The 53,761-nt window shown below is 39.1% G+C and carries 54 protein-coding genes, 2 tRNA genes and 6 pseudogenes; 10 read left to right on the plus strand and 52 right to left on the minus strand.

All coding sequences use genetic code 11. The annotated features are described in order from the left end of the window. From H346_RS09745 to H346_RS0104905, 7 genes and pseudogenes are all read right to left on the minus strand, one after another. A pseudogene (locus H346_RS09745) lies at nt 1-310 on the minus strand (tagatose-bisphosphate aldolase); the annotation flags it as partial. 1 nt (nt 311) lies between these two features. Next, nucleotides 312-1,244, minus strand: a complete 933-nt coding sequence (locus H346_RS0104880) for a tagatose-6-phosphate kinase (RefSeq protein WP_027970096.1) — start codon at nt 1,242-1,244, stop codon at nt 312-314. Nucleotides 1,245-1,252: 8 nt separating this feature from the next. Further along, entirely contained in the window at nt 1,253-1,768 is a 516-nt protein-coding gene (gene lacB / locus H346_RS0104885; protein WP_027970097.1) for a galactose-6-phosphate isomerase subunit LacB, read from the minus strand. A gap of 14 nt (nt 1,769-1,782) precedes the next feature. Further along, nucleotides 1,783-2,208 carry a galactose-6-phosphate isomerase subunit LacA gene (gene lacA, locus H346_RS0104890; protein ID WP_027970098.1) on the minus strand — a complete coding sequence of 142 codons (426 nt, stop codon included), beginning with the start codon at nt 2,206-2,208 and terminating at the stop codon, nt 1,783-1,785. A 185-nt stretch (nt 2,209-2,393) separates the two neighbouring features. After that, on the minus strand, nt 2,394-3,845 hold the full coding sequence (locus H346_RS0104895; RefSeq protein ID WP_027970099.1) for a PTS galactitol transporter subunit IIC: 1,452 nt from the start codon (nt 3,843-3,845) through the stop codon (nt 2,394-2,396). Nucleotides 3,846-3,856: 11 nt separating this feature from the next. Next, nucleotides 3,857-4,162: a PTS sugar transporter subunit IIB gene (locus H346_RS0104900; protein WP_027970100.1), complete on the minus strand. Its 306-nt coding sequence runs from the start codon at nt 4,160-4,162 to the stop codon at nt 3,857-3,859. Continuing rightward, complete coding sequence (locus H346_RS0104905) at nt 4,155-4,628, minus strand: PTS sugar transporter subunit IIA (RefSeq protein ID WP_027970101.1); 474 nt, start codon at nt 4,626-4,628, stop codon at nt 4,155-4,157. The genes H346_RS0104900 and H346_RS0104905 overlap by 8 nt, the downstream gene beginning before the upstream one ends. A 235-nt stretch (nt 4,629-4,863) precedes the next feature. On the opposite strand from H346_RS0104905, the gene H346_RS0104910 reads away from it, so the two are divergent. Then, complete coding sequence (locus tag H346_RS0104910) at nt 4,864-5,634, plus strand: DeoR/GlpR family DNA-binding transcription regulator (RefSeq protein WP_027970102.1); 771 nt, start codon at nt 4,864-4,866, stop codon at nt 5,632-5,634. A gap of 332 nt (nt 5,635-5,966) precedes the next feature. On the opposite strand, the gene H346_RS0104915 is transcribed toward H346_RS0104910, so the two are convergent. The 3 genes from H346_RS0104915 to H346_RS0104925 are packed head-to-tail and all read right to left on the minus strand — an operon-like array spanning nt 5,967 to nt 8,848. Continuing rightward, nucleotides 5,967-6,170: a heavy-metal-associated domain-containing protein gene (locus H346_RS0104915; RefSeq protein ID WP_027970103.1), complete on the minus strand. Its 204-nt coding sequence runs from the start codon at nt 6,168-6,170 to the stop codon at nt 5,967-5,969. A 13-nt stretch (nt 6,171-6,183) separates the two neighbouring features. Then, nucleotides 6,184-8,415, minus strand: a complete 2,232-nt coding sequence (locus H346_RS0104920) for a heavy metal translocating P-type ATPase (protein ID WP_027970104.1) — start codon at nt 8,413-8,415, stop codon at nt 6,184-6,186. Beyond that, a complete protein-coding gene (locus H346_RS0104925) occupies nt 8,408-8,848 on the minus strand; it encodes a CopY/TcrY family copper transport repressor (protein ID WP_027970105.1) in 441 nt (146 codons plus the stop codon). The genes H346_RS0104920 and H346_RS0104925 overlap by 8 nt, the downstream gene beginning before the upstream one ends. Before the next feature lie 191 nt (nt 8,849-9,039). Here H346_RS0104925 and H346_RS0104930 point away from each other — a divergent pair, with 191 nt between their 5' ends. Further along, nucleotides 9,040-10,014 carry an alpha/beta hydrolase gene (locus H346_RS0104930; RefSeq protein ID WP_244147252.1) on the plus strand — a complete coding sequence of 325 codons (975 nt, stop codon included), beginning with the start codon at nt 9,040-9,042 and terminating at the stop codon, nt 10,012-10,014. Between the two features lie 603 nt (nt 10,015-10,617). Here H346_RS0104930 and rbfA read toward each other — a convergent pair. The 12 genes and pseudogenes from rbfA to H346_RS0104985 all read right to left on the minus strand — a co-directional run bounded on the left by rbfA (nt 10,618) and on the right by H346_RS0104985 (nt 20,029). Then, the gene (rbfA, locus tag H346_RS0104935) at nt 10,618-10,974 is read right to left on the minus strand and encodes a 30S ribosome-binding factor RbfA (RefSeq protein ID WP_027970107.1); all 357 of its coding nucleotides are present in this window, start codon (nt 10,972-10,974) and stop codon (nt 10,618-10,620) included. Between the two features lie 130 nt (nt 10,975-11,104). Beyond that, nucleotides 11,105-13,687, minus strand: a pseudogene (infB, locus tag H346_RS0104940) (translation initiation factor IF-2); the annotation flags it as partial. 152 nt (nt 13,688-13,839) lie between these two features. Then, nucleotides 13,840-13,999 (minus strand): annotated as a pseudogene (locus H346_RS11040) (translation initiation factor IF-2 N-terminal domain-containing protein); the annotation flags it as partial. 19 nt (nt 14,000-14,018) lie between these two features. After that, nucleotides 14,019-14,321 carry a YlxQ-related RNA-binding protein gene (locus H346_RS0104945; protein ID WP_027970109.1) on the minus strand — a complete coding sequence of 101 codons (303 nt, stop codon included), beginning with the start codon at nt 14,319-14,321 and terminating at the stop codon, nt 14,019-14,021. Next, the gene (gene rnpM, locus H346_RS0104950) at nt 14,314-14,610 is read right to left on the minus strand and encodes an RNase P modulator RnpM (RefSeq protein WP_027970110.1); all 297 of its coding nucleotides are present in this window, start codon (nt 14,608-14,610) and stop codon (nt 14,314-14,316) included. The genes H346_RS0104945 and rnpM overlap by 8 nt, the downstream gene beginning before the upstream one ends. A 15-nt stretch (nt 14,611-14,625) precedes the next feature. After that, a complete protein-coding gene (gene nusA / locus H346_RS0104955; protein ID WP_027970111.1) occupies nt 14,626-15,783 on the minus strand; it encodes a transcription termination factor NusA in 1,158 nt (385 codons plus the stop codon). 195 nt (nt 15,784-15,978) lie between these two features. Continuing rightward, complete coding sequence (gene rimP / locus H346_RS0104960; RefSeq protein WP_083940734.1) at nt 15,979-16,461, minus strand: ribosome maturation factor RimP; 483 nt, start codon at nt 16,459-16,461, stop codon at nt 15,979-15,981. A 162-nt stretch (nt 16,462-16,623) separates the two neighbouring features. Next, nucleotides 16,624-16,710: transfer RNA gene (locus H346_RS0104965), tRNA-Ser, on the minus strand. A 62-nt stretch (nt 16,711-16,772) separates the two neighbouring features. After that, entirely contained in the window at nt 16,773-17,408 is a 636-nt protein-coding gene (gene trmB, locus H346_RS0104970; RefSeq protein WP_027970113.1) for a tRNA (guanosine(46)-N7)-methyltransferase TrmB, read from the minus strand. Further along, nucleotides 17,408-18,199, minus strand: a complete 792-nt coding sequence (gene ccrZ / locus H346_RS0104975; RefSeq protein ID WP_027970114.1) for a cell cycle regulator CcrZ — start codon at nt 18,197-18,199, stop codon at nt 17,408-17,410. The genes trmB and ccrZ overlap by 1 nt, the downstream gene beginning before the upstream one ends. Before the next feature lie 63 nt (nt 18,200-18,262). Then, nucleotides 18,263-19,297, minus strand: coding sequence for an ABC transporter permease (locus H346_RS0104980; protein ID WP_027970115.1), 1,035 nt, complete (start codon nt 19,295-19,297; stop codon nt 18,263-18,265). 3 nt (nt 19,298-19,300) lie between these two features. Continuing rightward, nucleotides 19,301-20,029, minus strand: coding sequence for an ABC transporter ATP-binding protein (locus tag H346_RS0104985; RefSeq protein ID WP_027970116.1), 729 nt, complete (start codon nt 20,027-20,029; stop codon nt 19,301-19,303). Nucleotides 20,030-20,100: 71 nt separating this feature from the next. On the opposite strand from H346_RS0104985, the gene H346_RS0104990 reads away from it, so the two are divergent. Both H346_RS0104990 and H346_RS0104995 read left to right on the plus strand, forming a co-directional pair. Beyond that, complete coding sequence (locus H346_RS0104990) at nt 20,101-20,520, plus strand: HIT family protein (RefSeq protein ID WP_027970117.1); 420 nt, start codon at nt 20,101-20,103, stop codon at nt 20,518-20,520. Next, nucleotides 20,517-20,822, plus strand: a complete 306-nt coding sequence (locus H346_RS0104995) for a hypothetical protein (RefSeq protein WP_027970118.1) — start codon at nt 20,517-20,519, stop codon at nt 20,820-20,822. The genes H346_RS0104990 and H346_RS0104995 overlap by 4 nt, the downstream gene beginning before the upstream one ends. 79 nt (nt 20,823-20,901) lie before the next feature. On the opposite strand, the gene lytR is transcribed toward H346_RS0104995, so the two are convergent. The 4 genes from lytR to H346_RS0105015 form a co-directional block, all read right to left on the minus strand. Beyond that, nucleotides 20,902-22,185 carry a glycopolymer--peptidoglycan transferase LytR gene (gene lytR, locus H346_RS0105000; RefSeq protein WP_027970119.1) on the minus strand — a complete coding sequence of 428 codons (1,284 nt, stop codon included), beginning with the start codon at nt 22,183-22,185 and terminating at the stop codon, nt 20,902-20,904. Next, nucleotides 22,185-22,718 carry a GNAT family N-acetyltransferase gene (locus H346_RS0105005; RefSeq protein ID WP_027970120.1) on the minus strand — a complete coding sequence of 178 codons (534 nt, stop codon included), beginning with the start codon at nt 22,716-22,718 and terminating at the stop codon, nt 22,185-22,187. Before H346_RS0105005 ends, lytR begins: the two co-directional genes overlap by 1 nt. Continuing rightward, on the minus strand, nt 22,711-23,154 hold the full coding sequence (gene tsaE, locus H346_RS0105010) for a tRNA (adenosine(37)-N6)-threonylcarbamoyltransferase complex ATPase subunit type 1 TsaE (RefSeq protein ID WP_027970121.1): 444 nt from the start codon (nt 23,152-23,154) through the stop codon (nt 22,711-22,713). Before tsaE ends, H346_RS0105005 begins: the two co-directional genes overlap by 8 nt. Nucleotides 23,155-23,341: 187 nt before the next feature. Then, nucleotides 23,342-24,802, minus strand: a complete 1,461-nt coding sequence (locus H346_RS0105015) for an NCS2 family permease (RefSeq protein ID WP_027970122.1) — start codon at nt 24,800-24,802, stop codon at nt 23,342-23,344. Between the two features lie 251 nt (nt 24,803-25,053). Here H346_RS0105015 and H346_RS0105020 point away from each other — a divergent pair, with 251 nt between their 5' ends. The 6 genes from H346_RS0105020 (at nt 25,054) to serS (ending at nt 31,099) form a co-directional block, all read left to right on the plus strand. After that, nucleotides 25,054-25,866, plus strand: coding sequence for a Cof-type HAD-IIB family hydrolase (locus H346_RS0105020; RefSeq protein ID WP_027970123.1), 813 nt, complete (start codon nt 25,054-25,056; stop codon nt 25,864-25,866). Nucleotides 25,867-26,214: 348 nt separating this feature from the next. Next, nucleotides 26,215-27,207 (plus strand): PTS sugar transporter subunit IIB, encoded by a 993-nt coding sequence (locus H346_RS0105025; protein ID WP_027970124.1) that lies wholly within the window; start codon nt 26,215-26,217, stop codon nt 27,205-27,207. A 90-nt stretch (nt 27,208-27,297) separates the two neighbouring features. Next, nucleotides 27,298-28,107 (plus strand): PTS mannose/fructose/sorbose transporter subunit IIC, encoded by an 810-nt coding sequence (locus H346_RS0105030; protein ID WP_027970125.1) that lies wholly within the window; start codon nt 27,298-27,300, stop codon nt 28,105-28,107. 17 nt (nt 28,108-28,124) lie between these two features. Continuing rightward, on the plus strand, nt 28,125-29,036 hold the full coding sequence (locus H346_RS0105035; protein ID WP_027970126.1) for a PTS system mannose/fructose/sorbose family transporter subunit IID: 912 nt from the start codon (nt 28,125-28,127) through the stop codon (nt 29,034-29,036). A 116-nt stretch (nt 29,037-29,152) separates the two neighbouring features. After that, nucleotides 29,153-29,515, plus strand: a complete 363-nt coding sequence (locus H346_RS0105040) for a DUF956 family protein (protein WP_027970127.1) — start codon at nt 29,153-29,155, stop codon at nt 29,513-29,515. 303 nt (nt 29,516-29,818) lie between these two features. Then, entirely contained in the window at nt 29,819-31,099 is a 1,281-nt protein-coding gene (gene serS, locus H346_RS0105045) for a serine--tRNA ligase (RefSeq protein WP_027970128.1), read from the plus strand. Between the two features lie 304 nt (nt 31,100-31,403). Here serS and H346_RS0105050 read toward each other — a convergent pair whose 3' ends face one another. The 26 genes and pseudogenes from H346_RS0105050 to H346_RS10825 all read right to left on the minus strand — a co-directional run. Beyond that, complete coding sequence (locus H346_RS0105050) at nt 31,404-32,174, minus strand: acetyl-CoA carboxylase carboxyl transferase subunit alpha (protein WP_027970129.1); 771 nt, start codon at nt 32,172-32,174, stop codon at nt 31,404-31,406. Further along, entirely contained in the window at nt 32,171-33,037 is an 867-nt protein-coding gene (gene accD, locus H346_RS0105055) for an acetyl-CoA carboxylase, carboxyltransferase subunit beta (protein WP_027970130.1), read from the minus strand. The genes H346_RS0105050 and accD overlap by 4 nt, the downstream gene beginning before the upstream one ends. A gap of 8 nt (nt 33,038-33,045) precedes the next feature. Continuing rightward, nucleotides 33,046-34,410, minus strand: a complete 1,365-nt coding sequence (gene accC / locus H346_RS0105060; protein WP_027970131.1) for an acetyl-CoA carboxylase biotin carboxylase subunit — start codon at nt 34,408-34,410, stop codon at nt 33,046-33,048. A gap of 30 nt (nt 34,411-34,440) precedes the next feature. Further along, nucleotides 34,441-34,863 (minus strand): 3-hydroxyacyl-ACP dehydratase FabZ, encoded by a 423-nt coding sequence (gene fabZ, locus H346_RS0105065; protein WP_027970132.1) that lies wholly within the window; start codon nt 34,861-34,863, stop codon nt 34,441-34,443. Beyond that, nucleotides 34,860-35,105: pseudogene (locus H346_RS11045) on the minus strand (acetyl-CoA carboxylase biotin carboxyl carrier protein); the annotation flags it as partial. The gene fabZ and the pseudogene H346_RS11045, both read right to left, overlap by 4 nt. A 137-nt stretch (nt 35,106-35,242) precedes the next feature. Beyond that, nucleotides 35,243-35,354: pseudogene (locus H346_RS11050) on the minus strand (acetyl-CoA carboxylase biotin carboxyl carrier protein); the annotation flags it as partial. 1 nt (nt 35,355) lies between these two features. Then, on the minus strand, nt 35,356-36,588 hold the full coding sequence (gene fabF / locus H346_RS0105075; protein ID WP_027970134.1) for a beta-ketoacyl-ACP synthase II: 1,233 nt from the start codon (nt 36,586-36,588) through the stop codon (nt 35,356-35,358). Nucleotides 36,589-36,601: 13 nt separating this feature from the next. Continuing rightward, nucleotides 36,602-37,336 (minus strand): 3-oxoacyl-[acyl-carrier-protein] reductase, encoded by a 735-nt coding sequence (gene fabG / locus H346_RS0105080; RefSeq protein WP_027970135.1) that lies wholly within the window; start codon nt 37,334-37,336, stop codon nt 36,602-36,604. Continuing rightward, nucleotides 37,326-38,264 (minus strand): ACP S-malonyltransferase, encoded by a 939-nt coding sequence (fabD, locus tag H346_RS0105085; protein WP_027970136.1) that lies wholly within the window; start codon nt 38,262-38,264, stop codon nt 37,326-37,328. Before fabD ends, fabG begins: the two co-directional genes overlap by 11 nt. A 23-nt stretch (nt 38,265-38,287) precedes the next feature. Then, nucleotides 38,288-39,259, minus strand: a complete 972-nt coding sequence (gene fabK, locus H346_RS0105090) for an enoyl-[acyl-carrier-protein] reductase FabK (protein WP_027970137.1) — start codon at nt 39,257-39,259, stop codon at nt 38,288-38,290. 202 nt (nt 39,260-39,461) lie between these two features. Further along, nucleotides 39,462-39,686 (minus strand): acyl carrier protein, encoded by a 225-nt coding sequence (locus H346_RS0105095; RefSeq protein WP_008086972.1) that lies wholly within the window; start codon nt 39,684-39,686, stop codon nt 39,462-39,464. Between the two features lie 60 nt (nt 39,687-39,746). Continuing rightward, nucleotides 39,747-40,721, minus strand: coding sequence for a beta-ketoacyl-ACP synthase III (locus tag H346_RS0105100; protein WP_027970138.1), 975 nt, complete (start codon nt 40,719-40,721; stop codon nt 39,747-39,749). Further along, nucleotides 40,722-41,156, minus strand: coding sequence for a fatty acid biosynthesis transcriptional regulator FabT (gene fabT / locus H346_RS0105105; RefSeq protein WP_027970139.1), 435 nt, complete (start codon nt 41,154-41,156; stop codon nt 40,722-40,724). Nucleotides 41,157-41,229: 73 nt separating this feature from the next. Further along, nucleotides 41,230-42,021, minus strand: coding sequence for an enoyl-CoA hydratase (locus H346_RS0105110; protein WP_027970140.1), 792 nt, complete (start codon nt 42,019-42,021; stop codon nt 41,230-41,232). Nucleotides 42,022-42,409: 388 nt separating this feature from the next. Then, nucleotides 42,410-43,546, minus strand: a complete 1,137-nt coding sequence (gene dnaJ, locus H346_RS0105115) for a molecular chaperone DnaJ (RefSeq protein WP_027970141.1) — start codon at nt 43,544-43,546, stop codon at nt 42,410-42,412. A 161-nt stretch (nt 43,547-43,707) separates the two neighbouring features. After that, nucleotides 43,708-44,415 (minus strand): DJ-1/PfpI family protein, encoded by a 708-nt coding sequence (locus H346_RS09750; RefSeq protein WP_083940736.1) that lies wholly within the window; start codon nt 44,413-44,415, stop codon nt 43,708-43,710. 73 nt (nt 44,416-44,488) lie between these two features. Beyond that, entirely contained in the window at nt 44,489-46,318 is a 1,830-nt protein-coding gene (gene dnaK / locus H346_RS0105125) for a molecular chaperone DnaK (protein ID WP_027970142.1), read from the minus strand. Between the two features lie 284 nt (nt 46,319-46,602). Further along, the gene (grpE, locus tag H346_RS0105130; RefSeq protein WP_027970143.1) at nt 46,603-47,145 is read right to left on the minus strand and encodes a nucleotide exchange factor GrpE; all 543 of its coding nucleotides are present in this window, start codon (nt 47,143-47,145) and stop codon (nt 46,603-46,605) included. 43 nt (nt 47,146-47,188) lie between these two features. After that, the gene (gene hrcA, locus H346_RS0105135; protein ID WP_027970144.1) at nt 47,189-48,223 is read right to left on the minus strand and encodes a heat-inducible transcriptional repressor HrcA; all 1,035 of its coding nucleotides are present in this window, start codon (nt 48,221-48,223) and stop codon (nt 47,189-47,191) included. Between the two features lie 132 nt (nt 48,224-48,355). After that, nucleotides 48,356-48,922 carry a glucosaminidase domain-containing protein gene (locus tag H346_RS0105140; protein ID WP_027970145.1) on the minus strand — a complete coding sequence of 189 codons (567 nt, stop codon included), beginning with the start codon at nt 48,920-48,922 and terminating at the stop codon, nt 48,356-48,358. Further along, nucleotides 48,919-49,662, minus strand: coding sequence for a M15 family metallopeptidase (locus tag H346_RS0105145; protein WP_027970146.1), 744 nt, complete (start codon nt 49,660-49,662; stop codon nt 48,919-48,921). The genes H346_RS0105140 and H346_RS0105145 overlap by 4 nt, the downstream gene beginning before the upstream one ends. Further along, entirely contained in the window at nt 49,652-50,359 is a 708-nt protein-coding gene (locus H346_RS0105150) for a histidine phosphatase family protein (RefSeq protein WP_027970147.1), read from the minus strand. Before H346_RS0105150 ends, H346_RS0105145 begins: the two co-directional genes overlap by 11 nt. 868 nt (nt 50,360-51,227) lie before the next feature. Continuing rightward, nucleotides 51,228-52,109, minus strand: a complete 882-nt coding sequence (locus H346_RS0105155; protein WP_027970148.1) for a class II fructose-bisphosphate aldolase — start codon at nt 52,107-52,109, stop codon at nt 51,228-51,230. Nucleotides 52,110-52,318: 209 nt separating this feature from the next. Beyond that, nucleotides 52,319-52,404 (minus strand) — tRNA-Leu (locus H346_RS0105160). Nucleotides 52,405-52,457: 53 nt separating this feature from the next. Next, the gene (locus H346_RS0105165; RefSeq protein WP_027970149.1) at nt 52,458-53,384 is read right to left on the minus strand and encodes an alpha/beta hydrolase; all 927 of its coding nucleotides are present in this window, start codon (nt 53,382-53,384) and stop codon (nt 52,458-52,460) included. A gap of 294 nt (nt 53,385-53,678) precedes the next feature. Next, nucleotides 53,679-53,761 (minus strand): annotated as a pseudogene (locus tag H346_RS10825) (IS200/IS605 family transposase); the annotation flags it as partial.

Raw genomic sequence — 53,761 nt, forward strand, 5'->3', positions numbered from 1 at the left:
GTAGACGACTTGTGGTGGTGGCATCGTAGCCTGTTTTTTCATAAGCCAAAAGCAGACCTGCTGTTTCGTCACGAGCCTTCGTTGCGGGTAGACCGTATTGCGGATCTAGCAAAATAGAAGAGGCATAGGGGGTTAATTCCTCTGACACCAAGACTTTGAGGGCTTCCATTTGCGCAACGGTTGGTGGTATCGATTGATGAGCTGCCATCATCCGTTTTAGGGCTCCACGTTGGTCAAATGCTAGAGATGATATAAGCCCTTCCTGGCTGACTTTTTCTAAAAAAACTCTTTTACTTGTTGTTATTGTCATGTTATACCTCTTTTACTTGAATTTGTTGAAATAACTGATCAAACATTGTCATATTCACATGACCTGTCATCGCTTCTTGTGCATTTAACATGCCTAAAACATTAGCTTTTTTTAAGAGCGTTTCATCGTCATCACCTTCTGCTAATGCCCATGCAATTCCTGCAACAGTTGAATCACCCGAACCAACGGGATTGATTACATCAATTTTAGGGATGGTAACTCGGTAATAGACCTCATGATGCTTGGCAAAAACTCCTTGGGCACCCAAGGAAACAATAATCCATTCCACCCCTTCAAACAACGGCTGCTTAAGAAGGTTTTTTAAATACGTCTCATCAAGTTTGATTGTCTGCCCCAATAGACTTTCTAATTCATCAATGTTGGGCTTTATAGCTGTTGGTTTAACATCACCTGCTAAAACTGCTTTTAAGGGAGCACCGGAGCAATCTAGAACCACCTTATTATCACAAGACTTGATCACACTTATCAACTGTTGATAGTAGGTCTCGTCAAGCCCCTTAGGCAAACTGCCTGAAAGGGTCAAGACATCAAACGGTTTAGCAATAATGCTCATGTGGTTTAAGAAGCCTTCGGCCTCGTCCACATCAATATAGGGACCAGCTTCTAAAATTTCCGTCTGCATGCCCTCATGTAATATAGCAATACAATTTCTGGTTTCCCCTTTAATCTTGAAGAATTGGTTAGGAATCCCTTGTTCTTGCAACTGATGACTCACAAAATCACCAAGTTTACCACCGATAAATCCTGTTGCTGCGACCTCTTTTCCGACTTCTGCTAGCACTCTAGTAACATTTAATCCCTTGCCGCCAGCCGTTTTTTGCAGCTGCTCCACACGATTAACCTTATCAAAAGCTAAATGGTCTAAGTGATAGGAAATATCAATGGAAGGATTTAAAGTAACCGTTAAAATCATAAAGCCCCCTAATCATGATAGTCGCCACGATCCCATTTTTCTAAAAATTCTGTAAAAAAATTAGGATCTTCTTGATTGGCATTGTGTGTTTCTAATTGAGCAATTTTCGCAATGAGTTTTTTGTTGTCATCAGTTTCTTTATATTTTGCCTTAATAAAAGCTTCAATAATATCACACATCAAAAGTTCACCAGTGATTTTGCCACCAAAGCCAATCACATTAGCATTTAATTCTTCTTTGGCATAAAGAGCTGTTGACATATCTCTAACAAGAGCTGAGCGAATACCTGGTACCTTATTCACGGCATTATTAATACCAACACCAGTCCCACAAATACAAACTCCTAAATCAGCCTGACCGCTGGCGACCGCCTCACCTACTTTTTTCCCAAAAATAGGGTAATGGGTCCGTGTATGGTCATAAGTTCCATAATCAAGCACTTCATAACCTTTTGATTTCAAAAAATCAGAAACAGCCATTTTTTCATTGGTTACGATATGGTCACATCCGATCGCAATTTTCATCTGTTTCTCCTCCTTTAAGCCATTTTATTGAGCATGTCAACACGAATTTGGTGACGACCGCCATCATATTGACCAGTCACAAAACTTTTAGCAATGTTCTTTGCTAATTCTCTACCTACAATCTCTGCCCCCATGACAATCATACGAGCATTATTGTGACCACGTGTCATATAAGCAGAACGTTCATCTGACACTTCAGCTGCAATCATCCCTTTAATTTTACTAGCAACCATGAATGGTCCTGCCCCATAAGCATCAATCATAATGCCTAAGTTATCATCTGCTTCGTTAACTGTCTTAGCGACAGCCAAAGTGTTATCAATGAAATCACTATTGGTATCTGTCATATCAACAATGTCATAACCTTCCTCTTTAAGAAAGCATTTGACAATATCTTTTAACGCCTTTCCATGTGCATCTGCACCTAAAATAATAGCCATATCTTCTCCCTTTTAAAATCAAAAATATCAATTTTCAAGAAAAGCGCCCGAAGATTCCCACAGAGCGCCTTAGATTCGGAATAAAAACTTTGTGTCGTTATAAAAATAGAAGTTCACCGTGATGGTTTCGTGTCAGTTTCTGGTACACCATTGTTCTTTTCTGTTTTGCCTGATTAGGGGATCATTTATTTCAGTTTTTCAGCGTAACGCGCATTACGTAATTTCATTTCCCTAGCATACCAAGCAAAGAGACCTAGATAAAGTGTGACAAAGATAATAAGGCTAATGAGTGATGCAATTTGACCTGTTGTTGCCTGACCAATCACATAGCCAAAGATTTTTTCCATTGGTCCTTCAAGGGTGGAATGGGTAATCAAAGAACCAGCACTAGCACCAGCCGGAAATGCTCCTACTTTTTTAGCTAATTCTGTCGCAAATGGAGCTATCATGGTTCCTGACAAGAGGAATAATGGCAATAAGAGAGAACCAAAAATAATCATACGAATCAAACGACCACGTGTCACCACTAGAAGAGCTGGGGTCATTCCCATAGCAATAATACCTGCCAATGGTAAAATTCCATTTCCAACCTTTGACAGAAGCACTGCTTCAATAAGCATGATCGGTGCAAGAATATTGGCACAAGCCCAGATTTCAGCACGACCAGCGATGAAAGGCCAGTCAAGACCGATATTGAAACGGCGCCCTTGCATTTTACTATTTGCAAAATTGGTAATCCCTTGTGACAAAGGCTCGACAGCTGCAATAAACCAAGACCCAATCAATGAGAAGAGTTCCAAACAAGCACCTGCTGTAAAACCTAATCCAAACCAATTTTTAATGGATTCAATGCCAACATGAGGATCTCCCATAATACCAATGACAAAGCCTAGCGCCATCCCAATAAAGAATTTAGAACCCCAAAAACCAATTTTTTTGTTAAGCTTAGCAGCATCAAAGTCATATTTATCAAGCCCAGGAAAGACCTTATCAAAAATCTTATCAAGCACCATAATGATAGGATTCATCATGTAGTTCATATGAGTTGAGGTCATTGGGGATTGTGGTCCTGTTCCAAGCAAGTCATCAAAAGTTGGCTTCATCAAATCCGAATTAATAATTTTAAGTACCCCAACAAGCACAACTGCCACAGTTGCAATAATAACCGATAACACCACAGGTAACTGATTGCGAGCCGCATACCACATAATCAATAAGCCAGTAATAGACAGATGCCAAATATCAAAAATATCAACGTCCAAAGTATCCGTTTTTTTCATGACAATCATGACAATGTTAACCACCAGCATAACTAGTAGGAAATAAAGAGTGTACGGCGATCCCCAAGTAATAGTAGCAAGCGGTGCCCAGCCTACATCAATAATATTTAAGCTAATGCCAGTATTTTTAACAAAGGCTTGTAGAGATTCTGAAAAAGCTCCTGTCAAAATCCCAATAATGGCACCAATTCCCGTTAAAGCAATGGCTAATTTAATCCCACCTTCCAGTGCTTTGGTAAACTTGACGCCAAATGCCATGGCCAAAACAGTCATGACAATAAGCATAACTACTCCTGAGCCGAGTTGAATTGGCAGGCCCAAAACCTTGTTAATAACATCTAAAAAAGGTTGCATCATTTATCTCCTTATTAGTTTAATTGATTTTCTTTAATCACATGTTCTAATGCTGTAAAAACAGGCTCACTCATGGTTGGAATACGATAAAGAATCGGTCCTGCTTCTACGACCGGAATTGTGAGATCAAATCCTAAATCCGTCTTAGCAATCGGGGTAAAAATATCGTAACGTGACACCAATTCTTCTGTGATGTCTTTGACCATCACCGCATCACAATGAACATCATAGCCACGTTCACTCATTTGTGTTTCAATAGCCTCTTTAATTTGATGGCTTGAATTAACCCCCGCCCCACAGGCTGCTAGAATTTTAATCATGTTGAAATACTCCTTTTTCTATTAAATAATTTGAAATAGCTTGCTTATCCTCTTTTAGACTCCCTAAGTGAGTAAGGTTCCCTTTCGTGACAAAAAAAGTAATAAGATTGGATAAAATATCTGTCTGACCCTCATTTTTACTATTAATAATAAAGAAAAAATCGGTCACCAAGCAATCTTCCTCGGGATTAATCATGTGCTTGAAAGGGAGCGTTTGACTATTTTTAACGTAGATGATTTGATCTACCAAACAATACTTGGTTTCTGTGTGGGGAATAGCCGCATACAAAATATCTGACCCATCTTTAAGATCCACCTTGAGACCTGTCGGAAAACAATTTTCACGATCAATCAAGTCTTGATAGTATCCCTCAGTCACATAGCCGACTTCTTTCAGATAACTTGCAACCTTATCAAAAAGTTCTTCTTGGGTCCTTGCTTCAGTGAATAGAATATTGTGGAACACTCTATACCGCCTTTCTACTATACCGCTTATGACAAGTTGTTGCCTACTCATTATCAAACTTCCAGCAACCGTTTACACAATCATTATAGTATAATATCAAACATAAATCAACATTATTTTTATTTTTTTATCTATTTATGTTTGTTTTTGTTTTATTTGTTTTATTTTATTGAAAACTCTTATTTTCTATGCTATGATAAATTGAACAAGATACAAATAGAAAGGAGAGCTTTAAATGTTAAAAAGAGAAAGACTTCTGAAAATTATTGAGAAAGTTAATGAGAACGGTATTATCACTGTTAGTGACATCATTGAAAGCTTAAATGTCTCTGATATGACCGTCCGTAGAGATTTGGATGAGCTTGAGAAAGCAGGAAAATTAATTCGCATCCACGGTGGGGCGCAAAGCATTACCATGCCCAATAAAAAAGAACGATCAAACACTGAAAAACAGACCGTTCAAACAAAAGAAAAGCGCGAACTCGCGGCTTATGCCACTCAACTGGTCAACGATGGAGAGACCATTTTCATCGGTCCTGGCACAACCTTGGAATTTTTTGCAGAGCAATTAAAAAATCGTCAGATTCGTATTGTGACCAATAGTCTCCCTGTCTTTACTATCCTTCAAGACAGTGAAACCGTCGATCTCATCCTCATCGGTGGCGAATATCGAAGCATTACGGGTGCTTTTGTCGGATCCCTAGCAAGCCAAAATATCTCTTCTTTAAAATTTGCCAAAGCCTTTATCAGCTGCAACGGCATTTATAAAAATGATATTGCGACCTATAGCGAAACCGAAGGGGAAATTCAAAAACTGGCTTTTAACAATGCCATCGAAAAGTACCTATTGGTTGATAATCAAAAATTTAATGCCTATGACTTTTTTATCTTCTATCACTTGGATAATGTAGATGCTATCATAACAGACTCTAAAGTAACGGACGATATGGTGGAACGATACAGCCAGTTTACTCGACTTTTAGTTGCGGAGAAAAAAATAGATTAAGTTTTTCCCTCTTAGTTTGAAAAAGAGGGAATATTCCTTAAAAGTCAGTTGATACAGGAGCAGGAAAAGGGTTGGTCACCCCGTATGTTACTAATTCAGATCAATAGCATTTCTTCTATACTAAAAAATCATAAAAAACACCTCTGAAAGTCAGTGAAGAGATTTTCAGAGGTGTTTTGACGCATCTAAACTAAAAAGCGACATAGCGCATAACACCAGCATTAACACAAAAACAAGTTCCTCTTATTAGCAGATTGTAAAAAGCAACAATCCACTAACTCTACCAGAGGAGCATCACTCTAGGTTATCTTTAACAATGAGCCGATCCTCGTCTAGTGCGATCTGCTAATTTCAAATTTAGTTCCCCTAAGCGCACGTTTTAGCAAGAAAGTCAAAGGATAGCCCGTCACTTTCACTTCTTCATTTTCTAAGCTTATCTCAATAGATTGAATACCAAGAACTGATTCTAATTTTTCCGTAACGGTTTTTGCACAACCAGCACAGGTCATTCCTTTAATTTTATAAATGGTCTCCATTTTTCATCCTCCTCTAAAAACGTTTTCTTTTTAATCGCAAAGCATTTAAAACAACTGAAACTGAACTAAAACTCATTGCAAAACCAGCTAACATGGGGTTTAAAAGTGGACCTCCAAAAAGATAAAGAGCACCCATAGCAACAGGTATCATTAAAATATTATAGATAAAAGCCCAAAATAAATTTTCTTTAACAATGACAATGGTTGCCTGACTCAGAGTCAAGGCCTTAACCAAATCCATCATCTCCGGCTTCATCAGGATAATATCCGCCGACTCAATAGCAATGTCAGTACCAGAACCCATTGAGATCCCAACATCAGCTAAGGCAAGGGCAGGGGCATCATTAATGCCATCTCCCACCATGGCAACTATCTGCCCTTTGGCTTGCAAGTCTGCAATGATTTGTGCCTTTTGACCTGGCATAACTTGGCTGATAACCTGATCAATCCCTACTTGACGAGCAATGGCTCGAGCCGTTACTTCATTATCACCTGTTAACATAACGGTCTCAATTCCCATTGCTTGCAAGGTATTTATAGTTACATGACTATCTGATTTCAGAGCATCCGCGATTAAAAATAGAGCTGCCAGTTGACCATTTTTAGCATAATAAACAGCTGTTTGTCCTTTGGCAGAGCCTTCTTCAAAAGCCGCTTTTGCCGGTGTTAAGTCAATCTCAAGCTCAGACATCAATGCCGCATTTCCAATAGCAACATTCATTCCCTTAAGATTACCTTTTAGACCAAGACCCGTCATATTTTCAAAATGTTTCACTTCCAAGATGTCATGTTTTTCATTTTCCGCTGCAAGAATAAGGGCTTGTCCTAGAGGGTGTTGTGAGTAGTGTTCCAAAGAAGCAGCTTCTTGCAAAACAGTTCCTTTTTCCTCAGTAAATGCTATTATTTCTTGTAGGCTCGGTTTGCCTTGCGTGATTGTTCCTGTTTTATCAAATATAATCGTTTGCACTTCATGTGCCTTTTCCAGAATATCTCCTCCTTTAAAGAGGATGCCATTTTCTGCTGCACACCCCGAACCAACCATAATGGCTGTCGGAGTTGCTAGCCCCAATGCACAAGGACAAGCAATCACTAAAACAGCAATAGCTGTTGTCAAGCTAAAACTAAGGCTTTCTTGCATGATAAATCCCCAAAAAAGGGCTGTTAATAAGGCTAAAATCAAGACAATAGGAACAAAAATACCTGAAACCTTATCTGCAATAGCCGCAATAGGGGCTTTCTTTTCTTGAGCGTTTTCAACTAATCGAATAATTTGAGCCAAAAGCGTATCATTCCCAAGTTTACTTGGCTTAACCTGCAAAGTTCCCTGACCATTCAAGGTTCCTGCGAACACCTGATCCCCAACTGTTTTTTCAACAGGTAAACTTTCTCCTGTTAACAGTGACTCATCAATGCTGGACTGCCCTTCAGTAACCGAGCCATCTATAGCTACTTTTTCTCCAGGCTGAATTAAAACAAGATCATCATAGGTTACTTCTTCCAAGGGAAGCAACTGAAATTGTTCCTGACGCAAAACTCTAACTTCAGTTGCTTTTAAAGACATGAGTTTTTGAATCGCTTGTGAGGCATGGCTTTTTGAACGAATCTCAAAATAGTTCCCTAAGTTAATCAGGGTTAGAATCACTGCAACGGATTCAAAATAGAGGTTATGAACCAAATAAACCTGACCCAAAATCACTTCAATTACCTCATAAAAGCTATAGGCAAAGGCAAAACAAGTGGCTAAAGCAACTAATGAATCCATATTAGGATGTCCTTTAAATAAAGCCTTGAAACCATTTTGATAATAATGCCTCCCCCAAAAAAGGACGGGTAAGGTCAAGGAAAATTGGGCTAAGCCATAGCGAACCGGATATAATTGAGGGCTTAAGAATTTTGGAAGACTAAGTCCTACCATATGCCCCATAGCTACATACCATAAAGGTAGCGTAAAGAGTGCAGACCAAAGAAATCGATGCCAAATTTTAGTGATCTGGCATTTTTGATGCTCGGCTTGGCTTTGACGTTTACTCGTATCAAATAGTTCCGCACCATAGCCCGCAGCCTCAACTGTATTGATAATTGTATTGGCACTTATTTTATCATCATGATAATCAACCGACAGCTTTTCCGTTGCCAAATTCACAACTGCTCTATCCACATCTGGCAATTGACTCACTGCTTTTTCAATTATTAAAGCACAAGAAGCACAGGACATCCCTTCTAAAATAAATGTTTTTTTAGCCATAAATTCCTCTCTTTTTCTGACAATAACATTGACCTGGCAAACAATGACAAGGAACAACTGCGACAGCTGCTTTCTTTTTGGATTCCAATACCTCTTGAAAAGCAGCAATATCTTCCAAAGTCATCGGCAAATCTTCCAGTCTTTCCAAAAGAAGATGACTATGGTGACGTTGGCAAATGCTTTCTAAGACAACGTTTAAGGCTTCTTTTTGCAAGACTTTCTCTTCAATTAACGCATGATAAATATAAGCTCGTCCTTGTCGGTAAGTTCCTAAAATATTTTTTTCTACTAAGCGACCAAGTAGGGTCTTTACCGTTGAATCAGACCATTGGTATTTGGGACTAAGAATAGCTATAATATCACTACTTTTAATAGCACCACTAGCCCATACCACACGCATCACTTCCCATTCCGCAGTTGATATTTGGCACATTTTCTCACCTTCTGTTCGTCTCAATTTACATGTCATTATATCAGTTTAATCTACATTTGTAAACAAATCTGCTTCTCCTAATTTATTCTTATATTGACAAAATTGTCATTTTTATTATAATAAATAATACTGCACTAAAAATAGTTTTTAAATTAAGGAGATACGACTTGAAGCAAGCTTTTCAACATTTTATTTTCTTACTAGCTCTGACAGTAACCTTATCTTTCCCATCAGCTGTAGAAACTAGTTCTCGTTCTTGGAAAAGTTGGTTTATTGAGCAATATTTCTGGTTAAAGCGTGATAAAAGTTATTATACCAGGCAAGATGATACCAGTTTTCAAAACTATCTAAATGCTTGTCGTGAACAATCTGACAAAGGCTATACCCTTGATTCAAATAAAGTTAATGGCACGCTCGTTCAAGAAAAACTATTTGACATGCAAGTTTATTCTTGGAATGATAATGGGAAATCTGATCAAAAGACTATTTTTTATCTAGCAGGCGGTTCTTACCTTAACAACCCAACCATCTACCATATTGAGATGTTAAAAACATTATCAACAAGCCTAGATGCTAAAATTATTTTACCAATCTATCCCAAAGCTCCTCGTTACAGTTATGATGATGCGATGCCACGATTGGTTAACCTCTATCAGCATTATCATCGAAAAAATGCGAACATCACTTTGATGGGAGATTCTGCCGGTGGAGGATTGGCATTAGGCTTAGCCCATGCTCTAAATCACGAGCCTAAGCAACAGGCTATCACTCAACCCAAAAATATTATCCTCTTGTCACCATGGTTAGATGTGACCATGTCGCATGCTGAAATCCCTAATTATGAAGATGCCGACCCAATCTTATCTGCTTGGGGGCTTGCTCGAGTTGGAGAAATTTGGGCAAAACATCGTGATAACACCAAGCATATCTACGTTAGCCCTAAAAATGGACCAATTACTAACCTAGCACCAATCACTTTATTTACAGGAACTCGTGAGATTTTCTATCCAGACATCCGTGACTACGCTGAAAAGTTGAAAAAAGCTAATCATCCTGTTCGTTATTTCGCACAAGAAGGCATGAACCATGTTTATCCTATCTACCCAATCGAAGAAGCTAAGACGGCCCAGTACCAAATCATTGACATCATCAATCAGACGCCCTAACAGCTAGAGCTAGTCTCTTAAACATTCCCGACCACTGGTTTAAAACTAGTGGTCGATTTCTTTTTCTATCCAAAAACTAACTAGAAAAGAATAGGATAAAAACATGTCTCGGAATCTCTTCTTATTGCAGCAATTCTTCAAGTTCGTTTGCACTTCCCATCAATAAAAAAGACAAAATCCATTTAATTCCAACCTTTTTTACCCGCCAGTGAGAAATGGTGACTTGTACGCCGCCACCTATAAGGCATTGAATGCCAACAGCATCTAACCATGCTAGAAAATCAGATCATCTCTCCTAACTCGTCTCAATATAAATTATAGATAAAATCCGTTTCTACTTGACGATAGACCACAATCACTTTGTAGACGATAAGTGCTGCACCTTTTACACTATCTCAACTAGTTTATTGCCATATTTTGGCAAACATTACCTACTGAACCATTTTTCTCCTCCTTTTGCTTGGTGCCTTTATTGCATTGCGTCTGAAATTTTTTGGTGTAACCTGTACACTCATTTATTATTTTGCAACTCAGGGACTAAAAGTTGTATAACAAAAAGGGTATCCTACCATTTCAGATAAGATACCGCTTCTGAGCTGAATACTAACTCTTCGATTGACTGTCAAGATTTCGTAAAAGTTGGTCAATTTTATTACCATAGGCAATGGAATTATCCTTTTCAAAAACTAAATCTGGAATTTTATACATGGTTAACTGCTTGCCAAGTTCACGTTTGATTGTTCCAGTTGCTTTTTCAAGACCTGTTTGTGCTTTTTGATTGTCGGATGCCAAGTCACTCATAATGGTGTAGTAGACTTTTGCAAGAGACAAATCTCCCTGCATTTGAACTTCAGTGATGGTTACTCCTTGAACACGTGGGTCACGCACTTTTTTCTGGAGAATATCATTTACTTCGCGCTTGATTTCCATGCCAACACGGTCAATACGATGATTTGCCATAAGATTTCCTTTCTTTTAACATTCTTTAGCTGTACTTAGTCAATTTACTCTCAAAGGAGAGTTAGATAAGCAACCCTTCTAAAAAAGATTGAAGGCTTTTGTTCCCTCAACCTCTTTTATTACCGACATTTTATTTTCTAACAATTTCTTCCATAATGTAAGCTTCGATCGTATCATCAGCTTTAAGATCATTAAAGTTTTCAATCATTAAACCACCTTCTTGAGCATTTCCAACTTCCTTAACATCATCTTTGTAATGTTTAAGGCTAGCTAGTTTACCGTCAAAGATAACAACGCTATCACGAATGACACGAACGTTTGAATCACGAGTCACCTTACCATTGATAACCATAAAGCCACCGATAGTACCCACTTTAGAAACTTTAAAGGTTTCACGAACAATCGCTTCACCAAGAATTTTCTCTTGATACTCAGGGTCAAGTTTACCTTTCATAGCTTCTTCAACTTCTTCGATAACCTTATAGATAATACTATGAAGGCGAATTTCAACATCATCTGCATCTGCTTGCTGACGCGCCTGTGGTGTTGGACGGACATTGAAACCGATGATAACAGCATTTGAAGCCTCTGCAAGGGTCACATCAGATTCATTAATAGCACCAACTGCCGAATGGACAACGTTAACACGAACCCCTTCAACATCAATTTTGAGAAGTGATGCCGCAAGAGCTTCTACAGAACCCTGAACATCGGCTTTGATGATAACATTAACGGTTTTAATTTCACCTGCTTTAAGAGTATCAAACAAGTTATCCAAACTAACACGTTGGGTGTTTTGACGTTGTTTTAAAAGAGCACGTTTTGAACGCTCTTCACCTGCTGCACGCGCAGCTTTTTCATCTGCATAAACAGCAAAATGATCACCAGCCATTGGTGTTTCATTTAAACCAGTGATTGAAACAGGGGTTGATGGCTCTGCAGATTTAACACGGCGTCCTAAGTCATTGACCATAGCACGCACACGACCAAAAGTATTCCCAACGACAATCGGGTCTTGGATATGAAGGGTTCCTTGCTGAACAAGAAGGGTCGCTATAGCCCCTTTTCCTTTATCGAGACGGGCTTCGATAACCGTACCAATCGCACGAACTGTTGGATCAGCTTTAAGCTCTTCCACTTCTGCAACTAAAAGAACCGTTTCTAACAATTCATCAATATTTTTGTTGAATTTAGCAGAAATTTCAACGAACTCACTGTCTCCACCCCAGGCTGTTGAGATAATCCCATGCTCTGCCAATTCTGCAATAACACGTTCTGGATTAGCCCCTGGTTTATCAATCTTATTGATTGCAACAATAATCGGAACTCCGGCAGCTTTTGAGTGATTGATGGCTTCAATGGTTTGTGGCATAACACCATCGTCAGCAGCAACAATCAAAATCGTAATATCCGTCACAGAAGCACCGCGTGCACGCATACTTGTAAACGCCGCATGTCCTGGTGTATCCAAGAAAGTAATTTTCTTGCCAGCTTCTTCAATTTGATAGGCACCAATATGTTGAGTGATTCCTCCTGCTTCTCCTGTAGCAATACGAGAATTACGCAAAGTATCAAGCAAAGTTGTCTTACCATGGTCAACGTGTCCCATAATGGTCACAACAGGTGCACGTTCGACAATATTTTCTGGGTTAAGGTAGCTGTCATCTTCAAAAAAGCGTTCAATGTCTGCATCATCAACTTCAACCTTCGCTTTTGCTTCGATACCATAGTCAACCATCAATAGTTCAATGGTATCCCCATCCAAGGATTGGTTTTGAGTTGCCATTACACCCATCATAAAAAGTTTTTTAACAATTTCAGCTGGTTCACGTTTGATACGTTTTGCAATTTCGGCAACAGTCATACCTTCTGTGTATTCAAATTCCTTTGGCAATTCATGGAATTTACGCTCGGTTACTGGCTTTGGAGCGGTATGAGTATTCTTTGTGTTTTTGCCTTTTTTGATTTTCTTATTTTTATTCCAGTTACTATTTTTTTGATTTCTCACTTGGTTTTGATTATTCCAACTCTTTTTATTTTTGTTTTGTCCATCTTCTGAACTATGATCCAGATCGCGCCCCTTTTCAGGACGGGCTTGTTTCTTACGACGGTTCGCAACAGGTTTTGCAGCGACTGCTGTTGAGATAGGGGCTACAACAGCTGGTTCAACAGACTTACTTGCCGCTTCACGATGTGCTGTTTCTTCAATCTGTGCTTGTAGTGCTGCTTCTTTTGCTTCTTGCCTAGCTTGCTGCGCTAAACGTTTAGCTTCTTCTTGCTCACGAAAACGTGATTCACTTTGGCGTGAGTATTCAGCATTTTGCTCAGCTTTCAAAGCAGCCGCACGTGCTTTGAAGTCAATTCTAGGACCGACTGATTGCCCTTGTCCTTGACGATTATCCGTAAAGCGTTCATTTTGACGATTATTGTTAAAAGAACGACTATGATCACGATTACCAGTCTGCTGACGATTGCCGTTGCGATTATTGCTATTTGATGGTCTTTGATCAAATCGTCTGTCTTTTTGCTGTCCTTGAGAACGGTTACCATTTCCAGCTTTCTGGTGTGCATTTGCACGACCATTTTGACCATGTTCTGCTCTAGAATCAGCAGAACGATTTTGATTAGACTGTCTACGAGCAGCCTGCTCTTTAGCCCGAGCCTCACGTTCAGCTTTAAAATTACGACTTTTTGGCTTAGTGACAGCAGATTTCCCTACTTCTACAGTCGAACTATTTTTTTCTTCTGCTACCGATGTTTTTGCTATTTTTTTTGATTCAACCACTTGAGTAGTTTCTGCTTGCTTCACCGCTGCTGGTTCTCGTTTTTTGTCGGTGGTTACTGATTTTATCTCTTCCGTTTTAAAACCTGTTGAAAAACTTGACACAATCTTTTTAGCATCCGCTTCTTCGACACTTGAGGCATGGCTTTTCACATCTAATCCCAGAGATTTAGCATGTTCGACCACTTCTTTACTACTTTTACCAATTTCTTTGGCAATTTCATGTAATCTTTTCTTTGACAATTTGTGTCCTCCTATTCGTCTATTCCATAAGAGTCCTCATTTTCTTTGAAAATCCAGTATCTGCAATGGCAACAACCTTCCTTGGCTTACCCAATGCAGTACTTAATTCCAGTGCATTAAACACTGTGGAGACTTCTACATTATAATAATTACTTTTATCTGTTACTTTTTTAGTCACATTAGGACCAGCATCATTGGCTAAAAAAACTAGTGCTACTTGCTGATTTTGAATGGCTTTCACTGCCAACTCTTCACCAGAAATAACTTTTCCAGCACGTTGAGCTAGACCAAGCAGATTGGATAATCTTTGTAAATTATTCAAGACCTAACTCTCTTCTTTTAACCTTGTGATCAACATAAGCAATCACATCATCGTAAAAACTCTCGGGCACTTCCATTGAGAAACTACGATTAAAAACTTGATTTTTCTTTGCCATCAAGGCTTCTTGATTGTCTAATTTAATATAGGCACCACGTCCATTTTGTTTGCCAGTTGGATCTATAAAAACTTGCCCTTCTTTCGTTTTAACAATACGAAGCAAGTCACGTTTATCAATGATTTCCCCAGAAACAAGTGATTTACGCAAAGGTATTTTTTTAATTTTAGACATCAAACACCTCTTTTCTTATTCTTCCTCATTAGCGACAAATTCCTCAGAAACAATCTCTTCAACACCCATTGCCGCTTCTTTTTCAGCTTCAAGACGATCATACTCGCTGGCAGATTTAATATCAATACGATAACCCGTCAAATGCGCTGCCAAACGGACATTTTGACCACGACGCCCAATCGCCAACGATAATTTACTATCTGGCACCACAACCGTTGCACGTTTAAGATCTTCATCGTCAAAGAGAACCATATCAACTTCAGCCGGTGCAATCGCATTGTAGATAAATTCTGCTGGATCATCTACCCATTGAATCACATCAATGTTTTCTTCGACTGGAATCTCAAGACCTGTTTTAGGATCAAGACGTTTGGGATGAAATTTACTAATGACTTTCTTGATATTACTTCCACCACGTCCAACAATTGTACCAATCGCATCAACATTTGGATTGTGGCTACGAACAGCAACTTTCGTACGATCACCAGCTTCACGAGATACACTCATGATTTCCACAGTCCCATCAAACACTTCAGGGATTTCTTGCTCCATAACTCGTTTGATAAATTCTGGATGACTGCGACTAACAAAAACATTAACCCCCTTAGGGTTGTTCTCCACTTTATACACATAAACTTCAATGCGATCATGCGATTTAAAAGTTTCACCTGGAATTTGGTCTTGGTGTGACAACTGTGCCTCAAGAGAGCCAAGATTCACATAAATGAACCGCTGGTCAAAACGCTCAACAGTTCCTGTCATGATTTCGCCTTCATGTTGTTTGTACTCATTAAAAGTCACTTCACGCATCTGACGACGCATTTTTTCCATAATAGTTTGCTTTGCAGATTGCGCAGCAACACGACCAAATTCACTAACAGACTCTTCAAAACGGATCTTATCGCCTAATTCATAGGCAGAACTAATGGCAAGAGCATCTTTCAAACTAATTTCAAGGCGGCTATCAAATACTTCCTCAACAACCTCACGAACCGTGAATACTTGGAAATCAGCTGTTTTTTCATTAAAATCAATAACACATGATTCTGCTTGACCGTAGCGACGTTTGTAAGCAGATTTTAATGACTCGGTTACTGCATCAATAATATCTGCCTTATCAATGTGTTTTTCTTCTTCCAAAATACGGAAGGCTTCTAGCATTTCTTTGCTCATAATGTTATCTACCTTGCTGGTAAAGCTTGGTAAAAATCCTTTCTTAAATTAATACAACTAGGAGTCTGAAAGCAACAACAGACTCGGTTCGTTTGGTTCCGTCTTACCCCTATAACCAACACTCCTCACACTTCCTTAGTTCTGATTTAAAGGGAAATCTTATCACTCTATTTCATTTTCCCTTTGAACCACTGTTTAGAGTTTTACAGCTAATCGAGCCTTAGCAACCATTTGGTAAGGAATTTCCACTGTCTTATGACGGGTCTTATCAAGATAATCAATAATCAAAGTCTTACCATCAAAAGCAAGAAGATCTCCTTGGAAGACTTTTACTTTATCAATAGCCTTGTACAAACTTACGTTGATGTAAGAACCAACTGCAGCTTTCAAGCTATCGGCTGTTTTTAATGGACGTTCCAATCCGGGACTAGATACCTCTAACAGGTATTGGTCTGGAAAAGGATCCGGACTAATAGCATCCAGTAAAGGACTGATAATATCTGTTAAATCAGCGGTATCCTCAACTGTGATACCTCCTTCTTTATCAACTAAGATGCTAAGAACATAGTCGTTCCCCATTTTCCCATACTCAACGTCCACCAATTCATAAGGTGGCTTAATCTCAGGTGCTACCGTCATGCTTACAATATCAATAATAGATGTGCTTGTTATTTTGATAACCTCCTCTACTTTTTATTATCACTAAGGCTTCTCACCTTTTAGAATCCATTCAATACAAAAGTGGCGAGACACTTCTCACCACCTTTCTGTATTATTTAGAACTATTATACCACAATAACAAGAGAATGCAAAGAACTTTATTTTCTTTTCCATCAAATAAGGAGAGGAGGGGATTCGAACCCCCGAGCCCCGTTAAGGACTACACGCTTTCCAAGCGTGCGCACTCGACCACTATGCGACCTCTCCATAAATCCAGAAGTTAACATTGTCAACTCCTTTAGTTTATCATGTTTTTTATAAAAAGACGACTAAAATTTTGCTTCAACCCGATAAATCACTTGACCTTTACTTGAAAACTTAGCTTCATACTCCGTCATAACATTGCCTTCAAAATCACTTGCATGCAAATCTAGCCAAACCTGCTTTAAAGTCATTCCATTTTGTGAGAAACTAGCCAAACTATATTCAAATAAACCACGATTATCTGTTTTAAAATGAATCTCGCCATGCGCCGGTAAAATACGCTTATAATTCTCCAAGAATTCCTTATACGTCAAGCGGCGCTTCTCATGCTTGGTTTTTGGCCATGGATCTGAAAAATTCAGATACAGCATAGCAACTTCACCATCTTCAAAGTAATTCGTCAAACTAGAGCCATCAACACGCAATAACTTAACATTGGGCGCTTGTGCATCTAAAACCTTATCCAAAGCATAACTCAAAACGGATAACTGGATATCAATACCAATATAATTAATTTGGGGATTTTTCAAGGCCATTCCTGTAATGAAACCACCTTTTCCTGAACCAACTTCGATGTGGATAGGATGATCATTACCAAAAATCTCATGCCAGTGCCCCTTAGCTTCTTCAGGATTTAAAATCACATAGTCGGGGTTGTTTGCTAAATGCTCTTCTGCACCTTTTCGTTTTCTAACTCGCATTATTTCTTTCTAAACATCTCTCTAAATTTTCGAAGGGCATAAATTTCTTGATTTACATGCTCCATGTCACGCTTGTCAAAACATTTGAGGATTTGTGTCAAGTAAGAAAACTGCCCATACCAAATGATTTTTTGCATGACCTTATCATTATTTTTGTAACCATAATAAGATAGCCACTCTGCCCATCGTGTTTTTGGAATATAGTGACTCAACAAATAGGCGACATCATACATACGATCTGTCAAACGGACAGAATCCCAATCCACCAAAAAAATCATGCCACTGGTGGTAATCACCCAGTTGCTATGCTTGATATCTCCATGAACAATAGTGGCTACTTCTGAACGAAATTCTGGTAAACTGCGTTTCAGTTCTTTCACGATAGCCTGTAAATAAGAGTTTTGTTGAATTTGTAAGGGGGCATTCTGCTCAAAATCAACCAGCAAATCATAAGGATTTTCAATCTTATAATTGAGTTGAAGTAATTGATTGACCAACTTTTTAGATTTGTGTAAGCGCAGTAAAATATGAACAATCTGCTTACTGTTCATATCCTCTTTGGTCAAGGTACGACCGTCCAACCATTCTTGAGCACTCATCATATCACCATTGCCCATACGTTTTGCCCAAAGTAATTGTGGTGCAATTTGTTCTTTTGCTAAGGCAGGTAAGATAGGTGTTGTGTTTAATTTGATAAACACACGTTCTCCATTCGGATAGGTGCCTTTATAAGCTTTGCCACTTTTCCCACGTAAGGGAGTTAATGCAAGATCTTGTTCAGTCGTTGTCACCTTATCACCCTCCTTTTCTCTCTTTTCTAATCATTTATCCCTATTTTACTTGTTTTAAACCACTTAGTCAATTATCTTCTTCAACTTGTATGGAAGGTAGAAAAGATTGATTATCCCCATAACAACGATTAACAGCAAAGCGTTCTTCCAAGAATGACAGAGTGACAGATTAATCAACAGGATCAGAAAGCTTAACGTTCTCAAAAAAGTTAATAAATTAACCTTCTTCCTTTCTCTATTTTCAGGGTAAAGACTAGCCATGTAATGGTAGTCATAATGATGATAGAGAGAAAGTAGTTGAAAAAGGATAAGATAGTTAAATACTAAAGCTAAAGTCACAGCTAGATAAGCATTAGCAATAAAAACCAAGGATAGAGAACTTAATAACAAAAGGCGTAAAAACAAACCTAAGTAATCAGAACTACGTAAAAACGCTCTAATATAGAGAGTAGTCCAAAGATTTTCCGGATTTTCCTTGACTAATTTTAGGATGGAATTCAAATAGGTTCTTTTCTTAACTTTTGTCGAGATCCCTTTAACTGTCGTAAAAAGTGAATAAAACTTCAATATTGTCTGCTTTCGATTATTTTCAAAAGCAATCGCTTTTTCCCAATCTAAACCAGTCGCTTTTAAAAATTGTCCCACTTTGTATCTTAAAAGCACCTTTCGAATTCCTACCAAACCAACTAATAAAAGGATAAAAAAAACGACTGAAAAACCTAAGCGATCAAAAATCGGATACAAAAAGAGTAGGACAAAACTTTGCAGAGTTGACCACAAGAAAAAAGAAAAGCGTTCGGCTTGTTTAATATGAACAACCACTTCCTCTTCCTTAGGCAACAGAAAATGCTGATCTGCCTCTTCCAAGTAAGTTGCCACCGACCCCATGGTCAGCAATAAAAGAATCAACACCACTAAGCCTAATTGAATCGGCAAGTGATTGCTTGGAAACTGTTTCAATAGCTGACTGTATTGCACCAAGGCAAAGCCTAGCAGAAACATTAAGACCAAGACAAAATGATCATTAAAAACATAGCGAAGATAGCTGCTTTGTTGCTTTTGGAATTCCTGACGACGTTTAAGAAATAGTGCTTTCATTTCTTAACCCTCTTCTTTTGTCAATGTTAAATAAATGTCGTTAAGACTAGCTGAAACATCCCCAAAAGCTTCTTGCAACTCTGTTAATGTCCCCTGAGCACGGACTTGACCATGGTGCAAAATCACAAAGCGATCACACATTTTTTCAGCAGAGTCAAGCACATGAGTACTCATCAAAATAGACTTCCCCTTTGCTTTTTCAACTTCCAGAGCCTGAATCAGATCTGAAATCGCTAGTGGATCCAAACCCAAAAATGGCTCATCGAGGATAAATAAACTAGGATCAATCACAAAAGCACAAATGATCATAACCTTTTGCTTCATCCCCTTAGAAAAGTGAACCGGAAACCAGTCCAATTTATCGGTCAAGCGAAATAGGTCCAAAAAAGGCTCCGCTCGTTTTTGAGCAACTTCCAAATCAACATCATAAGCCATCGCAACCGTCTTAATGTGCTCAGCTAAAGTCAATTCTTCATAAAGACTTGGGGTTTCAGGAATAAAGCCAATTTTTTTACGGTAAGCTGCTGCATTCTCTGACAAGGTTAATCCGTCAATAGAGATACATCCTTTGTAAGGTTTTAAAAAACCAATAATTTCATTGATTGTTGTTGATTTCCCAGCACCATTTAAACCAATTAAACCAACTAATTCCCCATTCCCAACAGAGAATGAGACCTCTTTCAAAACTGGAATATTCAAGTACCCCCCAGTTAGATTTTCAATGTTTAACATATAATTTCTTTCTAGTTTTTGATATACTTATAGTACATTATAACAAATTCAAGCAGAGAAGGTAACATAAAATGGAAAATTGTATTTTTTGCAGCATCGTTCAAGGAGATATTCCTTCCTCTAAAATTTATGAAGACGAGCAAGTCCTCGCTTTTTTAGATATTTCGCAAACAACACCTGGCCATACATTAATAATTCCTAAAACCCATGTCCGAAATGTGCTAGAAATGGATGCCAAAACAGCTAGTCAACTGTTTTCTCGTGTCCCTAAAATCGCACGTGCTATCCAAGCGGCCACCGGAGCTCCTGCTATGAATATTATTAATAACAATGAAGCATTAGCTGGTCAGACTGTTTTCCATGCACACATTCACTTCATTCCTCGTTACGATGAAAAAGATGGCATCTCTATTCAATACACCACTCATGAGCCTGATTTCCCTGCTTTAGCAACACTTGCAGCGCAAATTCGTCAGGAGGGTCTTTCATGAAAGCAAGATCTCTTGTAGCCATCGGACTTCTCTCTTTGACAGCCTACAAAATTTACCAAAAACACCATAACTTAAAAAAATTTTGGAACATGTGTAAAAACTCCAAAGAAGCCATTCAATCTGATATTAACGAGATCCAAACAGATCTTGCAGTCATTCAACATCAAGGCAGAGTTATTCAAAATATTAGTAAAGATTTAACCTATAACTGGCGGGGTTTTAGTCAAGAAACTCAAGCACAGTTAACAGAAATCCAAGACCGTATAATCAAGTTCCAGAGGGATTCTGACGCCGCTATCTAATCCAAAAAATTCTCTGCTCTAGACAGCAGTCATGACAAAAGATACCCAAATCTCTATCTTGGGTATCTTTTCTTTATTTTTAAGGAACAGGAGTAACTGCATTTGCAGTCCCCGAGGAATTTGCGGAACCATCAGCAATTGGCGCTTCTGGTTGGGGCGTTGGCGTAGCAGGGGTTGTATTAGAACTGCTAGGACTCGAACTTTGGTCAGTTGTTTTCCCCTGATAACTTGGACCAGTATCTGTCCCGCTTGAACTTGAGTAAGTAGAATATTGACTATTTGTGTCTGAATAAGAAGAGCCTTGACCTGAGAAATCATAACTATTATCCGCTGCCTGTCCCTTCGTTGAACCGTAAAGATTTTCATAAACGGTTGCACTCGTCTTTAACTGTGTTACTTTATGAAGACCTAGTTCAGCACGAATACGATTTTGTGTTTCCAAAAGATGCTCTGTTGTCACAATTTGGTAGGAACCACCATCTGATAAGGTCGCATCTTCACCTTTCAACTGGTAGGTTTTGATATTTTTCAAAGCATCACGATAACCTAGCAGACTTGGAATGGTACGTGATGAAATTTCGATATTAGTCTGCATATTGCCGCTAACAGCAGATAAAATTTTACGGTAGGAACTAAGGCTGTCTAAAGCAAGGATTTTCTTCAGCACTTTTTGAATCACTTCCCGTTGGCGTTTTTGTCTCCCATAATCCCCTTCGGGATCATCATACCTCATACGAGCATACACCAAAGCCTGCTCACCATTAATTTTATGCGTTCCTGGAGCAACAGTGGCTTGATATTCAGGTTCATTTTCTGCAATCGAAATTGGGTAAGTAAAATGATTGGTCACCGTTATGCCGCCAACAGCATTAACCAAATCAACGAGTCCTTGCATATTAATTTGAACGTAATTGTCAATCGTAATATTCAAAAGATCTTGAACAGTCATGATAGCCATTTGAGCACCACCAGCTGCATAGGCAGCATTTAACTTAGCTTCAACACCATTCCTGTCATTATTCTTGGGTCCCGTCAAGGTAACTAATATATCACGCTCTAAGCTAGTCATCGTCGTTTTTTTCGTTTCAGGATTGACCGTTACCAAAATCATAGAATCACTGTTTCCCTCCCATTTGGAAGTTCGTTCCGAAGACCCTGTATCGACTCCCATTAGTAGGATTGAAAAAGATTTCGTTTGCTTAATGGCATCGCTTTTCTTTGAAGACGTCGAGAAATCTTTAAAGGTTTTTGATAATTCCCCTGTCGAGAAAGTATAGGCACTGGTCAAGTAAACACCTACGGCTAAGACAGTTGTTAACACAATAGCTGTCAGCATTAAAACTATTTTTTTTCCAATTTTCATTAATCCACTTCTTGACTTAACTGATTACGCATACGGTAAACGTCTAAATCATCTCCCTCTTTTGATTTAACATCCTTTTTCTGAATATTTTCAACACGAAAACCATACTTCTCGTAAAGATGTATCGCTCTGCTATTTCGCACTTGAACCTCTAACTGAAGAGCCATTACATAAGGATTTTCCCATGCCCAGTCAAGAGCGACTTCTAACAAAAGTTGACCTATTCCATAACCACGATAAGACTTTGTAACTAACATAAAAAGATCTGCTTGAACTTGCTTTTGCTCAGTAACTTCTCCTGAAAGGTTTAAAAGACCAATCACCTTGTTATCAAGCTTGGCTAATAAACAAAAATCTATGACGGAATCTTGACTACGTGCCAGAAAAACCTCTAGTTGCTCCGGACTAGCATGTAAAATAGACTCAACGCCTGTAATATAGTCGGTCTCATCAGCTGCTTCTTTAATTAGGGAAAGAACCCCTTGTGCATCTTGTGGCGAGCCTTCTTCAATCATTACCAACTGCTCAGCCATGTTTTATTGTCTCTAACAACATTTTAGAACGAGATCCATGCGTCAAAAAGTCAAGCTGACGACCATCTCCTTGCTTTGTAATGATAATTTCCAAATAATCATCCAAAACACCTGCTCCTAGTAACTCTCCCCACTCAATAACTGTAACACCACTACCAAAGAGAAAATCATCCAAGTCAATCGAATCTGAGTCATCACCAATTCGGTAAACATCCAGATGATAAAGAGGAACACGACCATCATACTCTCGAACAATAGTATAGGTGGGGCTTTTAATCATTTGACTAATTCCTAACCCCTTAGCAATCCCTTTAGTAATTGTCGTCTTACCAGCCCCCAAGTCACCCGTTAAAACAATGACATCTCCAGCTATCAAATGGCTACCAATTTCTTGCCCGTAGGCAACAAGGCTATTTTCATTCTCACTATAAAACATAAAAACATTATATCAGAAAAAAAAGAGACTTCCAAGCGTCACCTTAATTCCAACCAAAATAAACAACCCATTTATTTTCCCATCTCTACTACCATGAAATACGGCTACAAAAAACACCTCTCGGACGGGTTATTCATAGCCTGCCGATGAGATGTCAATTAAATATTAAGTTGCTTGTTTTCTTACCTTAGATGACAGCAAGAATAACAAAGTTTAAAACAAACAAGGCGGTTGCGCCCCAAAGTATTGGGTGAATATCAGTTGCTTTGCCTTTGACAATTTTAACAAGACAATAGAAAATAAAGGCGCCAGCAATACCATACGAAATTGAATAACAAAGAGCCATAAAGAAAGCGGCAAAAAAGGCTGGAAGAGCATCTTCAAAATTGCTCCAATCAACATCAAGGAACGATGAAACCATCATCACACCAACAATAATAAGAGCTGGTGCTGTTGCTGCTGCCGGTACAATTCCAACAAGCGGCAATAAAAGAGTTGATAAAAGAAAACATATTGCTGTTGAAACAGCAGTGAGACCCGTGCGTCCACCCTCAGCAATACCTGCTGCCGACTCCACATAAGTGGTTGTATTGGATGTTCCAAATAAAGCACCAATAGACGTTCCAATAGCATCTGCAAAAAGAGCACGATCCATTTTTGAACTAAATCCTGTGCTGTTTTCAAGAGCATTCTCGTCTTCTTGGGAGAAGATACCAGTACGACGACCTGTTCCAATAAAAGTTCCGATAGTATCAAAAGTGTCTGATAAACTAAAGGCAAAAATCGTCATCAAAACAAGTGGCAAGCGACTTGAATCACTAAAAAGCGATCCCATACCAGCAAAGGCTGCCAAGAAAGTTGTCCCAAGTTCTGAAAAAGCGGTACTAATGTGGTTGCCTCCAAAATTGATTGTAGATAGGTCCACTACCCCCATCGGAATTCCCACAACAGTTGTCACGACAATGCCAACTAAAATGGCACCACGAACATTCCTAATTACAAGAACTGCCGTCAAAAGTAACCCAAAAAGAGCTAATAAAACACTTGGATCAGTAAAATTTGAAATGGCTGGTACAACACCACCGTTGGCATTGACAGAAAGAATTCCCTTTGTAAATGTTTTAGCAGTAGCCTTGGCTGGCTCAACACCGTTAACACTAATAATATTAGCAGCCGAAGCAGAAAAGGTAATAATATTAGCATTTTTAAACCCTAAATAGGCTACAAAAACGCCAATCCCGCCACCAATAGCGTGCTGTAAACTAACTGGAATAGCTTTAATAATACTTTTACGAAATTTAGTAACTGTAATAAAAATATTAAATAAACCGCAGATAAAAACCATAGCTAAGGCTTCTTGCCATGAAAATCCTAGTCCAAAAACAACCGTATAGGTAAAGAAAGCGTTAAGCCCCATCCCCGGTGCCAAAGCATAAGGGACATTAGCAAACAATCCCATGATTAACGTTGAGAGAGCTGCTGCAATAATGGTTGCCAAAAAGACGGCTTTAGAGGGCATCCCTGCTGCACTAAGGATGCTAGGATTTACAAATAAGATATAAGACATCGCAAAGAAGGTCGTTAAACCAGCCATAATCTCTGTTGAGATACTTGTCCCATTTTCTTTTAAACTAAAAAATTTTTCCATTTGAATGGAGTCTCCTTAACTAATTATGGGTGACATTAAAAAACTCTTATCCAGTAAAGATAAGCTTCTTTTTCCAAATCACCCGTCGTTACACGAACGATATATTCATTATAACACTTTATTGTTCATGTTTCAATGTTTTTTTGGTCGTTTTGTGATTTCAGAAGTGAATTTTGTTATAAATTGATAAACAAATAGGTTTTACCTATCTTTTCGCTTTAACTTAAGCTAAAATTTGCTATAATTTAGCTATGACTAAAAAAATAATTGCAATTGATTTAGATGGCACTTTGTTGCACCGTGACAACACCATCTCTACCTACACTCAAAAAACCATTAAAGCCGTTCAAGCTAAAGGACATCATGTGATTATCTCAACTGGTCGCCCTTATCGTATGGCTCTAGGCTATTACTTACAACTTGAGCTAAAAACACCAATAATCACTTTTAACGGCTCGTTAACGCATCTTCCAGAGCAAAAGTGGAACTATGAGCATAATGTGACTTTGGATAAGAACTACCTGTTAAAACTCTTAGAATTCCAAGATGATTTTCAAATGGATTTTATTGCCAGTGAATACCGAAAAAATTTCTATGTGACAATGGACAGACCAAAAAGTATTAATCCTCAACTTTTTGGCGTTGAAATGATTACTCCAGCCATGACTTTAGAAATTGCTAAGATCACCCGAAATCCAAATGCCCTGTTGACACAAACCTACCACGAAGATAAGTATGCGTTAGCAAAAGACATGCGTACCTTCTTCAAGAATGAAATTGAAATTGATTCTTGGGGCGGTCCCCTCAACATTCTAGAGATTTCGCCCAAAGATATTAATAAAGCATACGCTCTCAATTACCTACTAGGTATTTATAACATGGATAAGAAAGATCTAATCGCTTTTGGTGACGAACACAACGATACAGAAATGCTAGCTTTTGCCGGAACAGGCTATGCGATGAAAAATGCCAGTCCTGTTCTACTTCCCTATGCCGATCAACAGCTTGATTTTTCAAACGAAGAAGATGGGGTTGCTAAAAAGTTAGAAGAGCTTTTTTTATAAAAGAAAACGAAACCACTGTTTTTCTGAAAATAGTGGTTTTTTGTCTGTCATATCTTCTCAAAATGTGAAATATTTTCTAATAATTTCACCATTTTTCCGTATGTTTTGCTTTTTATACTGCATAAAAAACCTTTAATAGCAATAGTTTACCTACTTAACTCTAAATTCTGAAAATTTTTTCATGTTTTGTAATATTTTTCCGAAAGGGCTTGATTTTTTAGTGAAAACGTTTTAAAATAGAGACGTTCTTGAATTTCGTTTAAGTGAAAAAGAATTGCCAAATGTTTTTGGAAGGAGATTATTCTTCTTCATTTCAACGAAAAATAAAATTAAGGAGGAAGAACAAGAATGGGTATCGGTATTATTATTGCCAGCCATGGTAAATTTGCTGAAGGTATTCATCAATCTGGTTCTATGATTTTTGGCGAACAAGAGAAAGTACAAGTTGTTACTTTCATGCCAAATGAAGGACCTGATGATTTGTATGGGCACTTCAACAATGCTATCGCACAATTTGATGCTGATGATGAAATCCTTGTACTAGCTGACCTTTGGAGTGGTTCTCCATTTAACCAGGCTAGTCGTGTGGCAGGAGAAAATCCTGACCGCAAAATGGCTATCATCACTGGTCTCAACTTGCCAATGCTTATTCAAGCTTACACTGAACGTCTGATGGATGCTGGTGCAGGTGTTGAACAAGTTGCCGCAAACATCATCAAGGAATCAAAGGACGGCATTAAAGCCCTTCCTGAAAACCTTAACCCAGTTGAAAAAGCAGCCACAACAGAAAAAGTTGCTAATACACTTCAAGGAGCTATTCCTGCTGGAACTGTCATCGGAGATGGCAAATTAAAAATCAACCTTGCTCGTATTGACACTCGTCTTTTACATGGTCAAGTTGCAACAGCATGGACTCCAGCTTCTAAGGCTGACCGTATCATTGTTGCTTCTGATGAAGTCGCCCAAGACGATCTTCGTAAACAATTAATCAAACAGGCTGCACCTGGTGGGGTTAAAGCTAACGTTGTTCCAATCAGTAAATTGATTGAAGCTTCTAAAGATCCTCGTTTTGGTAACACACACGCACTTATTCTTTTCCAAACCCCTCAAGATGCCCTTCGTGCAGTTGAAGGCGGTGTCAAGATTGAAGAGTTGAATGTTGGTTCAATGGCTCACTCGACTGGTAAAACAATGGTTAACAACGTTTTGTCTATGGATAAAGACGATGTTGCCACATTTGAAAAATTACGTGACTTAGGCGTTACATTCGACGTCCGTAAAGTACCTAACGATTCTAAGAAAAATCTATTTGAACTTATCCAAAAAGCTAACATCAAATAGGTTCAGACATGACAAGTTTTTTAAAACGATAACTAGCTAACTCGTTAGCTACTAACTGGTTCGTTTATTACACTTTGAAAGGATTACAAAATGTCAGATATTTCAATTATTTCTGCAATTTTGGTCGTAATCGTTGCCTTCTTCGCTGGTCTTGAAGGTATCCTCGACCAATTCCAATTCCATCAACCTCTTGTTGCATGTACTTTAATCGGTCTTGTAACAGGACACCTTGAAGCAGGTGTTATCCTTGGCGGTACACTTCAAATGCTTGCTCTTGGTTGGGCAAACATCGGTGCTGCCGTTGCTCCTGATGCTGCACTGGCTTCTGTGGCTGCTGCTATCATCATGGTTAAAGGTGGTGATTTCACTCAAAAAGGAATTACCTTTGCATACTCAACAGCTATTCCTCTTGCAGTTGCGGGTCTTTTCCTTACAATGATCGTTCGTACGTTGTCAACTGCCCTTGTACATGCTGGGGACAAAGCTGCTTCTGAAGGTGACTTCACAGGTGTTGAACGTTTCCACTTTGTTGCGCTTCTTCTTCAAGGGTTACGTATTGCAATCCCAGCAGCTCTTCTAGTTGCTGTACCAACTTCAGCAGTACAATCTGTTTTGAATGCTATGCCAAACTGGTTGAACGAAGGTATGCAAATCGGTGGTGCTATGGTTGTTGCTGTAGGTTATGCTATGGTTATCAACATGATGGCTACGCGCGAAGTATGGCCATTCTTCGCACTTGGTTTTGCTCTTGCAGCTATCAGCCAATTAACACTTATTGCTATGGGTGTTATCGGTGTTGCAATTGCCTTCATCTACCTTAACCTTTCTAAAAAAGGTGGCAACGGTGGTGGCTCAGCAGGTTCAGCTGATCCAATCGGCGACATCTTAGAAGACTACTAGAAAGGGGTAAGAAACAAATGACTGAACAAATTAAATTAACTAAATCAGACCGTCAACGTGTTTGGTGGCGTTCACAATTCTTACAAGGTTCTTGGAACTACGAACGTATGCAAAACATGGGTTGGGCTTATGCACTTATCCCTGCTCTTAAAAAATTGTATACCAGTCCAGAAGACCGTGCTGCTGCTCTTGAGCGCCACATGGAATTCTTTAACACTCACCCATACGTTGCTGCTCCAATCATTGGTGTAACACTTGCCCTTGAAGAAGAACGCGCGAATGGTACTCCAATCGATGACAAGGCTATCCAAGGGGTTAAAATCGGTATGATGGGACCTCTTGCTGGTATCGGTGACCCAGTATTCTGGTTTACAGTACGTCCTATCCTTGGTGCTCTTGGTGCTTCTTTAGCTCAAGCTGGTAACATCGTTGGTCCACTTCTCTTCTTCTTCGGATGGAACATCATCCGTATGGCATTCTTATGGTATACTCAAGAATTTGGTTACAAAGCTGGTTCTGAAATTACGAAAGACATGTCAGGTGGTATCCTTCAAGACATCACCAAGGGTGCTTCAATACTTGGTATGTTTATCCTTGCAGTACTCGTTCAACGTTGGGTATCCATCAACTTCACCATCGATCTTCCTGGTAAACAATTAGCAGAAGGGGCTTATGTGATGTTCCCAGAGGGACCTGTTAAAGGGGCAGAACTAAAAGGTATCCTTGGACAAGCCCTCAGTGGAATGAGCCTTGACAAAGTTCAAGCTCAGACGCTTCAAGGTCAGTTGAACTCACTTATTCCAGGTTTAGCTGGATTGCTTCTTACATTCCTTTGCATGTGGCTATTGAAGAAAAAAGTTTCTCCAATCGCAATTATCGTTGGTTTGTTTGCATTTGGTATCCTTGCTCACCTTGCACATATTATGTAAGCATTTAAAAAGTAGTCTGAGACTTAGTTCTTAGGCTACTTTTTTCCAACTTATTAGGAGAAAAGTCCCCTAAAATATGGTATAATAACTTCACTTAATAAGTGAAAGGAAATGAAATGGCTCAATCTTTAAACACAAGTGTTGAATACCAAACAAAAGCTTTATCTTATCTGGGCATGGGAGGCAAAGTTGGGCAAATCTTACTCGGTGACAAAGCTCTTGAATTTTATAACGACAAAAACGTTAATGACTATATTCAAATCCCTTGGACATCAATTAATAAAATTGGTGCCAACGTTAGCCGAAACAAAGTAAGTAGACACTTTGAAGTCTTTACTGATCAAGGAAAATTCCTCTTTGCCTCGAAAGATTCTGGCAGGATTTTAAAAATCACTCGAAACCACATCGGCAATGACAAGGTGGTTAAACTCCCAACACTTATTCAACTCATTATCAAAAAAATCACTGGAAAAGGGTAAATCTTTACTTTTAAATTTACATCTCTTTTGATTTCATGTATAATAATTTTAACGGATAAGTAGTATATTTTCTCCTTTCAGAAAGTCTGCGGTGGTTGTGAGCAGATAGGGAATCTGTATGAAATTCTACCGTGTTTCAATTAAATACTAATTAAGTGCACAGATTGTGAAGCTGGATGGAACCGCGCCAAAGCGCTCCAGCATTTTCATAAGCTGTGCTTTTATTATCGTTCAATAGGAAAGGTGTTTGCCTAGTCCTTCTTCACTGGCTACTATTAGTGACTATATTAAAGGAGTTTATTTATGCTAGATCTTAAACGTATTCGTACTGATTTTGATGCTGTCGCAGCCAAATTAAAAACGCGGGGCATCTCAGAAGATACCCTCACTCAACTCAAGGAATTTGATGAAAAACGTCGTGCCCTTTTAGTCCAATCAGAAGAATTAAAAGCTGATCGAAACATTACTTCTGCTGCGATTGCCCAAGCTAAACGTCAAAAAGAAGATGCCAGCCAACAAATTGCTGACATGCAAAAAGTTTCTGCTGACATTAAGGTAATTGACAGTCAACTAGCTGATATTGATCAAAAAGTCACTGATATTGTTACAGGTTTGCCAAATACACCGCATGACTCTGTTCCAGTAGGTACTGATGAAAAAGACAATGTAGAAGTGCGTCGTTGGGGAATTCCGCGTGACTTTGATTTCGAAGTCAAAGCACACTGGGATCTTGGCGAAAACCTTGATATTTTAGACTGGGAACGCGGGGCAAAGGTAACTGGTACTCGTTTTCTATTCTACAAAAATCTTGGTGCCCGCTTGGAACGTGCTCTTTATAATTTCATGCTTGATGAACACATTAAAGAAGGTTACCAAGAAATCATTACACCGTACATGGTGAACCATGACTCTATGTTCGGAACCGGACAATACCCTAAATTTAAAGAAGATACCTTTGAATTAAGAGATACCAATTTTGTCCTTATTCCAACAGCAGAAGTTCCACTAACGAATTACTATCGTGGTGAAATTCTAGACAGCAAAGAATTACCAATCTCTTTTACAGCTATGAGTCCATCATTTCGTTCCGAAGCTGGTTCTGCCGGTCGTGATACACGTGGTCTTATCCGCCTTCACCAATTCCATAAAGTTGAAATGGTAAAATTTGCTAAACCTGAGGACTCTTATGACGAGTTAGAGAAAATGACTGCCAACGCTGAAAATATTCTTCAAAAGCTTGAATTGCCATACCGTGTCTTGGCACTTTGTACAGGCGATATGGGCTTCTCTGCTGCTAAAACTTACGATTTGGAAGTTTGGATTCCTGCTCAAAACACCTACCGTGAAATCTCCTCTTGTTCAAATACCGAAGATTTCCAAGCCCGTCGTGCACAAATCCGTTACCGTGACGAAGCCGATGGTAAGGTTAAACTTCTTCACACCCTCAATGGATCTGGGCTTGCTGTTGGACGTACCGTGGCTGCTATTTTAGAAAATTATCAAAATCAAGATGGTTCCGTAACAGTTCCAGAAGTTCTTCGTCCATATATGGGTGATGTAGAAGTTATCACACCAAATAAATAAGTCGTCTTTCAAGTTTAGGCTTAAGAAAAATCCACTTTGGATATAATTCTCTTAAGCCTTTTTTATTTCCCTGAGAAAATTAAAAACTCCTAAAAATGCTGTTATCCTCACATCTCTAAGAGTTCGTATCATTTCCTGGAAAACTAGCTAGCTACAAAGAGAGTCCCTCATTCTAAACCAATAATAATTCTTAGTTTTCCTTTAACAATTTAGTCTAGTGGACTCAAGAACATTGAGGCAAAATTAATTCCATGCTCCCATTTTATCGAAAACCAAAACACCGAAAATCCTTTTCTCAAATTGATTAGTATTTACGAAAACGTTGATAGCGTTCTTCTAATAATTGCTCTAATGGTTTGCTTTGTAATTTTACCACCTCTTCAACCAAATGATTCTTAATCATCTCAACAATTTCGCTGGAAAAGTAGCCACGTTCTGGAATAATACGATCCACTATCCCCATTTGGTAAAGTTCGCCCGCTGTAATCTTCATCAATTCAGCAGCCTCTGTCGCCCTTGAGCCATCTTTCCACAAAATAGAGGCAAAACCTTCTGGGCTAAGAACCGCATACATGGTATTTTCTAACATCCACACTTGGTCAGCAACTGCCAAAGCTAGGGCTCCTCCAGAGCCCCCTTCACCAATAATAACAGCGATGATCGGAACCTTGAGGTTACTCATTTCCATCAAGTTTTTGGCAATGGCCTCGCCTTGACCTCGCTCTTCAGCACCAACACCTGGATAGGCACCCGCTGTATTGATAAAAGTGATAACTGGACGACCAAATTTCTCTGCTTGTTTCATTAAGCGCAAGGCTTTGCGATAGCCTTCTGGATTAGGCTGACCAAAATTTCTAGCCAGATTATCTTGCAAATTTTTACCTTTTTGGATACCAATGACTGTAACCGGTTGACCAGCAAGATAAGCTAAACCTCCAACAATAGCCCTGTCGTCTGCAAAATAACGATCTCCATACAATTCTATAAAGTCATCAAAAATAAGAGTCGCATAATCCAAAGTCGTTAGTCGTCCTTGATCACGCGCTTCTTTTAAAACTCTTGATACATCTGTCATTGGCCACCTCCATGAAATGCTACCAAGTGGGCAATCTTGTCTCGCAACTCTGTTCGTTTCACAATAGCATCCACAAAACCATGGTCTTGTAAGAATTCTGCTTTTTGGAAATCATCTGGAAGATTTTCTCGAACTGTCGTTTCAATGACCCGACGACCTGCAAAGCCAATTAAAGATTGTGGTTCTGCTAAGATAATATCCCCTCCCATAGCAAAACTCGCGGTCACACCTCCTGTTGTTGGGTCTGTTAAAATGGTCAGGTAGAACAAACCAGCATTAGAATGCCTTTTTACAGCCGCAGAAACCTTAGCCATTTGCATCAAGCTCATAATTCCCTCTTGCATACGAGCACCACCAGAAGCTGTAAAAATCACAACAGGTAGTTTTTCTACCGTAGCAAGTTCAAAAAGACACGTTAATTTTTCACCCACAACACTTCCCATACTCGCCATAATAAACCGAGAATCCATAATTGCTAAAGCAATTTTCCGTCCCTTAATCAAAGCTTTCCCAGTTACGACTGCCTCATGTAGACCTGTTGTTTCCTTGGCTTTTTGTAACTTTTCTTGATAACCTGGAAAATGCAGCGGATCCTTGGTTTCAATAGTGGTAAATAATTCTTGAAAAGAACCGTCGTCGACCGTTAAAGCTAAACGTTCTTGAGCAGAAATTCTAAAATTGTAAGAACAGGTTGGACAAATCTTAGCCAAACCCAAGTCTTTTTTATAAATCATATGCTTACAAGCCGGGCATTGGGCAAAAAGTTCATCTGGAACTGCTGGAATGTTATGACCAATCGATCCTTTAAGAAAATTGTTTGGAGTGATACGGATGTATTTATCTTTTTTACGAAATAAGGCCATACAATCTCCTAATTGTTATTGTAATTTGGTAAAAACGTCTCCACCAAAAAAGAGGTGTCATAATCTCCTGCAATTACTCGCTTATCTGAAATCAAATCCAATTGGAAATCCGTATTGGTAACAATCCCGTCAATTTCCAATTCAAACAAAGCGCGTTGCATTTTCATAAGAGCATCAAAACGACTGTTTCCATGCACAATAATTTTAGCAATCATACTATCATAGTATGGTGGGATGACATAACCACCATAAACAGCCGAATCAACGCGCAAACCAACACCCCCACTTGGTAGGTACAACTCAGTAATCTTACCCGGACTCGGAGCAAAATTAAAGGCAGGATTCTCAGCATTGATACGACACTCGATCGCATGCCCTGTAATTGTTATTTCTTCTTGGCTAACCGATAAGGGATGTCCCGCGGCAATTTTGATTTGTTCTTTAACAATATCAACACCCGTCACAAATTCAGTGACAGGATGTTCAACTTGAATGCGAGTATTCATTTCCATAAAATAGAATTCACCGCTAGATTCATCCAATAAAAACTCAATGGTTCCTGCATTTTCGTAGGCAACAGCTTGTGCAGCACAGACAGCCGTCTCTCCCATACGCTGACGTAAAGTGGCTCCAATAGCAATCGATGGGCTTTCTTCCAAAACTTTTTGATTATGGCGTTGCAAGGAACAGTCACGTTCGCCCAAATGGATAATGTTACCTTGAGAATCCCCCAAAATTTGGACCTCAATATGTCTAGCAGGAGAGATAACTTTTTCAAGATACATGGCACCATTTCCAAAAGCACCTAAGGCTTCTTGACTAGCAGCATTGAAAGCGGCTTCCAAATCTGCTTCTGATTCGACCTTACGGATTCCCTTACCGCCACCACCAGCTGATGCTTTAAGCATAACAGGATAACCGATTTTGTCGGCAATGGCTAATGCTTCTTGGACACTATAAACTTCACCATCTGAACCAGGGATAACAGGTACGCCTGCCTTAAGCATTTCCGAACGAGCATTGATCTTATCACCCATTTTGTCCATTACTTCAGATGAAGGACCTATAAATTTAATATGCATCTCCTCACACATGGTGGCAAACTTTGAATTTTCACTTAAAAAACCAAACCCGGGATGAATCGCTTGGGCTCCTGTCACAATAGCTGCTGACAAGACCGAATTCATGTTAAGATAGGATTCTTTGGAACGAGCCGGTCCAATACAGATGGCTTCGTCCGCCAAAATCGTGTGCAGAGCTTCCTTATCCGCTTCCGAATAAACAGCGACTGTTGAAATCCCTAATTCTCGTGCCGCACGGATAATGCGTACTGCAATTTCACCACGATTGGCAATTAAGATTTTTTTAAACATAAGGTTTTATCCTCCGCAGAATTTTCATTATCATTGACCAAATGCAAAGGTTAATGTTCCACTTGCTGCTAGCTTGCCATCAACTTCTGCCTTGGCTTCAACGACAGCAATCGTATCACGGCGCTTGATAAACTTAGCCGTCATCACTAGCTGATCTCCTGGTACCACTTGCTTTTTAAATTTCACCTTGTCCATACCAGCATAAAACACCAATTTGCCTTTATTTTCATCTTTTGATAACTCTAAAACACCAGCGGTTTGCGCTAGGGCTTCCATAATGAGGACTCCTGGCATAACTGGATACTTCGGAAAATGCCCATTAAAAAAAGGTTCGTTAATGGTGACATTTTTAATGGCAACAATCTGATCTTCTGAAATCTCTAAGACACGGTCAACTAATAGCATTGGATAACGATGAGGCAAAGCTGCTTGAATCTCCCTAATATCCATCATTTGATACGCACCAACCCTTGTCCAAATTCAATAACCTCTTCGTTAGCAACCAAGATTTCTGTGACAATACCATCACATGGGGCAGGCACTTCATTCATTACCTTCATGGCTTCGATAATGATCAAGGTTTGCCCTTTTTTTACCGTATCACCAATAGCCACAAACGGTGGTTTATCTGGACTTGCAGCCAAATAAGCCACCCCGACTAGAGGACTTGCAACAATCTCTCCTTCAGCGACAACTGTTTCTACTTTCGATTCCTCAACAACGACTTCCTTAGTCGGGGCTGAGACAACAGCCTCTTGAACTGCTAGACTGGAAGTAACAGGTGGTTCCTGTGTAAATACAACTCGCTCTGAGCTTGGAGCAACCTGAACCAGTTGTTCATTCTTACTGAAGCTTAATGCGCTCTCACTTGTTTTGAATGAAAATTCACGTAAACTTGAAGTGTCAAATTGAGTCATCAAATCTTTAATTTCTTGGATTTCCAATTTAATCCTCCCAACGCTTAAAAGCTAATACTGCATTATGACCACCAAACCCAAAGGTATTGGAAAGGGCATACTTGATAGCTGTTTCTTTTCCCTGTCCAAAAATAACATTTGCTTCAATATCTTCTGACAAAGCCTGTGTACCAGCTGTCATTGGAACATAATTGTGACGCATCGCTTCAATGGTTGCAATCGCTTCAACAGCACCCGCTGCCCCAAGAAGGTGACCTGTAAATGATTTTGTTGATGAGACAGGAACCTCTTTCCCAAGAGTAGCCACAATCGCTTGACTTTCGCCCCTTTCATTAGCTGGCGTTGATGTTCCATGAGCGTTGACATAATGAACATCGCTTGCTTGAATACCCGCTTCCTTTAATGCCAAATGAATCGCCTTACGAGCTCCCAACCCTTCTGGATGGGGTGATGTCATATGGTAAGCATCACAAGTATTTCCATAACCAACTATTTCAGCTAAAATCGCTGCGCCACGTTCTTGAGCATGTTCAAGGCTTTCCAAAACAAGCATTCCTGCCCCCTCTCCCATAACAAAACCATTTCGATCCTTATCAAAAGGAATGGAACTGCGACTTGGATCTTCAGTTGTTGATAAAGCTGTCAAACTTTGAAAACCTGCAATAGCAAATTTAGTAATTGCAGCTTCTGAACCACCCACCATCATCACATCTTGTATCCCAAATTTAATAGAATGGAAGGCATCGCCAATAGCATCATTAGATGACGCACAGGCCGTATTGATAGATTTACAAACACCTTGCGCTTTTAATTTCATTGCGACATTTCCTGCTGCCATATTTGGCAAGGCTTTGGGCAAAGTCATTGGTTTCACACGCTTCGGTCCTTTTTCATACAGACGAATCACTTGTTCTTCAATTTCTTGAATACCACCAATACCTGAAGCAACAATAACACCAAAACGATCTGAATCAATACTATCAATATCCAAACCAGCATTTTCAACAGCTTCCATTGCTGCGTAAAGGGCATATAAAGAATACTTATCAAAACGGTTTAGATCTTTTTTTACGAAGTATTTATCGAATGGAAAATCTTGAATCTCTGCTGCATTTTTAACCGCATAATCGCTAGTGTCAAATGTTGTGATTGGACCTATTCCGATATGACCTGATCGCAAATTTGTCCAGAATGTCTTTGAATCATGTCCGATTGGAGATGTCAACCCATAACCCGTTACAACTACTCTTTTAAATGTCATTTCAATATCTCCTTTATTGCATTATCATACCGCCATCAATAGCGATAACCTGCCCGGTAATGTAATCTTGTTCTACTAAAAAACTTGCTAGTTGAGCAACTTCTTGTGTTTTCCCAATGCGTTTCATTGGAATTTGACCCAAAATTTGCTCCTGCATTTTTTCAGAAAGAGCAGCCGTCATATCCGATTCAATAAAACCAGGTGCAATAGCATTCACACGAATATTACGAGCTGCCACTTCACGAGCAACAGACTTAGTAAAACCAATGAGTCCTGCTTTAGAAGCAGCATAATTTGCCTGACCGACATTACCCGTTAAACCAACGACACTAGACACATTGATAATAGCTCCTTGGCGAGCCTTGATCATCGGTTTTAAAACGGATTGTGTCATGTTAAAAGCACCTGTCAAATTAATTTTCAAAACGCGTTCAAAATCTTCTTCCGTCATTTTGAGCATTAATTTATCATTAGTAATCCCAGCATTGTTAATCAAAACATCAACAGAACCCAAGATTTCAATAGCTTCACTAACCATACGTTTGGCATCTGAAGTCTCCGAAACATCTCCTGAAATGGTAGCGAGCTTAACACCATAGTCTGCAAAGTTTGCAACAAGTTCTTCTGAAATAGCAGAGCGACCATTCAAAACAATGTTAGCACCTAAACTGGCAAACTGATGCGCCATCGCTAAACCAATACCTCGTGTTGAACCTGTAATAAAGATATTTTTCCCTTTAATTTCCATGAGTTCCCTTTCTATCTAAAAACGAACATAGACTTACCATGTCTTCAATACTACGACATGGTAATTGTTTATCAATTTTCTTAAGAAAACCAGTTAAAACCTTACCCGGACCAATTTCAACGGCTTGGGTGATACCGTTTGTTGTCAAGGTCGCAATGCTATCATAGAAACGAACAGGCTCCATCACTTGACGGGCTAACAATTCTGGAATACGATCATTCTCCATAATACTAGCCTCAGTATTGCCAACAAGGGGCAATGTGAAATCGTTGAAGCTTAAATGCTCTAATTCCCTCGCCAATTGCTGGCCAGCCGGCTGAAGCAAAGCCGTGTGAAAGGGACCTGAAACATTCAGAGGAATTAACCGTTTTGCTCCCTTTTCTTTCAAGAATTCAACCGCTGCATTAACTGCTTTGATATGACCGCCAATCACAATTTGACTCGGTGTGTTGTAGTTAGCCGGAGAAACCACCCCAAATTTAGAGGCCCTGTAACAGGCTTCTTCAATGATTTGAGCATCTGTGTTCATTACCGCTACCATTTTCCCAGAGCCTGCTGGAACTGCTGCTTCCATAAACTGTGCTCTCTTAACCACTAAACGCAAAGTCTCTTCAAAAGAAAGAGCTCCTGATGCCACTAAGGCAGAATATTCTCCCAAAGAGAGTCCCGCAACCATATCTGCTTTAATACCATACAACCCTAAAACACGATAGATGGCAGTAGAGACTGTTAAAATAGCCGGTTGGGTATAGGCTGTTTGATTGAGTTTTGCCTCGTCCTCATCTATTAACCAACGTAAATCATATCCCAGTACTTGACTAGCTTGATCAAAAGTCTTACGAACAACAGTAAAATTATCGTAAAAATCTCTTGCCATCCCTAATTTTTGGGCACCTTGACCAGCGAATAAAAAAGCTGTTTTTGTCATCCTTATCATCCTTTGTGTTTCATTTATTTGATTAATGAAATAGCTTTCCAGCGTTTAGCCTCCTCTTGAATAACTTGAGCTGCACCATAATAAATATCTTTTAAGATCGTCTCACAACTTTCTTCCCTCTTGACAAGACCAGCAATCTGACCCGCCATGACAGAACCATTAACCACATCGCCATCCACAACTGCATTTCGAAGCGATCCTGCTCCCATCTCTTCAATATCTTCAGCTGTTTTTTGATTGCTCAAAAATTCTTTTTCAGCCTTGGCATAAGCCGAGGTCAATTTATTTTTTATAGAACGAACAGGATGACCAACCACCTGAGCAGAAATCACCGTATCAATATCCTTAGCTTTCAAGATTTTATCTTTAAACTTTTGATGAGCATTGGATTCTTTTGCCACAACAAAACGAGTCCCTACTTGAACAGCTTCAGCACCTAACATAAAAGCTGCCGCTGCACCACGACCATCAGCAATTCCGCCCGCTGCTATCACTGGAATGGAGACTGTTTCAACAACTTGTCTCACAAGGGTCATTGTTGTTAATTTACCAATATGACCTCCAGCTTCCATCCCCTCAGCGATAACCGCATCAACACCGAGTTTCTCCATACGTTTGGCAAGAGCAACACTTGGGACTACTGGAATCACAATAATACCTGCCTGATGCAAACGTTCCATATACTTACCAGGATTACCAGCCCCTGTCGTTACTACTTTAACCCCTTCTTCAATAACCAAATCAACAATATCATCGGCAAAAGGCGACAAAAGCATGATGTTAACTCCAAAAGGTTTATTGGTAATAGCTTTAACACGATTAATATTAGCTTTGACAACTTCTTTGGGTGCATTTCCACCACCGATAATTCCAAGACCACCAGCATTTGAAACAGCCCCTGCCAAATCACCATCAGCAACCCATGCCATACCTCCCTGAAAAATAGGATAATCAATGTTAAGTAATTCTGTAATAAGTGTTTTCATAATAACCTTCTATAAAAAGAAACGCAGAAATAGTTTGACACTCAAACTATTATAGTAAGAAGAAAGAGTGAGCTAGGTTCCAAAAAGGGTCTAATCTCACCCCAACAGTTTGACTAATGTCTATTGGCTTGTCTGTTCATGATAGGAATACAACCGCAATAATTTTCGCAAAATGCTACGACATCTCAACTAGCAATAAACTTTATTTTGTTTTTTCCTCAACATAGGCAACAAGGTCACCAACAGTATTCAGACCCTCTTCCGTCTCAATTTGAATATCAAAGGCATCTTCAATCTCTGAAATAACTTGGAAAACATCAAGCGAGTCGGCATCAAGGTCATCAAAAGTTGTTTCTAACGTTACCTCCTCTGCTTCCTTACCAAGTTCTTCTACAATAATTTCTTGCACTTTTTCAAATACTGCCATCTTATTTCTCCTTAAAAAATGTAAATTTATTTTTATAAATGTGCCAGGCACATGCTATAACTAGATTTTAACAATTAGACTTCCCCATGTCAAACCCCCACCAAAACCAGAGAGCAAGAGGTGTTGACTGCCGTCCAATTTAATTTTTTGATTTTGGACCGCCTCTGATAAGAGAATCGGGATACTAGCGGCACTGGTATTGCCATAATGCATCATATTCTCGAGGAATTTCTCTCGGGGGAAATCAATTTTTTGTGCCATTTTATCAAGAATACGGCGATTCGCCTGATGCAAAAGCAGGTAATCCAACTCATCTTTTGCTAAACCTGATTGCTCGATAATGGCTGAAATACTCTTTGAAACATCTCTAATCGCAAAATCAAAGATTGCCCGACCATCCATCTGGATACAAGGATTCAAAGATTTAAACTCAGAATAAGGGGATTTAAGACTATTTTGACCTGATGTCAAACTCTGTCCCCTAGAGCCATCTGTGTGTAAGGACTCCGCTAAAATATGCTTGTCTTGACTGGCCTCTAGCAAAACACCACCTGCCCCATCACCAAACAAAACAGCAGTGGTCCGATCCTCCCAATCAAGTAGTTTAGAGAGAGTCTCTGCCCCAATCACCACACCTTTTTGATAAGTTCCAGATGAAATAAGCTTATCAGCCACTGCCAAGGCAAATACAAAGCCACTACAGGCTGCGGTCATATCAAAGGCAAAAGCATTTATCGCACCTAAGGCCGCTTGAACTTTTGCTGCTGTTGATGGCATTGTGGCATCCGAACTAATGGTTGCTACAATAATAAAATCAATCGCACTAGCCTCTAACCCCGACTTAGTCAAGAGTTGCTCTGCGACTCTGACCGCCAAATCACTAGTTGTCTCATTCCTAGAAATATACCGCTCTGCGATCCCCGTTCGAGAAGAAATCCATTCGTGACTAGTATCCATAATTTTTGCCAAATCATCATTGGTCACTAGCTGTTTAGGAACATAGTGAGCCACCTGATTAATTTTTGAATAGACCATTTAAATCAAATCCTCCAAAAATTGATGTAGGTTCCCCAACCCACGCATCAGTGCTTGCATCTCGGCTTCACTCATATCAGCAATCACATGACCAACCATGTTCTTGTGAAATTTAGCATGAAGGCGATCCAAAAGACGCCCCCTTTTTGTTAGAGATAGATAAACAACTCGTCTATCTGAACTTGATCGTGTTCTTTCAATGTAACCCTTTGTTTCCAGCTTATTTAAACTAGTGGTTACCGTTCCTAAAGTTACCATTAGTTCTCTGGCAATATCACTTGGTGTCACTTGATTGTATTTTCCAATAATCTCAATAGTATGCATCTCCTTCAAAGAGACATCGCTAAACTGACTTGTCTTTAAGCTTATTTCTTCGATAATCAAAATACGATTGAAAATATCAACCAAATATTGATTAATTTTGTCATATTCCAAGTAAATACCTCCCCGCAAAAACTTTAACTGTCAAAGTATATCAAAGGTCAAAGTTTTTTGCAAGTCATCGTGATTACTTCCCTTGAAAATTCGGTCGCCTTCTCTCCCCATAGGCTCTGACACCCTCTTTGAAATCCTCTTTGAACGCTAATTCCTCCTGAATCTCAAGTTCTCTTTTCGCATAAACTTCCCAACCGGTAAAGAAGCTTTGCCAAACCAAGGCTTTCATTCCTACATAAGAATTTGAAGAACCACGCCTTAAACGTTTTAAGAGTTGGAGACAAACATTGTCTAGCTTATCTGACTTGGCTGTCCGGTAAACAAAGCCATAGTCAAGGGCTTTTTCCGCAGAAATCCCTTCACCAGTCATCACAAGATGTGTTGCACGATTTAATCCTACAGCACGAGTCAATAAGAATACCCCCCCTGCATCTGGTGCCAAACCAACATTGACAAATGCTTGGATAAATTTTGTCTGATCACTTGCAATACAAAAGTCAGCCGCCAAAGCGATGTTAAAAGCCGCACCAGCTACTGCTCCATCAGCACAAAGAATAACTGCTTTTGGTAGTTGTTTGATAGCAAACGAAATGTTTTGGACCAATTCAGCAATCTTAACCAAAGATTGCACATCGTCTTTTTCAACAGCATTCTGCATTTCAACCAAATCCCCACCAATGGAAAAAATTTTTCCTTTAGCTTTAATCATCAAAAATCGCACGGAGGTATTTTCTTTAGCTAATTGTAACGCTTTTAAGATTTCCTGACAGGTTGGAACATTAAACCCGTTGGAAACTTCCGGACGATTCAAGGTCAAGACAGCAAGATCATCTTCCATATCAAAAATGATATTTTTAAATGGCATACCAGTCCTCCTTTTTGCAAACTTATTTGACTGTAGAATAATTTGATAGTCAAATTATTTACTCGACTATCATACAATAGATCGCTAATTTTGACAAGGAAAAAATAAATTTTCTGAATAGAAAACGTTTTCTTCCTAGGCTGTAGTCGAAAGGCAAGTCATTATTTTTAATAAAAGCAGTCATCACCTACCAACTCCAATTCCAAAAGACATTCTCAAATTAGGACTATGAAAACGTTGGATTTCCCTTAAAGACTAAAAATAGTTGACGAAACAAAGCCAACATAAACTTTCTCTTCAACCTGATTCTTGTTTTTTATTTCAAAAAAAAAAAAAAACGTATGACTGACGGACAGTAACCGTTCAAAAATCATACGTTTTAACCATGTTAAATGTCCTCCAAGGCATCTTTGACCTTATCAAAGAAACCTTTTTTCTTTGGGTGCAATGACTTTTCTCCACTTGCTTCTGCAAATGCTTTTAACGCTTCTTTTTGAGCATCATTTAGCTTGGTTGGTGTGACAATGGTCACCGTAACATGTTGATCTCCTTGACCACCACCACGCAATTTAGGAGCACCTTTCCCTTTAAGACGGAAAACTTTACCTGTTTGAGTTCCTGCGGGAATGCTCATTTCAACATCACCATGAACGGTCGGAATGTCAACGGTATCCCCTAAAGCTGCCTGTACAAATGAAATGTCTAAACGGTAATAAATCGTAGAGCCATTTCGTTCAAATTTTTTACTTGGTAAGACATTTAAGATAACAAACAGGTCGCCATAAGGACCACCATTGAAGCCAGCCTCACCTTGTCCTTGAAGTCGAATTTGCTGACCAGTTTCCACACCAGCTGGAATCTTAACAGAAACATTGTGGACTTTCTTTTCATGTCCTGTTCCATGACATGTTTGACATGGTTCTTTGATTTCCTTACCACTGCCATGACAGATGTCACAGGTGACTTGACGTCGCATCATCCCAAGTGGTGTTTGTGTATCAACTGTCATAATACCAGAACCATGACATTTACGACAGACCACCGGACTAGTACCTGGCTTGGCACCAGTTCCTGCACAGGTGCCACAAGTTGCCTCGCGATTGTAGCTAATTTCCTTTTCAGCACCAAATACAGCTTCTTCAAAACTAAGGTTAATACGATATTGTAAATCATCTCCTTGACGAGGGGCATTGGGATTACGCACGCCACCGCCACCAAAGAAACTTGAGAAAATATCCTCGAAGCCTCCAAAGCCTCCACCATCAAAACCATTGAAGCCTCCAGCTCCGCTACCAAAACCACCATTAGCACCTGTGGCACCATATTGATCATAAGCAGCACGTTTTTGGGAATCACTCAAAGTTTCATAGGCCTCTTGAACATCCTTATATTTTTGTTCTGCCCCCGCTTCTTTATTAATGTCTGGATGGTATTTCTTAGACATCTTACGATAGGCTTTTTTTATTTCGTCTTGCGATGCATCTTTTGACACTCCGAGACGTTCGTAAAATTCTGTATTGTTCATATAAGATACCAAGACCGTAAAAAGCAAAGTGAAAACATGCGGTAAGTCCGAAAACTCTGATTTCGTAGACACACCAACGCCAAGACAACTAGGACTTTTAAATCCCGATGTCTACGATATTATCCATACTATTCTTAAATTATTAAATAGTAACCGTTTTTTCACATAGCATTTAGGCCGTGTTCCATTCCTTTCTGTAAATCCTGATTTGTATCTCGCGATGAATTCTTTTTTGACTGTTCTATACTTGATTCATATACCTGTTTAAATTCTTCAAACTCCGTAGGAGTCATCCTAAAAAGAAATTCTTCCTCACTGTCTATTGATTTCCTAGAATAAAAAGACACCTCTTGTGTTAAATTTAGTGCCCGTAGCACTGCTTGAGCGAACTCTTGATGGGCAAAGCCAATTGCTGTGATCATGTTTCCATCTTGACAAACAGCTTGTGCTTTAAAGTGCTCTCGCTGAAGAAAATTAAAATAACCGAAGAAATTCTCCCAAATGCCTCCCGTAAAATCTCTGTCTTGTAATAGACCTGCTTTTGCCAATAAAAGAGGTGCCGAAGAAATAGCGGCTATAACTAAATCAGATGTTTTTAGACCCTTTAAAAATTGAATTAGTTTGTCATCATTAATAGCATCGGTAAAGTCAATCATCCCAGGCAAAATAAGACAAGAATAGTCTTCTATAGACATCTCATCTAACACCTTGGTTGGCTGACAAGAAAGCCCGTCTTCTGAGATAACAACACTTTTATTAGACGAAACATAATCAATAGTTACTCCAAACGATAGAGCCAAAGAGCTCGTCAGAGTTACCATCTCATATAGAGAGAAGTTAGGATAAAGCAAACAAGCAACTTTTTTCATAGACCACTCCTCTAACGATGGAAAAATTAGACGAAGCGCTAGTAGCTCCGCCTAAAACTTCTAAAATATTAGTTTATTTTTCCGTAAACTCACCGTCCACTACATCATCGCCATTCTTTGATGAATCAGTTGATTGAGTACCTTCTGCACCTTGAGCTGCTTGTTGTGCTGCAGCAGCTTGTTCATACATTTTAACAGCAAGGGCTTGAGCTTTTTCATTAAGGGCTTCAAGTTTCGCTTTCATATCGTCAAGGTTACCAGATTCTTGAGCAGTTTTTAACTCATCAAGAGCAGCTTGGGCAGCATCACGTTCAGTATCAAAGCCTTTACCTTCAGTTTCTTTGATGGTTTTTTCAGTTGCAAAGATGGCTTGGTCAACTTCATTTTTAAGATCAACTTCTTCTTTACGTTTAGCATCGGCTTCGGCATTAGCTTCAGCATCTTTCATCATGCGGTCAATCTCTTCTTCTGACAGACCATCATTTGATTTGATAACGATATGTTGCTCTTTTTGTGTACCAAGATCCTTAGCTTTAACTGAAACAATACCATTTTTGTCAATATCAAAGGTTACTTCAATTTGAGGAATTCCACGAGGCGCCGCAGGAATATCAGTTAATTGGAAACGTCCAAGAGTCTTGTTGTCCGCTGCCATCGGGCGTTCTCCTTGAAGAACATGAATATCAACGGCTGGTTGGTTATCTGCTGCTGTTGAAAAGACTTGTGATTTAGACGTTGGGATGGTTGTATTACGATCAATCAACTTAGTAAAGACACCACCCATTGTTTCGATACCGAGTGACAATGGTGTCACATCAAGAAGCACAACATCTTTGACGTCACCAGTGATAACACCACCTTGGATAGCAGCCCCCATAGCAACTACTTCATCTGGGTTAACTGATTTATTTGGCTCTTTACCAGTTTCAGCTTTAACAGCTTCAACAACAGCTGGGATACGCGTTGATCCACCAACAAGAATAACTTCATCAATTTCTGACAATGACAGACCAGCGTCTGAAAGGGCTTGACGAACAGGTGTTTTCGTACGTTCTACAAGATCACGAGTCAAGTCATCAAATTTAGCACGTGTAAGACTCATTTCCAAGTGAAGAGGTCCAGCTGCTCCTGCTGTAATAAATGGTAGGCTGATTTGTGTCTGTGTCACACCTGAAAGATCTTTCTTAGCTTTTTCAGCAGCATCTTTCAAACGTTGAAGCGCCATTTTATCTTGAGAAAGGTCAATACCATTTTCTTTTTTGAATTCAGCTACCAAGAAATCAATGATTTTTTGGTCAAAGTCGTCACCACCAAGTTTATTATCACCGGCAGTTGCAAGAACGTCAAAGACACCGTCACCTAATTCAAGGATTGATACGTCAAAGGTACCACCACCAAGGTCAAATACCAAGATTTTTTCATCCTTATCTGTTTTGTCCATCCCATATGCAAGGGCAGCAGCCGTTGGTTCATTAACAATACGTTCTACTTCAAGACCGGCAATTTTACCTGCATCTTTTGTTGCTTGACGTTGTGCATCGTTAAAGTAAGCTGGAACAGTAATAACAGCCTTGGTTACTTTTTCACCCAGGTAATCCTCAGCGTAACCTTTCAAATATTGGAGGATCATGGCTGAAATTTCTTGCGGTGTGTATTCTTTACCATTTGCAGAAACTTTTTCAGAAGTTCCCATTTTAGATTTGATTGAAATAACCGTATCTGGATTCGTTACCGCTTGACGTTTTGCAGCATCACCAACAATGATTTCACCATTTTTAAATGAAACTACTGAAGGTGTCGTACGGTTTCCCTCTGGGTTTGCAATGATTTTTGATTCAGTTCCTTCAAGAACTGCTACTGCTGAATTTGTTGTTCCTAAGTCAATACCGATAATTTTACTCATTTTTGTTTCCTCTTTTTTTATTTTACAAATTTCTTTTTTGATGCTTTACTTGGATGGCTTGGACGTCATCGACTTTCTCCGAAACTCCATGACTAAGATTTGAACCAAAGTCTCAAACCTTCCGAGACTAGAAAGGCTCTATCTTTATTAGTATTTTAGCCACAACGTAAAGCACCTGATTGAGCAAGCTACGACTTGCTGTTTTTCAAATTTATAGTTTTTTGTCATCTCGGACAGGTTTCATTTTTTAGTGCAATACTGGCGTTTTTAACACCATTTTCCGCTTAGTTGTAAACCACCACCATTGCCGGTCTTAACAAGCGCTCATGTAACTTATAACCTTTTTGGAAGACTTCTGCAATAGTGTCTGACGGGTGATCATCATCAGCAGGTAAGGTTTGAACTGCCATGTGTAGATTGTGGTCAAAGCTTTCTACTTCAACTGCTTCAATTCCTTCTTCTTTAAGGGCTTGAATCAAGCTTTCTTGAACCATTTCCAATCCTTTTTTAACATCGTCTGTTAAACCTTCAACAGTTAAAGCACGCTCCAAATTATCCAAACTTGGTAAGATTTTCTTAGCCAAATCTTGCGAGCGATACCGTTGCAATTGTTGACGCTCTTCATTAGCACGACGCTGAATATTTTGCATTTCAGCATGGGCACGAAGGTATTTGTTCTCAAATTCATCCGCACGCTCATTTGCCATATCTAACTCAGATTTTTCAGATATTTCTTCAACAACTTCCTGCACAGATTCATCACTTGCTTCGACCACTTCTTCAAGAATCTCTTCATTTTTTGGGTTTTCTTTTGATTTTTTCGACAAGGGAACACCTCTTTCTTACTTTACTCATAAAATAAACGAGTACTCAATTAACTTCGTAATGATTGCTATTTAAGTACCGATAGTAATCTCTTAATTTTACTGCCAAGATACGACCAATAACATTCATCAAGCTGACACTACGGCGATAATCCATATCAATCGGTCCAATTAAACTCAGTAACCCAAAGCCGCGATATGGAATTAAAAACTTGTAAGTTAATAAGGTAACATTCGCCAAGGCTGCTTCACGATTATCAGCCACTTGAACCATAGCCATGTCATTTTCAGAAATACTTTGCCGAATTGACAACGCAAGTCCTTGCTCATTATCAAAAAATTGATAAGTGGTTAGACCAGCATAATCCAAGGCTGCTACTTTTCCAAAAACAAAAATAGTTTCTTGAAAAAGACCTGCAAAGATATAATCAAACAAATCCAAGACATTATCCGTTACCGTAAAATACTTTTGGACAATTTGTGGAATTTCTGTTCGTAATTTATAATGAACATCTCTAACATCTCGACCAAGCAAACGCTCATCTACTATTCCTTTGAGAACCAAGAGGTCCTTATTGAGAAAATTTTTAGGGATAGCAAACTGAACAGTTAATGGTTTTGACTCATCCAAAGTCAGCACAGCAAGAGCATCATGATTGGATAACTGAACAATATCAAAGGCAGTCAACTTTTGCCTAGCTGGTTCAACATCCAAGATGACAGCTGTATAACCTGTAATTTTAGCTAAAATCTGGCAAGCTCTAGCTAAAAGATCCTCCAACCTAAAAGCCTCAAAATCAAAGGCTTTGACCAACTGATAAACATCTTGCTCATCAATACTATCTAAACTCAGAGAGTGTTCAACAAAATACTTAAATCCTGCTGCACTTGGCAGCCGTCCACTAGAAGTGTGTGCTTTTTCAAGGAGACCCAACTTTTCCAGTTTTGCCATATCATTTCTAATCGTTGCACTACTAGAAGCGATAACCGACTGTAATGTTTTAGAGCCAACCGGTTCGTGTGTCTGTGTAAACAACTCCACAATAAGATTCAAGATATCATTTTGACGCTCTGTAATCACAAACCAATCACTTCCTTTCTTTTAGCACTCTATTAGATGGACTGCTAATCTATAGTTCCATTATACTCCTTCCTTAAGACATGTCAAGAAAAAAAACCAAAAAATTAGCACTCTTTTAAAAAGAGTGCTAATTCAATAATCATAACGTGTTAGATCCTTTGATTCAATCACTCGAATCAATTTTTGTGCGTAGTTATTATCACCAGAATAATAGTATTCTTGCAGACTTTGAGCTGGTATTTTGTACCCTTTTTCAGTTGCAAGACTTCGATACAAACGTTTATCTAATTTTTTCCCTTGACTAAGTGTGACCAAATAATCTCTTATCGAGCTGTCTCTATCTTTGTAAATCGCATACTTAACATTTCGATTCTTTGGCGACTTCAGAGTCACAGAAGCTTGTCCAGCTACAGCTTCCTTTGAAAAAAGGTTATTGTACTTAGTTGCTAACAAGGTTTTTCCATAGTTCGTCTCCAAAAGAATTTGACCGATCAAAACAGACGGTCGAATACCATAACTGTTTGCCAAAGGTTTGACTTCTGTACTAATTTTTTTAATAAATTGTGCTTGGGTATCACCTGATTTAACCTCCTGATTAGCGGTAGCCATTCTACCACTAAAAAGTAAGGGAATGACGACCAGCAACCAAAAGAAGAGTAGGAGCACTACAAAATAAGGAAATTTTAGTCGACTTCTCATTGTTTCTCCTTCAACACTGTGATGTACTCTTCTAAAGTCAGATTATGTTTGGTCATGTAAAGAGCAGATTCTTTGCCCACATAACGGTAATGCCAATCCTCATAGCCTACACCGGTACTCTTTGTTTTCCCTTTCGGAAAACGCAAAACAAAACCAAATTTCGGAGCTATTTTTTGAACAGCTTTTGCAACTTCTGGATCACTGGCATTTAAAGTATCCACGGTACTCATATCAATAGCCAAACCGGTTTGATGTTCACTGGCACCTGCTGGTTGTGAGTATGTTTGCACCAGCGCCTCAGCAGCTTCTTGTGTTAAACTAGGATCCTTTTCCTTTTCTTGGTTGATATAAGACTGATAAAGTTCCGCCTGATAAGCAACCGAACGATAACCTGAAATGAGGTGTTCTTGAGGATCAATTGCTTGAGCTGCCGCCAAGAAATCCGCAGTCGCTTGCTCAATACGCTTGTCCACTGAAATCCCATTAACATCAGCTAATTCTGGATTCATCTCTTCTTTGACATGATCTCGATTGACTAAAACTAACTGCCAATCTTTTGGAGATACTTTAGGTAAACTATCTACCTTTTTAGCTGTTTTTGAGACTTTTTGTGCCGTTTGTCCTTGGTTTTGACTCGGTTGAACTGTCTTTTTATCTGGTTTGATAAAGAGATAAATGCCACCCAGAAAAAGGAAAGCAACCAGTAATTGTAGTAAAATATTTAAACGATTATTCTTCATCTGTCATTGACTCTATTATTTCACGACCACGATAACGGTAACTCATATCTCCAATTGTTTTGATGGTAAATTGCCCTTCATCAAAATCAACAACTGTAATGCTACCATTATCAATATATTGTTTTTCACGATCTGGATCAATCAACCACATAAAAGTTCCAATGGTCATCCCGTGACTAACCACGATAGCATTGCCTCCACCAGCATTTTGAATGGAAAGGGCAATCGCTTCAAAACCTTCCCAAATACGCTTGCGAAGAACTTCCCAAGGTTCTGCCCAATTAGCAGTGTCTACTTCCACAATACTTTCAGCTAATTCAGAATAAGGCACATCCCGCAAATCATCTCGATTTTCAAATGCTTTTGTTCTTGGCAAGACACCTAGAAACAATTCAGAGTCATACGCCCCATCTAAACTTCCAAAACACCACTCACGGATACGTTTATCCCTTGTGTAAGGTAGAAACTCATTTTCAGATTCTTGCAAAATAATTTCCATGGTCTGCATGGTTCTTCCGGAATCACTCGAAAAAGCGGCTTTAAAAGGAATAGCTGCATCCTTTAAACCTAAACCTAGTTCACGGATGCCTTCTTCTCCTTTTTTAGTAAGCGGGGTATCACTCCAACCTTGAGCACGACCAATGGTATTAAACATCGTTTTACCATGCCTAGCAATATATAATCTTGTTTTTGTCATCATAACCTCCAACATCTCACTCCATTATATCATTTAAAGAAAACACTTGCAAAAATGGTAACAACCATGACTCCATTAAGGACAGCATTCAAATTATAGGCTACAAAATGATGACGAGACAAGAAAAATTAGCCTTATTTTGTCACATGATTGAGACACTTTCTTCATATTCAATTTTTATAATATGTTAAATGCAACTAATATTGACAAAAATGATAAGACACCTTTAGTTGCAAAATGAGGCTGGGGCAACTAGTGCCTCAACCTCATTTTTCTCTGACTTATTTTTTAAACATCAAGCCGTTCCTTTCTGAAACAAGACCATTTCATTTCGTCACTAACAACCTTGTCACCCTGTCTGGTTGCCACATTCTAAACCACCCTCAACTTTCAGATATGCCTTTTGGGCATAGGACTTTTCTACCCCTGCTGTCAATATCATCTAACATTTGAACATCAATCTTTTACCCTATTTTATTTTCATCAATTCTAGGTACTCTTTTTCCACCACAATGTCAAAAGGACTTTTCTTCCTATTACACCACCAAAGCAAGACGAATTGATTTAAACATGAACAACACAAAAGGCATCTAAGCCTTAAATCAGAGCATCCTCCTTGCATCTTAGACAAAGAGAGCACGGCATTATTTGAGTTCAAAACGCACATAGCCGGTTTGATTTAAATTGGTTTCTTAAAACCGTCTTAAATCAATTTTTCATCAACTTTTCCGTATAACTAAAAAAAGTTGAAGAAATAATTCCAAAACGGACATTTTCCTCAACTATAACCAACTTTGTCGTTACTTTAACAAGTAATTATTTCTAATTAAACTTGACTTGTCTACAAGCAAAGATTGCTTTACTATTTTTATGCTTTATTTGCTGATCCAAATACATCAATACGTTCTTCAACAGCGCCTTGAACAGCTTTCATACCTGGAGCCAAGAATTTACGTGGGTCAAATAATTTTTTACCATCGTATTCTGCTTCATTAGCATCGTAGTTACGTGCAAATTCACGAGTTGCATTTGAGAAAGCAATTTGGCTTTCAGTGTTAACATTAACTTTAGCAACACCAAGACGAATCGCTTCTTTGATTTGATCGTCAGGAATACCAGAACCACCGTGCAATACAATCGGGAAACCTGGTACAGCTGCTGTCAATTTTTCTAAGTGGTCAAGAGCAAGACCTTCCCAATTTTCTGGGTATGGACCGTGAATGTTACCGATACCAGCTGCCAAGAAGTCAATTCCAGTTTCAACCATTGCTTTAGCATCTTCGATTGGAGCAAGCTCGCCTTTACCGATGATACCATCCTCTTCACCACCGATTGTACCAACTTCAGCTTCAACTGAAACACCTTTAGCATGTGCAATTTTAACAACTTCTGCAGTTTTTGCAAGATTTTCTTCAACTGGAAGATGTGAACCGTCAAACATGATTGAAGTGTAGCCAACTTCAATACACTCAAGCGCATCGTCGTAGTGACCATGATCAAGGTGAATAGCAACAGGAACAGTGATACCCATTGATTCTACAAGGTTAGCAATAAGTGATTGACAAACTTTGTAACCACCCATGTATTTAGCTGCACCCATCGAAGTTTGGATAAGAACTGGAGCTTTTTTGCTTTCCGCTGCACGCAAGATGGCTTGGGTCCACTCTAAGTTGTTTGTGTTGAATCCACCAACAGCATATCCGTTTTCACGAGCTGCTTGGACAAATTTTTCTGCTGAAACGATTGCCATTTGTAAGGCCTCCTCTTATTTTTCGGGATGTTTCCCCCGTTTACATTGTTCATTTTAGCACAATTTTCTCTAAATTTCTAGTCTTTCACAAGCTTAAAGCGTTTTCTAGACACAGATTCCCCTGATGTCTCATAACCTCATTACGCTTAAACTCGTATTACTTACTTAGAGGAAATGAAAAAAGGCGAACCCATGATCCACCTTTACTATGCGGAGAGTGGGACTTGAACCCACACGACCTAAAGCGGTCACAGGATCCTTAGTCCTGCGCGTCTGCCAATTCCGCCATCCCCGCTACTCATTAGCAACATAAAACATTATATCAACTATGAGTTTTACTGTCAACACCTACTTCTCAATTTTTTTCAAAAACTCTGCAACCTTTTTCTGATACTGTTCTGGAGCTGTCTCAAAGGCTTTGGCATGCTTTGCCCCCTTGACAATTAGAATATCCTTTGGACCTTGCGTTGCTTTATAATTTTCATAAACCATCTTTGTAGGAACAAAATTATCCTGATCACCATGGATAAATAAGGCTGGTAATTTATTTTTCGCTAACTGTTTGACCGAACTAGCTTCGCCATAACTAAAACCGGCACGAATTTTAGACTGAGTCGACACCTCATACAATAATGGAAAAGCTGGGAGGTGATACATGGCTTTGGCCTGAAACTTCAGTTCGTCCCAAACACTAGTATAACCACAATCCTCAATGATGGACGTCACTTGTTTAGGAAGAGACTCACCACTAGCCATCATCACCGTTGCAGCTCCCATTGACAAGCCAAAGAGGGTAATCTGACTCTCTTTATCCTCGTCAACAAGGCGTTTCGCCCATGCTATAACATTTAAACGGTCGTTCCAACCATAACCAATTAAATTCCCGTCACTCTCTCCATGAGCCTCATTATCTGGAATCAAAACATTATAACCAAGATTATGAAAAAGCATCGCATAAGGTTTCATATCTTCCTTACGACTAGTAAAACCATGAACAACAAGAGCCGTTTTGTGAGTATCCTGAGAAGCTGGCAAATACCAAGCAACTTGCTTAAACCCACGATTCGTCATCTGTCGTTTTTCATAGGCCAGGGCATCAAAAGCTTTTTCTGCTGCATATAACGGATTATTTGTGCCACGTTTTTCATTACGGATAAATGATTTCTCCTCACGTACCTGAGCAACATGAAAAAAATAAAAACTAGCACCTACACTGGCAAGAGTCAATAATAAGAATAAAATTCCCAAACACTTTGATAATCGAATTGTTTTCATAGTAACTATTTTACAAAAAAATCACTTAAAAAGAAAGTTCTATACTAAAAATAAATTAAATTTCTTTGAACACTTTGAGAATAAACACTTCTTGCAAGTGATTTCCTTAAAGCAGTTTGTGAAATGAATATCAATAGAACTTCAAAAACTCGCAAAAGTCATAACCACCCGTGAAAACGGGTGGCTTGTACACCGGCTATAAGCCGTTCATCTCCAGCGACGTCTAAAGACGTTCGCTGAACTTCGTTCAGGTTATGCTTTCGTTACTTGACTGATGCCCGTAACAACGGGCTTTTATCTTGTCCTGAATCCTCCGTCAGAGAACGGATCTTCATATTCTTTAACACTTAACTTATCGAGTGCAATGTCATCCTTCT

This window comes from Streptococcus castoreus DSM 17536 (assembly GCF_000425025.1).
In the GTDB taxonomy this organism is placed as follows: domain Bacteria; phylum Bacillota; class Bacilli; order Lactobacillales; family Streptococcaceae; genus Streptococcus; species Streptococcus castoreus.

Excerpts from the sequence above, each read along its gene's own strand:
- H346_RS0104990 (WP_027970117.1), top strand. The coding sequence starts at position 20,101 with ATGGAAAATTGTATTTTTTGCAGCATCGTTCAAGGAGATATTCCTTCC.
- H346_RS0105005 (WP_027970120.1), bottom strand. The coding sequence starts at position 22,718 with ATGGCTGAGCAGTTGGTAATGATTGAAGAAGGCTCGCCACAAGATGCA.
- serS (WP_027970128.1), top strand. The coding sequence starts at position 29,819 with ATGCTAGATCTTAAACGTATTCGTACTGATTTTGATGCTGTCGCAGCC.
- lacA (WP_027970098.1), bottom strand. The coding sequence starts at position 2,208 with ATGGCTATTATTTTAGGTGCAGATGCACATGGAAAGGCGTTAAAAGAT.
- rnpM (WP_027970110.1), bottom strand. The coding sequence starts at position 14,610 with ATGTCTAAAATTAAAAAAATACCTTTGCGTAAATCACTTGTTTCTGGG.
- rbfA (WP_027970107.1), bottom strand. The coding sequence starts at position 10,974 with ATGGCAAATCATCGTATTGACCGTGTTGGCATGGAAATCAAGCGCGAA.
- H346_RS0105165 (WP_027970149.1), bottom strand. The coding sequence starts at position 53,384 with ATGAAAACAATTCGATTATCAAAGTGTTTGGGAATTTTATTCTTATTA.
- fabK (WP_027970137.1), bottom strand. The coding sequence starts at position 39,259 with ATGAAAACACTTATTACAGAATTACTTAACATTGATTATCCTATTTTT.
- dnaJ (WP_027970141.1), bottom strand. The coding sequence starts at position 43,546 with ATGAACAATACAGAATTTTACGAACGTCTCGGAGTGTCAAAAGATGCA.
- H346_RS0105150 (WP_027970147.1), bottom strand. The coding sequence starts at position 50,359 with ATGACAAAAACAAGATTATATATTGCTAGGCATGGTAAAACGATGTTT.
- H346_RS09750 (WP_083940736.1), bottom strand. The coding sequence starts at position 44,415 with ATGAAAAAAGTTGCTTGTTTGCTTTATCCTAACTTCTCTCTATATGAG.
- H346_RS0105030 (WP_027970125.1), top strand. The coding sequence starts at position 27,298 with ATGTCAGATATTTCAATTATTTCTGCAATTTTGGTCGTAATCGTTGCC.
- accC (WP_027970131.1), bottom strand. The coding sequence starts at position 34,410 with ATGTTTAAAAAAATCTTAATTGCCAATCGTGGTGAAATTGCAGTACGC.
- H346_RS0104920 (WP_027970104.1), bottom strand. The coding sequence starts at position 8,415 with ATGGCTAAAAAAACATTTATTTTAGAAGGGATGTCCTGTGCTTCTTGT.
- lacB (WP_027970097.1), bottom strand. The coding sequence starts at position 1,768 with ATGAAAATTGCGATCGGATGTGACCATATCGTAACCAATGAAAAAATG.
- H346_RS0104980 (WP_027970115.1), bottom strand. The coding sequence starts at position 19,297 with ATGAAAGCACTATTTCTTAAACGTCGTCAGGAATTCCAAAAGCAACAA.
- H346_RS0104925 (WP_027970105.1), bottom strand. The coding sequence starts at position 8,848 with ATGTGCCAAATATCAACTGCGGAATGGGAAGTGATGCGTGTGGTATGG.
- H346_RS0105095 (WP_008086972.1), bottom strand. The coding sequence starts at position 39,686 with ATGGCAGTATTTGAAAAAGTGCAAGAAATTATTGTAGAAGAACTTGGT.
- H346_RS0105155 (WP_027970148.1), bottom strand. The coding sequence starts at position 52,109 with ATGGCAATCGTTTCAGCAGAAAAATTTGTCCAAGCAGCTCGTGAAAAC.
- H346_RS0105145 (WP_027970146.1), bottom strand. The coding sequence starts at position 49,662 with ATGAAGAATAATCGTTTAAATATTTTACTACAATTACTGGTTGCTTTC.
- H346_RS0104895 (WP_027970099.1), bottom strand. The coding sequence starts at position 3,845 with ATGATGCAACCTTTTTTAGATGTTATTAACAAGGTTTTGGGCCTGCCA.
- H346_RS0104880 (WP_027970096.1), bottom strand. The coding sequence starts at position 1,244 with ATGATTTTAACGGTTACTTTAAATCCTTCCATTGATATTTCCTATCAC.
- H346_RS0105020 (WP_027970123.1), top strand. The coding sequence starts at position 25,054 with ATGACTAAAAAAATAATTGCAATTGATTTAGATGGCACTTTGTTGCAC.
- H346_RS0104910 (WP_027970102.1), top strand. The coding sequence starts at position 4,864 with ATGTTAAAAAGAGAAAGACTTCTGAAAATTATTGAGAAAGTTAATGAG.
- H346_RS0105015 (WP_027970122.1), bottom strand. The coding sequence starts at position 24,802 with ATGGAAAAATTTTTTAGTTTAAAAGAAAATGGGACAAGTATCTCAACA.
- H346_RS0105040 (WP_027970127.1), top strand. The coding sequence starts at position 29,153 with ATGGCTCAATCTTTAAACACAAGTGTTGAATACCAAACAAAAGCTTTA.
- H346_RS0105050 (WP_027970129.1), bottom strand. The coding sequence starts at position 32,174 with ATGACAGATGTATCAAGAGTTTTAAAAGAAGCGCGTGATCAAGGACGA.
- trmB (WP_027970113.1), bottom strand. The coding sequence starts at position 17,408 with ATGCGAGTTAGAAAACGAAAAGGTGCAGAAGAGCATTTAGCAAACAAC.
- H346_RS0105025 (WP_027970124.1), top strand. The coding sequence starts at position 26,215 with ATGGGTATCGGTATTATTATTGCCAGCCATGGTAAATTTGCTGAAGGT.
- H346_RS0105140 (WP_027970145.1), bottom strand. The coding sequence starts at position 48,922 with ATGAGAAGTCGACTAAAATTTCCTTATTTTGTAGTGCTCCTACTCTTC.
- H346_RS0104985 (WP_027970116.1), bottom strand. The coding sequence starts at position 20,029 with ATGTTAAACATTGAAAATCTAACTGGGGGGTACTTGAATATTCCAGTT.
- fabZ (WP_027970132.1), bottom strand. The coding sequence starts at position 34,863 with ATGATGGATATTAGGGAGATTCAAGCAGCTTTGCCTCATCGTTATCCA.
- H346_RS0105110 (WP_027970140.1), bottom strand. The coding sequence starts at position 42,021 with ATGCCATTTAAAAATATCATTTTTGATATGGAAGATGATCTTGCTGTC.
- fabG (WP_027970135.1), bottom strand. The coding sequence starts at position 37,336 with ATGGAAATTAAAGGGAAAAATATCTTTATTACAGGTTCAACACGAGGT.
- fabF (WP_027970134.1), bottom strand. The coding sequence starts at position 36,588 with ATGACATTTAAAAGAGTAGTTGTAACGGGTTATGGGTTGACATCTCCA.
- H346_RS0104900 (WP_027970100.1), bottom strand. The coding sequence starts at position 4,162 with ATGATTAAAATTCTAGCAGCCTGTGGGGCGGGGGTTAATTCAAGCCAT.
- dnaK (WP_027970142.1), bottom strand. The coding sequence starts at position 46,318 with ATGAGTAAAATTATCGGTATTGACTTAGGAACAACAAATTCAGCAGTA.
- H346_RS0105100 (WP_027970138.1), bottom strand. The coding sequence starts at position 40,721 with ATGGTCTATTCAAAAATTAATCAGGTGGCTCACTATGTTCCTAAACAG.
- accD (WP_027970130.1), bottom strand. The coding sequence starts at position 33,037 with ATGGCCTTATTTCGTAAAAAAGATAAATACATCCGTATCACTCCAAAC.
- tsaE (WP_027970121.1), bottom strand. The coding sequence starts at position 23,154 with ATGTTTTATAGTGAGAATGAAAATAGCCTTGTTGCCTACGGGCAAGAA.
- fabD (WP_027970136.1), bottom strand. The coding sequence starts at position 38,264 with ATGACAAAAACAGCTTTTTTATTCGCTGGTCAAGGTGCCCAAAAATTA.
- lytR (WP_027970119.1), bottom strand. The coding sequence starts at position 22,185 with ATGAAAATTGGAAAAAAAATAGTTTTAATGCTGACAGCTATTGTGTTA.
- H346_RS0105035 (WP_027970126.1), top strand. The coding sequence starts at position 28,125 with ATGACTGAACAAATTAAATTAACTAAATCAGACCGTCAACGTGTTTGG.
- H346_RS0104915 (WP_027970103.1), bottom strand. The coding sequence starts at position 6,170 with ATGGAGACCATTTATAAAATTAAAGGAATGACCTGTGCTGGTTGTGCA.
- H346_RS0104995 (WP_027970118.1), top strand. The coding sequence starts at position 20,517 with ATGAAAGCAAGATCTCTTGTAGCCATCGGACTTCTCTCTTTGACAGCC.
- nusA (WP_027970111.1), bottom strand. The coding sequence starts at position 15,783 with ATGAGCAAAGAAATGCTAGAAGCCTTCCGTATTTTGGAAGAAGAAAAA.